56 protein-coding genes and 1 pseudogene (2 of these 57 running past the window's edge) are annotated in these 54,876 nt (G+C 62.6%); 37 read left to right on the plus strand and 20 right to left on the minus strand.

The features are described 5' to 3' along the window. The 8 genes from ABNP31_RS15670 to sfnR all read left to right on the plus strand — a co-directional run. A protein-coding gene (locus ABNP31_RS15670) for an RHS repeat-associated core domain-containing protein (protein ID WP_350012497.1) crosses the window boundary here: on the plus strand, nt 1-1,463 show its end. Its footprint begins 3,211 nt before the window's first position; the window shows 1,463 of its 4,674 coding nt (coding positions 3,212-4,674); its start codon lies beyond the left edge, outside the window; its stop codon occupies nt 1,461-1,463. Between the two features lie 544 nt (nt 1,464-2,007). Continuing rightward, complete coding sequence (locus ABNP31_RS15675; RefSeq protein WP_350012498.1) at nt 2,008-2,439, plus strand: hypothetical protein; 432 nt, start codon at nt 2,008-2,010, stop codon at nt 2,437-2,439. A 37-nt stretch (nt 2,440-2,476) separates the two neighbouring features. Continuing rightward, nucleotides 2,477-2,992 (plus strand): Imm15 family immunity protein, encoded by a 516-nt coding sequence (locus ABNP31_RS15680; RefSeq protein ID WP_350012499.1) that lies wholly within the window; start codon nt 2,477-2,479, stop codon nt 2,990-2,992. Between the two features lie 1,598 nt (nt 2,993-4,590). Next, the gene (locus tag ABNP31_RS15685; protein WP_350012500.1) at nt 4,591-4,872 is read left to right on the plus strand and encodes a DUF6756 family protein; all 282 of its coding nucleotides are present in this window, start codon (nt 4,591-4,593) and stop codon (nt 4,870-4,872) included. Between the two features lie 789 nt (nt 4,873-5,661). After that, on the plus strand, nt 5,662-7,557 hold the full coding sequence (gene mrdA / locus ABNP31_RS15690; RefSeq protein ID WP_025338725.1) for a penicillin-binding protein 2: 1,896 nt from the start codon (nt 5,662-5,664) through the stop codon (nt 7,555-7,557). A gap of 376 nt (nt 7,558-7,933) precedes the next feature. Continuing rightward, entirely contained in the window at nt 7,934-8,494 is a 561-nt protein-coding gene (gene msuE, locus ABNP31_RS15695) for an FMN reductase (RefSeq protein ID WP_025338724.1), read from the plus strand. Nucleotides 8,495-8,503: 9 nt separating this feature from the next. Then, complete coding sequence (locus ABNP31_RS15700) at nt 8,504-9,691, plus strand: acyl-CoA dehydrogenase family protein (protein ID WP_085615236.1); 1,188 nt, start codon at nt 8,504-8,506, stop codon at nt 9,689-9,691. Between the two features lie 9 nt (nt 9,692-9,700). After that, on the plus strand, nt 9,701-10,801 hold the full coding sequence (gene sfnR, locus ABNP31_RS15705) for a sigma54-dependent transcriptional activator SfnR (protein WP_025338722.1): 1,101 nt from the start codon (nt 9,701-9,703) through the stop codon (nt 10,799-10,801). Nucleotides 10,802-10,932: 131 nt separating this feature from the next. Here the strand turns inward: sfnR and ABNP31_RS26240 are convergent, their stop codons facing one another. Both ABNP31_RS26240 and ABNP31_RS15715 read right to left on the minus strand, forming a co-directional pair. Continuing rightward, nucleotides 10,933-11,454 carry a hypothetical protein gene (locus ABNP31_RS26240; RefSeq protein ID WP_433916049.1) on the minus strand — a complete coding sequence of 174 codons (522 nt, stop codon included), beginning with the start codon at nt 11,452-11,454 and terminating at the stop codon, nt 10,933-10,935. A 254-nt stretch (nt 11,455-11,708) separates the two neighbouring features. Then, nucleotides 11,709-12,335 (minus strand): glutathione S-transferase family protein, encoded by a 627-nt coding sequence (locus ABNP31_RS15715; RefSeq protein WP_085665138.1) that lies wholly within the window; start codon nt 12,333-12,335, stop codon nt 11,709-11,711. A gap of 386 nt (nt 12,336-12,721) precedes the next feature. Between ABNP31_RS15715 and ABNP31_RS15720 the strand changes: the two genes are divergently transcribed. Continuing rightward, nucleotides 12,722-13,039 carry a DUF2388 domain-containing protein gene (locus ABNP31_RS15720; protein ID WP_003260922.1) on the plus strand — a complete coding sequence of 106 codons (318 nt, stop codon included), beginning with the start codon at nt 12,722-12,724 and terminating at the stop codon, nt 13,037-13,039. 128 nt (nt 13,040-13,167) lie between these two features. Here the strand turns inward: ABNP31_RS15720 and glcC are convergent, their stop codons facing one another. Continuing rightward, nucleotides 13,168-13,932 (minus strand): transcriptional regulator GlcC, encoded by a 765-nt coding sequence (glcC, locus tag ABNP31_RS15725; protein WP_085665139.1) that lies wholly within the window; start codon nt 13,930-13,932, stop codon nt 13,168-13,170. 195 nt (nt 13,933-14,127) lie between these two features. Here glcC and glcD point away from each other — a divergent pair, with 195 nt between their 5' ends. The 7 genes from glcD to ABNP31_RS15760 all read left to right on the plus strand — a co-directional run bounded on the left by glcD (nt 14,128) and on the right by ABNP31_RS15760 (nt 22,771). Continuing rightward, nucleotides 14,128-15,627 (plus strand): glycolate oxidase subunit GlcD, encoded by a 1,500-nt coding sequence (glcD, locus tag ABNP31_RS15730; protein ID WP_350012501.1) that lies wholly within the window; start codon nt 14,128-14,130, stop codon nt 15,625-15,627. Next, nucleotides 15,627-16,679 (plus strand): glycolate oxidase subunit GlcE, encoded by a 1,053-nt coding sequence (gene glcE / locus ABNP31_RS15735; protein ID WP_350012502.1) that lies wholly within the window; start codon nt 15,627-15,629, stop codon nt 16,677-16,679. Before glcD ends, glcE begins: the two co-directional genes overlap by 1 nt. A 9-nt stretch (nt 16,680-16,688) precedes the next feature. After that, nucleotides 16,689-17,924, plus strand: coding sequence for a glycolate oxidase subunit GlcF (gene glcF, locus ABNP31_RS15740; protein ID WP_075044902.1), 1,236 nt, complete (start codon nt 16,689-16,691; stop codon nt 17,922-17,924). Continuing rightward, a complete protein-coding gene (locus tag ABNP31_RS15745; RefSeq protein ID WP_085665143.1) occupies nt 17,917-18,315 on the plus strand; it encodes a heme-binding protein in 399 nt (132 codons plus the stop codon). Before glcF ends, ABNP31_RS15745 begins: the two co-directional genes overlap by 8 nt. 152 nt (nt 18,316-18,467) lie before the next feature. Next, nucleotides 18,468-20,639: a malate synthase G gene (locus ABNP31_RS15750; RefSeq protein ID WP_350012503.1), complete on the plus strand. Its 2,172-nt coding sequence runs from the start codon at nt 18,468-18,470 to the stop codon at nt 20,637-20,639. Between the two features lie 167 nt (nt 20,640-20,806). Continuing rightward, nucleotides 20,807-21,145: a hypothetical protein gene (locus ABNP31_RS15755; RefSeq protein ID WP_013973103.1), complete on the plus strand. Its 339-nt coding sequence runs from the start codon at nt 20,807-20,809 to the stop codon at nt 21,143-21,145. A 192-nt stretch (nt 21,146-21,337) separates the two neighbouring features. Next, nucleotides 21,338-22,771 (plus strand): PLP-dependent aminotransferase family protein, encoded by a 1,434-nt coding sequence (locus ABNP31_RS15760; RefSeq protein ID WP_350012504.1) that lies wholly within the window; start codon nt 21,338-21,340, stop codon nt 22,769-22,771. Here ABNP31_RS15760 and ABNP31_RS15765 read toward each other — a convergent pair. Beyond that, nucleotides 22,764-23,960: a CynX/NimT family MFS transporter gene (locus ABNP31_RS15765; protein WP_350012505.1), complete on the minus strand. Its 1,197-nt coding sequence runs from the start codon at nt 23,958-23,960 to the stop codon at nt 22,764-22,766. The two genes, ABNP31_RS15760 and ABNP31_RS15765, sit on opposite strands and share 8 nt — an antisense overlap. Then, complete coding sequence (locus ABNP31_RS15770; RefSeq protein WP_350012506.1) at nt 23,957-24,415, minus strand: nucleoside deaminase; 459 nt, start codon at nt 24,413-24,415, stop codon at nt 23,957-23,959. Before ABNP31_RS15770 ends, ABNP31_RS15765 begins: the two co-directional genes overlap by 4 nt. Before the next feature lie 198 nt (nt 24,416-24,613). Here ABNP31_RS15770 and ABNP31_RS15775 point away from each other — a divergent pair, with 198 nt between their 5' ends. Beyond that, nucleotides 24,614-25,051: a carboxymuconolactone decarboxylase family protein gene (locus ABNP31_RS15775; protein WP_025338700.1), complete on the plus strand. Its 438-nt coding sequence runs from the start codon at nt 24,614-24,616 to the stop codon at nt 25,049-25,051. Between the two features lie 131 nt (nt 25,052-25,182). Here ABNP31_RS15775 and ABNP31_RS15780 read toward each other — a convergent pair whose 3' ends face one another. Next, on the minus strand, nt 25,183-26,193 hold the full coding sequence (locus ABNP31_RS15780; protein ID WP_025338699.1) for an AraC family transcriptional regulator: 1,011 nt from the start codon (nt 26,191-26,193) through the stop codon (nt 25,183-25,185). Nucleotides 26,194-26,361: 168 nt separating this feature from the next. On the opposite strand from ABNP31_RS15780, the gene ABNP31_RS15785 reads away from it, so the two are divergent. Genes ABNP31_RS15785 through ABNP31_RS15795 form a run of 3 tightly spaced genes read left to right on the plus strand, consistent with a single transcriptional unit; the run spans nt 26,362 to nt 29,002 of the window. Next, entirely contained in the window at nt 26,362-27,546 is a 1,185-nt protein-coding gene (locus tag ABNP31_RS15785; protein WP_025338698.1) for an acetyl-CoA C-acyltransferase family protein, read from the plus strand. A gap of 13 nt (nt 27,547-27,559) precedes the next feature. Next, nucleotides 27,560-28,408, plus strand: a complete 849-nt coding sequence (locus tag ABNP31_RS15790; RefSeq protein ID WP_085665150.1) for a 3-hydroxybutyryl-CoA dehydrogenase — start codon at nt 27,560-27,562, stop codon at nt 28,406-28,408. 12 nt (nt 28,409-28,420) lie between these two features. Then, the gene (locus tag ABNP31_RS15795; protein WP_075044895.1) at nt 28,421-29,002 is read left to right on the plus strand and encodes a TetR/AcrR family transcriptional regulator; all 582 of its coding nucleotides are present in this window, start codon (nt 28,421-28,423) and stop codon (nt 29,000-29,002) included. A 110-nt stretch (nt 29,003-29,112) separates the two neighbouring features. On the opposite strand, the gene ABNP31_RS15800 is transcribed toward ABNP31_RS15795, so the two are convergent. The 5 genes from ABNP31_RS15800 to ABNP31_RS15820 are packed head-to-tail and all read right to left on the minus strand — an operon-like array spanning nt 29,113 to nt 35,612. Beyond that, nucleotides 29,113-29,490, minus strand: a complete 378-nt coding sequence (locus ABNP31_RS15800) for a response regulator (RefSeq protein WP_003256176.1) — start codon at nt 29,488-29,490, stop codon at nt 29,113-29,115. 44 nt (nt 29,491-29,534) lie between these two features. Continuing rightward, on the minus strand, nt 29,535-30,761 hold the full coding sequence (locus tag ABNP31_RS15805) for a hybrid sensor histidine kinase/response regulator (protein WP_085665152.1): 1,227 nt from the start codon (nt 30,759-30,761) through the stop codon (nt 29,535-29,537). Continuing rightward, nucleotides 30,755-31,330 carry a chemotaxis protein CheB gene (locus tag ABNP31_RS15810; protein ID WP_238066510.1) on the minus strand — a complete coding sequence of 192 codons (576 nt, stop codon included), beginning with the start codon at nt 31,328-31,330 and terminating at the stop codon, nt 30,755-30,757. Before ABNP31_RS15810 ends, ABNP31_RS15805 begins: the two co-directional genes overlap by 7 nt. Beyond that, nucleotides 31,327-32,148, minus strand: coding sequence for a CheR family methyltransferase (locus ABNP31_RS15815; RefSeq protein WP_003259474.1), 822 nt, complete (start codon nt 32,146-32,148; stop codon nt 31,327-31,329). The genes ABNP31_RS15810 and ABNP31_RS15815 overlap by 4 nt, the downstream gene beginning before the upstream one ends. Next, nucleotides 32,145-35,612: a response regulator gene (locus ABNP31_RS15820; RefSeq protein ID WP_350012507.1), complete on the minus strand. Its 3,468-nt coding sequence runs from the start codon at nt 35,610-35,612 to the stop codon at nt 32,145-32,147. Before ABNP31_RS15820 ends, ABNP31_RS15815 begins: the two co-directional genes overlap by 4 nt. Before the next feature lie 249 nt (nt 35,613-35,861). Between ABNP31_RS15820 and ABNP31_RS15825 the strand changes: the two genes are divergently transcribed. After that, a complete protein-coding gene (locus tag ABNP31_RS15825; protein ID WP_085665154.1) occupies nt 35,862-36,212 on the plus strand; it encodes a response regulator in 351 nt (116 codons plus the stop codon). A 120-nt stretch (nt 36,213-36,332) separates the two neighbouring features. On the opposite strand, the gene cobF is transcribed toward ABNP31_RS15825, so the two are convergent. Next, nucleotides 36,333-37,082, minus strand: a complete 750-nt coding sequence (cobF, locus tag ABNP31_RS15830) for a precorrin-6A synthase (deacetylating) (protein WP_350012508.1) — start codon at nt 37,080-37,082, stop codon at nt 36,333-36,335. Nucleotides 37,083-37,149: 67 nt separating this feature from the next. Continuing rightward, nucleotides 37,150-38,439 carry an OprD family porin gene (locus ABNP31_RS15835; protein WP_238066512.1) on the minus strand — a complete coding sequence of 430 codons (1,290 nt, stop codon included), beginning with the start codon at nt 38,437-38,439 and terminating at the stop codon, nt 37,150-37,152. Between the two features lie 361 nt (nt 38,440-38,800). Between ABNP31_RS15835 and ABNP31_RS15840 the strand changes: the two genes are divergently transcribed. The 3 genes from ABNP31_RS15840 (at nt 38,801) to ABNP31_RS15850 (ending at nt 40,253) form a co-directional block, all read left to right on the plus strand. After that, nucleotides 38,801-39,160 (plus strand): histone-like nucleoid-structuring protein, MvaT/MvaU family, encoded by a 360-nt coding sequence (locus tag ABNP31_RS15840; protein WP_015270810.1) that lies wholly within the window; start codon nt 38,801-38,803, stop codon nt 39,158-39,160. Between the two features lie 225 nt (nt 39,161-39,385). Further along, entirely contained in the window at nt 39,386-39,913 is a 528-nt protein-coding gene (gene gloA, locus ABNP31_RS15845; protein WP_025338689.1) for a lactoylglutathione lyase, read from the plus strand. Between the two features lie 97 nt (nt 39,914-40,010). After that, entirely contained in the window at nt 40,011-40,253 is a 243-nt protein-coding gene (locus tag ABNP31_RS15850) for a hypothetical protein (RefSeq protein ID WP_013973119.1), read from the plus strand. Nucleotides 40,254-40,380: 127 nt separating this feature from the next. On the opposite strand, the gene ABNP31_RS15855 is transcribed toward ABNP31_RS15850, so the two are convergent. Continuing rightward, nucleotides 40,381-41,202 (minus strand): shikimate 5-dehydrogenase, encoded by an 822-nt coding sequence (locus tag ABNP31_RS15855; protein ID WP_085665157.1) that lies wholly within the window; start codon nt 41,200-41,202, stop codon nt 40,381-40,383. Nucleotides 41,203-41,364: 162 nt separating this feature from the next. Between ABNP31_RS15855 and ABNP31_RS15860 the strand changes: the two genes are divergently transcribed. Beyond that, nucleotides 41,365-41,709, plus strand: a complete 345-nt coding sequence (locus tag ABNP31_RS15860; RefSeq protein ID WP_025338687.1) for a hypothetical protein — start codon at nt 41,365-41,367, stop codon at nt 41,707-41,709. A 94-nt stretch (nt 41,710-41,803) separates the two neighbouring features. Further along, complete coding sequence (locus tag ABNP31_RS15865) at nt 41,804-41,986, plus strand: hypothetical protein (protein WP_025338686.1); 183 nt, start codon at nt 41,804-41,806, stop codon at nt 41,984-41,986. A gap of 73 nt (nt 41,987-42,059) precedes the next feature. On the opposite strand, the gene ABNP31_RS15870 is transcribed toward ABNP31_RS15865, so the two are convergent. Further along, the gene (locus tag ABNP31_RS15870; protein WP_085615190.1) at nt 42,060-42,545 is read right to left on the minus strand and encodes a glycoside hydrolase family 24 protein; all 486 of its coding nucleotides are present in this window, start codon (nt 42,543-42,545) and stop codon (nt 42,060-42,062) included. Nucleotides 42,546-42,610: 65 nt separating this feature from the next. Beyond that, nucleotides 42,611-42,976 (minus strand): chemotaxis protein, encoded by a 366-nt coding sequence (locus ABNP31_RS15875; RefSeq protein ID WP_075044881.1) that lies wholly within the window; start codon nt 42,974-42,976, stop codon nt 42,611-42,613. Between the two features lie 162 nt (nt 42,977-43,138). On the opposite strand from ABNP31_RS15875, the gene ABNP31_RS15880 reads away from it, so the two are divergent. Then, nucleotides 43,139-43,963 (plus strand): S24 family peptidase, encoded by an 825-nt coding sequence (locus ABNP31_RS15880; RefSeq protein WP_350012509.1) that lies wholly within the window; start codon nt 43,139-43,141, stop codon nt 43,961-43,963. A gap of 331 nt (nt 43,964-44,294) precedes the next feature. Here ABNP31_RS15880 and ABNP31_RS15885 read toward each other — a convergent pair whose 3' ends face one another. After that, nucleotides 44,295-44,618 carry a DUF1654 domain-containing protein gene (locus tag ABNP31_RS15885; protein ID WP_025338682.1) on the minus strand — a complete coding sequence of 108 codons (324 nt, stop codon included), beginning with the start codon at nt 44,616-44,618 and terminating at the stop codon, nt 44,295-44,297. A 238-nt stretch (nt 44,619-44,856) separates the two neighbouring features. On the opposite strand from ABNP31_RS15885, the gene ABNP31_RS15890 reads away from it, so the two are divergent. Both ABNP31_RS15890 and ABNP31_RS15895 read left to right on the plus strand, forming a co-directional pair. After that, complete coding sequence (locus ABNP31_RS15890; RefSeq protein WP_238066515.1) at nt 44,857-45,531, plus strand: polysaccharide lyase family 7 protein; 675 nt, start codon at nt 44,857-44,859, stop codon at nt 45,529-45,531. A 172-nt stretch (nt 45,532-45,703) separates the two neighbouring features. Continuing rightward, nucleotides 45,704-46,673 (plus strand): annotated as a pseudogene (locus ABNP31_RS15895) (sensor histidine kinase). 406 nt (nt 46,674-47,079) lie between these two features. On the opposite strand, the gene ABNP31_RS15900 reads toward ABNP31_RS15895, so the two are convergent. Further along, complete coding sequence (locus tag ABNP31_RS15900; protein ID WP_085665163.1) at nt 47,080-47,595, minus strand: GrpB family protein; 516 nt, start codon at nt 47,593-47,595, stop codon at nt 47,080-47,082. Nucleotides 47,596-47,813: 218 nt separating this feature from the next. Next, the gene (locus ABNP31_RS15905) at nt 47,814-48,239 is read right to left on the minus strand and encodes an NUDIX hydrolase (protein ID WP_238066516.1); all 426 of its coding nucleotides are present in this window, start codon (nt 48,237-48,239) and stop codon (nt 47,814-47,816) included. 193 nt (nt 48,240-48,432) lie between these two features. Here ABNP31_RS15905 and ABNP31_RS15910 point away from each other — a divergent pair, with 193 nt between their 5' ends. Beyond that, a complete protein-coding gene (locus ABNP31_RS15910; protein ID WP_176240902.1) occupies nt 48,433-48,582 on the plus strand; it encodes a hypothetical protein in 150 nt (49 codons plus the stop codon). A gap of 130 nt (nt 48,583-48,712) precedes the next feature. Further along, a complete protein-coding gene (gene pbpG, locus ABNP31_RS15915; RefSeq protein ID WP_023662495.1) occupies nt 48,713-49,639 on the plus strand; it encodes a D-alanyl-D-alanine endopeptidase in 927 nt (308 codons plus the stop codon). A 157-nt stretch (nt 49,640-49,796) separates the two neighbouring features. Here pbpG and ABNP31_RS15920 read toward each other — a convergent pair whose 3' ends face one another. After that, a complete protein-coding gene (locus tag ABNP31_RS15920) occupies nt 49,797-50,231 on the minus strand; it encodes a hypothetical protein (protein WP_054572072.1) in 435 nt (144 codons plus the stop codon). A gap of 202 nt (nt 50,232-50,433) precedes the next feature. Here ABNP31_RS15920 and ABNP31_RS15925 point away from each other — a divergent pair, with 202 nt between their 5' ends. The 6 genes from ABNP31_RS15925 to ABNP31_RS15950 form a co-directional block, all read left to right on the plus strand. Then, nucleotides 50,434-51,768 carry a lysine N(6)-hydroxylase/L-ornithine N(5)-oxygenase family protein gene (locus tag ABNP31_RS15925; protein WP_238066517.1) on the plus strand — a complete coding sequence of 445 codons (1,335 nt, stop codon included), beginning with the start codon at nt 50,434-50,436 and terminating at the stop codon, nt 51,766-51,768. A gap of 303 nt (nt 51,769-52,071) precedes the next feature. Next, nucleotides 52,072-53,265, plus strand: coding sequence for a PepSY-associated TM helix domain-containing protein (locus ABNP31_RS15930; RefSeq protein WP_350012510.1), 1,194 nt, complete (start codon nt 52,072-52,074; stop codon nt 53,263-53,265). Next, nucleotides 53,262-53,801 carry a hypothetical protein gene (locus ABNP31_RS15935; RefSeq protein WP_025338676.1) on the plus strand — a complete coding sequence of 180 codons (540 nt, stop codon included), beginning with the start codon at nt 53,262-53,264 and terminating at the stop codon, nt 53,799-53,801. Before ABNP31_RS15930 ends, ABNP31_RS15935 begins: the two co-directional genes overlap by 4 nt. Further along, nucleotides 53,798-54,118, plus strand: coding sequence for a hypothetical protein (locus ABNP31_RS15940; RefSeq protein WP_025338675.1), 321 nt, complete (start codon nt 53,798-53,800; stop codon nt 54,116-54,118). Before ABNP31_RS15935 ends, ABNP31_RS15940 begins: the two co-directional genes overlap by 4 nt. After that, the gene (locus ABNP31_RS15945; RefSeq protein ID WP_085665167.1) at nt 54,115-54,684 is read left to right on the plus strand and encodes a DUF6162 family protein; all 570 of its coding nucleotides are present in this window, start codon (nt 54,115-54,117) and stop codon (nt 54,682-54,684) included. The genes ABNP31_RS15940 and ABNP31_RS15945 overlap by 4 nt, the downstream gene beginning before the upstream one ends. A 16-nt stretch (nt 54,685-54,700) precedes the next feature. Continuing rightward, on the plus strand, nt 54,701-54,876 hold the start of the coding sequence (locus ABNP31_RS15950; protein ID WP_025338673.1) for a metal ABC transporter substrate-binding protein. 727 nt of this gene lie beyond the right edge of the window; the window shows 176 of its 903 coding nt (coding positions 1-176); the start codon lies at nt 54,701-54,703; its stop codon lies beyond the right edge, outside the window.

Consider the following 54,876-nt stretch of genomic DNA (forward strand, 5'->3'; position numbering starts at 1 on the left):
TCGCCCGACGCGGCGCCACCCGGCGCATCGCGGTGCGCGACTATCAATACGACCTCAGCGGCCAGCTCAGCCGCGTGGATGACCTGACCCGTGGTGACACCTATTACCGCTACGACCCGGTCGGCCGCCTGCTGGAAGCGGGCGATTTCTACAAGAAAGAGCTCTTCGCCTTCGACCCGGCGAGCAACCTGCTCGACCCGCAAGCCCCGCCCGGCCCCAACCCACACTCACCCCGCCGGATCAACGACAACGTACTGCGCAGCTACTGCGGCACGCAGTACCGCTATGACGAACGCGGCAACCTGGCGGAGCGCACCACGGGCAGCAAGAAAGGCCACTTTGACTGGGACCTCTACAACCGCCTGCGGCGGTACGAGGATGACCGACTGATTGTCACCTTTGCCTACGACGCGCTCGGGCGGCGGTTGTACAAGCACTCACGCTCCAAGTACCGCGACCGACCACAGGCCGGCCCGGTGTGGAACCAGAATGCCCGGCGGCAGCGGGATGAAGAGTTGGGTTGTGGGTACACCTGGTATGTGTGGGAAGGCGACACGCTGGCATTCGAGTGCCGGGACCGGGAAGGCAAAGGCCACACCACTCACTATGTGTTCGAGCCCGGGACCTTCGTGCCGGTGGCGCAGGCGGTGTCCAACCATGTCGTCGAGTTGTTGCGGCAGCCGGTGTATGTGTTCCCGTATGACATCGACAAGGATCCGGTGTGGCTGCATAAGCCGATGCCGAAAGCGTTTGATGCGATGGCTTGGTACCAGTGCGACCAGCTAGGGACGCCGATGGAGTTGACCGGCGAGGATGGGGGGATTGCCTGGAGCGGGAGGTACAAGGCCTGGGGTTTGGCGGAGGAGCAGCGGAGTGACGGGGCGAAGTGGGCGGAGATTCGTAATCCGCTACGCTTTCAGGGGCAGTATTGGGATGTTGAGACGGGGCTGCATTATAACCGTTACAGGTACTATGATCCGCAAGTCGGGCGATTTGTCGGGATGGATCCGATCGGCGCGGCTGGAGGAATAAATTTCTATAGCTATGTAACTAATCCCACAGGTTGGATTGACCCTTATGGTTTAACCAAAAAATCATTGCCAACCAAAACACCCGTCCATCGCATCGGGGGAAATTCAATAGATAATCTTCGACTGAAAGAAGCCGAGAAAAATTTATTGCCACCAGGAATATCTGTACTTCATAGTTGTTGCCCATGCGCAGCATCAAAACAAATGCGAGAAGCGTTCCCGAAAGCCAGCGGCCTTCAGCGTGCAGCGGGTAGGGTTGCCTCCGGAACTACAGATGCTATTAGAGAGGCTGGATTTGACGTGATAGGCGATCCGACTCAAAAATTCCCTAACCATGCTCGTATAATTCATCCTGACGGAGTGAATGGTTTCAGCGATGGAAACCTAGAAAAACTAGCCAGCGCATTAGGAGAAACTACGAAATGCCCATAACAAAGCCGAGTGCTATTAAAATCGTGGACTCTCAGAACGTGTGTATTGGTAGCGTTGAGAATCCAGCTATAGCCGAAAAAGTCATCTCAGGGACATTTCTCCCGACTCAGCACTATAAAAAATATGGGAAAATTTTTTTCGACCTAGAACAGGCTGCAAATAAACAGTTGTTTACACACGCAGATCAATTAGAGCGGCAAATACAGGGGCTCGCATTTTACGCAGTAACCTTGAGCAACAGAAAAATTAGCATTGAAAACTTGCAAATAATGGAGGGTCAAATAGTGTTCACCCTTACCTTTAGCGAGGACACCGAAGTTATTTAGCACGATGAAGTCTTCTTCGTTCGATCACCTAAGACTACTGGCTTGGATGACAATGAGGATGCAGAGATTGCCTGCAGTTAGAATTAAAAGCCCTGGGGATTAGCGCGGGAGAAACTCCGCGACCAAGCGAAGTGCGCGGAGATTTAGAGCTCGGAGCATTTTCGACACCAACAATAGCAATAGAAGCATTACTATTTCCCAGTCAGAAGTGAGCAATCATGATTGCATTCGAATTTACACGCACAGATGAGTCTCTTTTTGCAAGCGAATTCGACCAGGGCGACATCTCCCTTATCGCAGAAAATCTCTGCATAAGCTCAAAACTGAACCCCAAACACTCAAACATGATATACCTCTCAATTATATCATTGATTGACGGGCTAACCAGAAACAATAAATACTTTGAATTTATCGCAGCTGACTCTTCGTTTCGCATCAAATTCAAAAAGCAAAGGGAGACAACTTCAATCAACCATGAGGGAATATTAAAAATCAAGGCAAACCACTTTGAACTTCTCAAGGCACTTGAGGACGGCGTAGAGCGTTTCCTTTCGAGCCCTAGAAATAGCATACCGATTTCCAGCACAGTTTATTCAGACCTATCAACAAGCAGAGCACTACTTAGCCAAAAAACAAACAATTACAAATAACTTTAGATCTGCAGCGATCACGAATGGAGCATCAAAAGTGAACATACGAAAAACGTTTGATATTTTAGTAGAGAATGAGCCTTACATTGATCTCAATGTGTTTCTGGATACTTACGAAACATTCGAAGAACTCCCACTGATCTCAAGATACAGAAAACTAGCAAAACTCGGGACTGACCTAAAAGAAATCGAAGCCTCAAACATTCTTCTAAGCACAGCATTTTTTGTACTCAACTCTGCATTACTACATATGCAAAGCAAAGGCTACGACCTCAGGGAGCGCTTCCTGGCTATCTCCTACACGAACTTTGATTTTTCAAGCAAAACCGAACCTCCAATACCTAATTTTTTTGTTAACTCAAACTCCACAATGGATGACTTTTCAAATAAATTGAAGTCAAAACAGAAATCAGACGCATCATTGGAAACAAAATTGGTTCAAGAGCAGTTCGAGTCGTGTGGACTTAGCCCGTTATTCACATTTTATGAAAGCCGTTTTTTTGATCCGACCTGCAATGAGGACATTGTCAGAGTTTATGCGATTTTAAATTAGCACCTATGGCTAAACATCGTGCTACAGATCCTCATTACAGCGCTCATTTTGCCGACGGCACTCCATTCATGGATGCAAATCCGATATTTTCAGCAAAGAACTTAAGAACGGGGAAATTTTGAGAGTTGTCATCGCTGAAGATGCTGCAAATACGCTATAAACCACAACTCAATTGACGATTTCGAAGAGCTTTGTTTGGTCATGGAAAACTCAGATATCAGCCTTGCGCAGCAGGACATTTCTTCAAGGATCGCCGGACAAACGGAATGACGACGTAAAAAATATTAAATACCTAACCAACGCCATCTACACCAATATAGTTTTGCTCTTTAAAAAATCATCTGAAACGCTTTTCAGCAAGTGTCTAAACAACCATTTTCAACCGCATCGACAACGCCTTCAAACTGCGTAACGCGAACCCCCGCCTTGATGGCCACCGGATCAGCAGATTTTTACCTTCGTAAAAATTGCAAGGGTCACGCCGAAATAACTGTTCTGCAGGCTTCGTCCGCACCAATTCTCCAAAAGCCAGATGGACGATAACAAGATGATAGATAAATTTTTGTTGTTCTTAAGTCTAGATTGCTTTGCGACCTGTTTTTTCCCTTTAGGCAACCAATCAGCCTTACACATAATCTGCAAATGCGCACAGAATGAGGCACCCAAGATATTTAGAAGCAAAGCTGGCTATTATGAGAGGGATATGAGTAATGCCAGAATAGCCAACTCCAAATCCAGCTTACTTACTTCGCTTAGGAACCAGGGTTTGCCGAACCCGGGAATAGACTACATTTCATATCCTTGGGACTTATTTGACCACAATACAACAGAGCAAAAAATAATTAGCTTAACCTTCGGCAGTCACATTGATCGATTACTCACACTTGACGTCCTACAACCCAGCATAAGCCTTTGCGAAGCTGTACAAAAACTCTATTCCAAGAACATATTTTCTTCCCACCAGAACATTGGCTCGCTGATAGAGGACTCATTTAGCAACAACACAAGCGCCTGGCTTGCAAAATTGCAAGATCCGAAACTATTCGATGGAGTAGAAGACTCAATCCAAGAGTTCTCATATGAAGTACTAGAAGGCTATACAGCCTTCCCATTTTTCTGCTTGGTTGCGAAGCTATGCAGCAGGGATGAAGCAACTCAAATAATAGCAAGCTTGTCCGATAGTTTTTTGCGCCATGAAGCCTCGACTACAAACCTAGTCGAGATAGTAATCCCCGGATTAAACACCCAGTCTATTCTAACGTAAATTAATCGAGAACTGACTCACCCGGCAAGACGGCCCGGCATGGACATACAACACTACGACGAGTGCCGGACTCTGGAAGGCAAAGCCACACCACCCACTATTTTTCGAGTCCGGGACCTTTGTCTGCCATCTACTCAGATCTGCAGCGTCTGAATCGCCCCGATGAAAAAGTGAGGTCACAATGCACTTGAATTTTTTAACATTCGCTGAAGAAATTTCTCAAGCGCTCGACAAGCAACAGCTTTCACGCGTAGAGCCCACGCATAAAAAAGAAATCTTATCAAAGATTCAATCCACCTTTATAAAAGGCAACCCACGCGTTTGGTAGACATCATTGCGATCAAAGCCCAATATACAAAATTTCGATGACAACACCGGATATCTTCACCTATGCGAATTAGCCCCAAAACCACTGGAAGATGTATGGCTGATAGCGGACGAAGACAACGAAGAAAAGCTCCTCTTTAGCCTGCCATTTAAAAATATAATTTCAATACTTGATGATTGTAGACACTTCGAACACTACATAGTTGATAAGCAATTAAGCTGGATGATAGCTGAAAACGATCATGGTAATCTGATTTTCTGCAGCGCACCTGAAACAAAGAGTGATTAGACGAGCTGAATTACGCCCGAAATCGGCTCTATGATCCGCTGGTAGGTTGGTTTATCAGGAGGGATCCGGTTGGATACGCGGACGTTCAAAGCTTATCTACCTACGTTTACAGCCCATACTGTGGCTAGACCCATTCGGGTTAGCAAAAACAGAGAACGTATCCAAGCACAGGGCGCAAGGTTAAAGGAGTCGGCCTCATGAAACCACATCGCGGTATATGGCACGGGCTGTGCCCGTGTTCGCGGGATCGCCCGCTCTCGTAGAACAACACATGACTCATTGGTTCAGCGAGGTTCTGTAGGAGCAGCCTTGTGCTGCGAAGAGGCCGGTACAGACAATAGACAGGCTTTGTCAGTACCGGCCTCTTCGCAGCACAAGGCTGCTCCTACAAAGAGCGATATTTGTTCTCTGCGCGACAGCGCAGCCCAAAAGGGCTGGGCAATCTCCCTCATTGCGCCCGACAGTTTCTCCCGCAGAGGCACGCACAAGCTTTCTAGCGCTTGACCAATACCTCCGTTCAATCACGCCTGGCTTTCAGCCACCCCCACCAACGCACTGCCGCCATGAACAAATCTTCATTTTGCTGGCGAGCGCCCTGATTGCGGGCGTGGCAGCCCTCTTCGCTTCTGCAGCCGCAGGCCTTCACCTTGAGGGGGCTCACTACCTTGCGTAGCATCACCGCCCCCCGGGGCCGCTGCGCGGCCCATTCGCGGGCACACCCGCTCCCACAGGCGCGTGCCCACAGCGCTCACACCTCACCCAGCCACACCATCAGCAGACAGAACCCCGATGCCGCAACCCATACCCCTCAAGGACCACGAAAAGGAAAAGCACCTGGTCAACCGCCGGCTTCTGGCCTGCGCCGCCCTGGTCTTCAGCCTGGTCGCCGTCCTGGTGGGCCGGCTCTATGTGCTGCAGGTGCTGCAACACGACCAGCAGACCGCCGTATCGGAAAACAACCGCGTGCACGTGCTGCCCATCGCCCCCGAGCGCGGGCTGATCTACGACCGCAACGGCGTGGTGCTGGCCGACAACAAGCCCAGTTTCGACCTGACCATGACCCGCGAGCGGGCCGGCGGTGACACGGCCAAGGTCCTCGATACCCTGGCCCAGGTGCTGAGCCTGACCGACGACGACCGCAAGCAGTTCGACAAGGACCTGCGCCGTGGCCGCAAGCCGTTCGAGCCGGTGACCCTGATGGTCGGCCTGAGCGAAGAGCAGATCGCCCTAGTGGCGGTGAACCAGTTCCGCCTGCCAGGCCTGGAGGTGGAACCACAGTTCATCCGCGAGTACCCGCTGGCCGAGCATTTCGCCCACTCGGTGGGCTATGTGGGGCGCATCAACGAGAAAGAGGCCAAGACCCTCGACAGCACCGAATACCGGGGCACCCAGTCGATCGGCAAGACCGGCATCGAGCACTTCTACGAAAGCCAGCTGCACGGTCATGTGGGCTACGAGGAGGTCGAGACCAACGCCCAGGGCCGGGTGATGCGTGTGCTCAACCACAAGGCCCCGACCCCGGGCCAGGACATCGTCCTGACCCTGGACGCCCACCTGCAACTGGCCGCGGAAAAGGCCCTGGGCGACCGCCGCGGCTCGGTGGTGGTGCTCGACCCGGCCAATGGCGACGTGCTGGCGATGGTCAGCAACCCCAGCTTCGACCCCAACCTGTTCGTCAAGGGCATCAGCTTCAAACAGTACGCCGCCCTGCGCGATTCCATCGACCGCCCGCTGTTCAACCGCGTGCTGCGCGGCCTGTATGCCCCCGGTTCGACGGTGAAGCCGGAGGTGGCCATTGCCGGCCTCGACAGCGGCGTGATCACCCCGGGCAGCCGGGTGTTCGACCCCGGCTACTACGAGCTGCCCAACTACGACCACAAATACCGCAACTGGAACCGCAGCGGCGATGGCTGGGTGGATATGTACACCGCCATCATGCGTTCCAACGACACCTACTTCTACGACCTGGCGCACAAGCTGGGCATCGACCGCCTGCACGACTACATGGCCGAGTTCGGCCTGGGCCAGAAGGTGTCGCTGGACATGTTCGAGGAGGCGTCCGGGCTGATGCCGTCGGCCGAGTGGAAGCGCGCCACCCGGCGCCAGGCCTGGTTCCCGGGCGAGACGCTGATCCTGGGCATCGGCCAGGGCTACATGCAGGTCACCCCGCTGCAGCTGGCCCAGGCCACCAGCCTGCTGGCGAGCAAGGGCGTGTGGCACCGCCCGCACCTGGCCATGACCGTGGGCGGCGATGCGCCGGTAGACCCCAACCCGATGCCCAATATCGTGCTGCACGACAGGCACGCCTGGGATCAGGTCAGCCAGGGCATGCAGATGGTCATGCACGACCCGCGCGGCATCGCCCGCGCTGCCGCGGCCGGTGCGCAATACCGGATTGCCGGCAAGAGCGGCACCGCGCAGGTGGTGGCGATCAAGCAGGGCGAACGCTACAACCGCGACAAGACCCTGGAGCGGCACCGCGACAATGCCCTGTTCGTCGGCTTTGCCCCGGCTGATCACCCGAGTGTGGTGGTGGCGGTGATGATCGAGAACGGTGAAGCCGGCGGGCGGGTGGCAGGACCGGTGGTGCGGGAGGTGATGGATGCCTATCTGCTGGATGAGCAGGGGCATCTGAAGCCGGAGTATGCGGGTGGGGTAGTGCCTCGCAGCGTGCCGCACACTTAGGTCTTTGGGGCGCTTCGCGCCCCATCGCGACACAAGGCCGCTCCTACAAGAGACCGCGTCCGCCTGTAGGAGCGGCCTTGTGTCGCGATGGGCTGCGAAGCCGCCCCAGTACATAAAAAACATAAAGGAATAATAATATAAAATCTTATTCCTTTTTTATCATTCCGTAATCCTCTATAAATCCCCCAACTGCACAGCCGCCAACACTTGGCCAACTGTCTGCAGCGCAACACACGATCAACAGGCAACGCCCACACGGCAACAGCGCCGCAACCTTCAGAAAAGCGCTAACCAGTTGAAATAAAAGCACATTCAAACTCGGCACGACGATTGCTCAAGCAAAGTCCCCCGCTCAACCAGAACCGGAGACCTGCCCATGAGCACCCCACTGAACGTCGTAGCCCTGTCCGGCGGCACTGCCCGCCCTTCGCGCACCCTGGCCCTGACCGAGGCAATCCTCGCCGAACTGGCCCAGCACCTGCACATCAAGCCGCACCTGATCGAACTGGGCGAGATCGCCCGCCCGTTGGGCAGCGCCCTGTGGCGCAGCGAACTGCCCGAGGCCGTGGAACAGCAACTGCGCCTGGTGGAAAAAGCCGACCTGCTGGTGGTGACCACGCCGGTGTACCGCGGCAGCTTCACCGGCCACTTCAAGCACCTGTTCGACCTGATCGGCCAGGACGCCCTGGTCGACACCCCGGTGCTGCTCGCCGCCACCGGCGGCAGCGAGCGCCACGCGCTGGTGCTCGACCACCAGCTGCGCCCACTGTTCAGCTTCCTGCAAGCCCTGACCCTGCCCATCGGCGTGTTCGCCAGCCAGGCGGAAATGGCCGACTACCGGGTGTCCAGCGCAGCCCTGGCCGCCCGTATCCGCCTGGCCGCCGAGCGCGCCGTGCCGCTGTTCGGCGCCCATCATGCGCTGCGCAAGAGCGCCTGAGGAGCGGCCATGAATGCACCTGTGAATACCCCCCGGCGCCCTGCCTTGGCCATCGCCCGCGAACTGGCCGGGCAGTTTGCCCAGACCGCCGTCGAGCGCGATGAACGCGGCGGCACGCCAAAAGCCGAGCGCGACGCCCTGCGTGACAGCGGCCTGCTGTCGCTGGTGATCCCGCAGGCCTTCGGCGGCCAGGGCGCCAACTGGCACGACACCTTCGCGGTGGTGCGCGAGTTCGCCCGGGTCGACAGCTCCATCGCCCACGTGTTCGGCTTCCATCACCTGATGCTGGCCACCGTGCGCCTGTTCTCGCGCCCGGACCAATGGCAACCGTGGTTCGAGCAGACCGCCCGCAAGCAGTGGTTCTGGGGCAATGCCTTGAACCCGCTGGACACCCGCACCGTGGTCAAGCACTTCGATGGCTGGTGCGAGTTTTCCGGCAAGAAAAGCTTCTGCTCCGGCGCCAGCGATTCGGAAATGCTCATCGCCTCGGCGGTGGACGAACGTGCCGGCGGCAAGCTGCTGATCGCCGCCATCCCCAGTGGCCGTACCGGCATCAGCCTGCACAGTGACTGGAACAACATCGGCCAGCGCCAGACCGACAGCGGCAGCGCCACCTTCGAGCGGGTACGGGTGGAGCACAACGAACTGCTGCTCGACCCAGGCCCCTTGAGCACGCCGTTCGCCGCCCTGCGCCCGCTGATTGCCCAGTTGCACTTCGCCAACCTGTTCCTCGGCATCGCCGAGGGGGCGTTCGAGGAGGCCCGCCAGTACACGCTCAAGGAAAGCCGGCCGTGGTTCCGCTCCAGCGCCGCCAGCAGCGCCGAAGACCCATACGTGCTGCGCCATTACGGCGAGTTCTGGGTCGGCCTGGAGAGCGTGCGCCTGCTGATCGAACGGGCCGCACGCCAGCTCGATGCCGCCTGGGCCAGGGAGCACGCCCTCACGGCGCAAGAGCGCGGCGACCTGGCCCTGGCCATCGGCACCGCCAAGGTTGCCGCCAGCCGCCATGGCCTGGACATCTGCAACCGCCTGTTCGAGGTCACCGGCGCCCGCGCCACCCATGCTTCGCTGCGCTTCGACCGGCACTGGCGCAACCTGCGCACGCAAACCCTGCACGACCCGGTGGACTACCGCATCCACGAACTCGGCGAGTGGGCCCTCAACGACAAGCGCCCTGCCCCATCCTTCTATTCCTGAGGATTGCCCATGCAACTGCTGACCCTCCCCCCGTCCCCGACACTGGCCACCTCGATCCGGGCCACCGCACAGGTTTTCGAAGACCCCAGGTCGCAGGCGCTGCTCGCCCACCTGCAACAGGTCGCCCCCAGCGAGGCCAGCGTGCTGATCATCGGCGAAACCGGCACGGGCAAGGAGCTGGTCGCACGCCACATCCACAACCTCAGCGGCCGGCGCAACGGCCCGTTCGTCGCGGTCAACTGCGGTGCCTTTTCCGAATCGCTGGTCGAGGCGGAGCTGTTCGGCCATGAAAAAGGCGCCTTCACCGGTGCCCTGGCGGCCAAGGCCGGCTGGTTCGAGGAAGCCAACGGCGGCACGCTGTTCCTCGACGAAATCGGCGACCTGCCGCTGCCGATCCAGGTCAAGCTGCTGCGCGTGCTGCAGGAGCGCGAAGTGGTGCGGCTGGGGTCGCGCAAGAGCATCCCGATCAATGTGCGGGTACTGGCGGCGACCAACGTGCAGCTGGAAAAGGCCATCAACGCCGGGCATTTTCGCGAAGACCTGTACTACCGGCTGAACGTGGTGACCTTGCAGTTGCACCCGTTGCGCGACCGCCCGGGTGACATCCTGCCGCTGGCCCGGCACTTCATCCGCAGCTACAGCGACCGGCTGGGCTACGGGCCGGTGGAGCTGAGCGCCAAGGCCCAGGCCAAGCTGGTGGAATACAGTTGGCCGGGCAACATCCGCGAGCTGGAGAACGTGATTCACCACAGCTTGCTGACCTGCGGCGACGGTACGGTGCAGGCGCAGGACCTGCGCTTGTCCAACCTGCGTATCGAACGGCAGGAGGAAGAGCCTGCGGGCAATGGTGTGGAGGATCTGCTGCAGCGGGCGTTCAGCCGCTTGTTCGAAGAGCAGTCGGGTGACCTGTACGAGAAGGTGGAAAATGCCCTGCTGCGGTCGGCATATCGGTTCTGCCATTACAACCAGGTGCATACCGCGCAGTTGCTGGGGCTGTCGCGCAACATCACCCGTACCCGGCTGATTGCGATTGGCGAGTTGGTGGTGAACAAGCGGCGGGGGCAGGAGCAGCAGGTGCTGGATAACCGGGTGGTGCGGTTGTCGATCTGAACGCTTGTAAACCTGCGCCGGCCCTTTCGCGGGTAAACCCGCTCCCACAGGGGCCGCGCCAGCTTGAGATCGGCACAGTACCTGTGGGAGCGGGTTTACCCGCGAAAGGGCCGGCACAGACACCCAAATTGCTAGTTCCGGTCGCCTCCGCGATCATCCCCAACATCATGGTCAGCCCCATCATCAGCGCCATGCCCTACACCGTGGGGCTCGCCCACGTCGTGATTCGCTTCGTGATTCGCCTCATGGTTGGCTTCATGATTTGCTTCGTGGTTGGCCTCGTGGTCGGCGCCATCATCAGCACCATTGCGCCCGCGGCCATCATGGCCTGGGCCGCCATGCCCACCACCATCGCCACTATGCCCGCTGCCACTGCCGCCGTGGCCACCACCCGAGCCACCGCCGCCGCTACCACCACCTCCACCGCCATGACCACCGCCGCCACCATGACCACCGCCGCCACCATGGCCACCGCCGCCACCACTACCACCACCTCCGCCGCCATGGCCACCACCACCGCCGCTGCCTCCGCCACCACCACCATCTTTCGCATATGCGCTGGAGGTACCGCCAATGGAGTCAGGCACCAACACGGCCGAAGCCGACAACACTGCACCGATAGCCAAAGCCAACAAACATTTCCTGAGCATCATGAGCCTCCGCTTGGAGTAGCACCGGGCTGCACTACGCACCCGGTGATTTCCGGCCCCCCATGGGGCGACCTGCTAACCAGCGCGGCCATCCATCTAGCGGTTGAACGAGATCCATCTGGGCCTGCCGGCCATATATTTCAGAATGTTTCTTGATTTTTTGAGCGTAGCTACACCGCTTCGCTTGTCACCGACCGGTCATCAGAATGGCTGGCTCGCCAAAGGCCGCTGCACCATGGCCTGGCGAGCCGGGTTGCTCAGGAGGCCGCGCGGGGCATCAGATCATACGGGTGCTTCCAGCCTGGCAACGCCTGGATTCGCGCCTTCCATGCCTCGATGTGGGTGAACTGCGCCAACGCAATGCCAGTGTCCTCCGGCATGAACACATACCCGGCCAGCGACAGGTCAGCGATCGTCAGCCGGCCACCGACCATGAATGGCGTCTTCGCCAAGTGCGCGTCGACAATACGGTAGGCCGCCAAGGCACGTTCACGCAGGAACCGGGTCACGTCCGTTTCACCGGTTTTCTTCAGGCAGAAAAGAAAGCGCAGCGCCGCGTAGTAACTGGTGAACTTGTGGTTGTCGAACAGCATCCAGCGCCAGATCTCGCGCTTTTCGTCTTCGTCGCGGGGGCCGAACTGCCCGGTTTTCTCCGCAAGGTAGTCAAGGATCAGCGCAGACTGGGTGAAGGATTTGCCGGCGTGCTCCAGCACCGGCACCTCGCCCTGCTCGTTCACTTCGTCGCGCCAGGCTTGTTCACGAGTCTGGCCATTGAAGAAATCGACGAACACCGGCTGCCAGTCCTGGCCTGTGAGCTCAAGCATCAGGGCGGCCTTGTAGGCGTTACCGGATTCGGCGAAACAATGCAGCTTGTAGTCGGGCATGGGTGAGAACCTTCAGTATCCATTGAATGATTGGGCCATCGGGCCGAGCAGATCACGCCTGGCCCGACAGGGTCAATGCGCGCAGCCAGAACATCTTATTCCCCGTCCCTCCCGTCATAGTCCCCACCCGAGCACCACTCATTACCCGGGTGAAGACTACTTACCAACTCGCCTGACAGGGCCCTATCGCCGGCAAGCCAGCTCCCACAGGTACTGCACAGCCCTCAAGGGCAGCGCGGTCGTGTGGGAGCTGGCTTGCCGGCGATGGGCTGCGCAGCAGCCCCGGCAATCTCCAGCGTTGAACAAGGGAACTACCACCCCGCCTGCGCTTTCTTAAACACTGAGTGGTTCAATTACTTGGGCTTCATGCTACTGGAGATCACACCATGCGCCACCTACTCCTCGCCCCTGCGCTGCTGCTCCTGCTGCCTGCCGGTGCTGCCCTGGCTGACGTCGACGCAGGCGACGTCGCAACCTCGGCCGGTGTTTCCGCCTCGCTTTACTCGACCTTCAAGGACGACAAACGGATCATCCCGGCACGCGACGAGCTTTCGGCCTACGTCGCCAGCGGTGGTGCAATCCGTGGCGCCTATGTGGAGTCGGCGCTGGAACAAGCCCGCAAGGACAACCCAGGCCTGCAGGCCAATGATGAAGAACTGGCCCGGGCCCTCCTCTCGCAGGATGACCGCATAGCCGATCATTGATTGAGGTAATCCTGCACCGGCCTCTGCGCGGGTAAACCCGCTCCCACAGGAACCGCACCCACTTCAAACCCAGTGCGGTCCCCTGTGGGAGCGGGTTTACCCGCGAAAGGGTCGGCACAGGCAAAACCTCAACCCCAGCCATCCATGCGCATGGTAGCCCTTACCAGCCGCTGCTCTTCCTGCTCGATCTCCCGCAAACTGTCGCGGATCCCGTTGATATGTTCGCGCGCCGCACGCTGCGCCTGCTCGGGCAGCTGCTCCATCACCGCGTGATACAACCGCGCATGCTGGCGGTCGATCTGGCGCTTCTGCGCTGGCCGGCAATACAGGTTGTTGACCGAGGCGAATACCGTGCTCAAGGTCAGGTCACTGAGCGATTGCAAGGTATGCACCAGCACCGGGTTGTGCGACGCCTCGCTGATCGCCCGGTGAAAGGCATGGTCGCGGCGGGCATGTTCACGGGCATCGATCGCTTCGGGGGCGTCGTGCGCAGCCAGCATTTCTTCATAGCGCCGGCGGATCAGCAAACGGTCGACCTCGGTGGCCCGCAACGCCGCCAGGCGCGCCGATTCGGCCTCCAGCAACGCCCGCACTTCCAGCAGGTCGAACAGCGTGCGCGGCTGCGAACCGAACAGGTGCATCAACGGCGTGGCGCCCGCATGGCCCGTCAGGTCGGCAACGAACGAGCCCCGCCCCTGCTCGGTGTCGATGATGCCGCGCCCGCGCAGGATGCGCAGGCCTTCACGCAGCGCCGAGCGCGAGCAGCCCAGCTTGTCCACCAGGCGCCGCTCCGACGGCAGGGCCTGGCCCACCTTGAGCACGCCTTCGACGATCAGCCGCTCGACCCGTTCGGCCACCTGGTCGGCGACCTTGGCCTTGCCTTCAGTACCCACTGCGTACCCTCCTGCTGGTAGGACCACTTCGACCACCTGCCTCAATCTAGCCGGGCAAAGCCGTCAATAACCAGTACCCGTCGCAAAAACTGGTAGGACCAGTTAACCCCGTGCTCGACCGCGGCGGCTGCCACGCGCAGGCTGCAAGGGTGAGCGCTTTGCCAACAACAACAAAAACCGTTGCCGAGTGAGCCGATGAATATCCTGTATGACGAACGCGTCGATGGCGCGCTGCCTGACGTGGACCGGGGGGCGCTGCTGCAAGCGCTGCGCGCTGCCCTGCCGGACCTCGAGATCCTGCACCGCGAGGAAGACCTCAAGCCCTATGAATGCGACGGCCTCTCAGCCTACCGCACGGTGCCGCTGCTGGTGGTGCTGCCCGAGCGCCTGGAGCAGGTGCAGGCCCTGCTCAGGCTCTGCCACCAACGTGGTGTGCCGGTGGTGGCACGCGGCGCCGGTACCGGCCTGTCGGGCGGCGCCCTGCCGCTGGCAAAAGGCATCCTGCTGGTGATGGCGCGTTTCAACCGCATTCTCGAGGTCAACCCGCAAGGCCGCTTCGCCCGTGTGCAGCCCGGCGTGCGCAACCTGGCCATCTCCCAGGCTGCCGCGCCCCACGGCTTGTACTATGCGCCGGACCCATCCTCGCAGATAGCCTGCTCCATCGGCGGCAATGTTGCGGAGAACGCCGGTGGCGTGCACTGCCTGAAGTACGGCCTGACCGTGCACAACCTGCTCAAGGTGGAAATCCTCACGGTCGAGGGCGAACGCCTGACCCTCGGCAGCGATGCCCTGGACAGCCCCGGTTTCGACCTGCTGGCACTGTTCACCGGCTCCGAAGGCATGCTCGGCATCGTCACCGAAGTCACCGTCAAGCTGCTGCCCAAGCCCCAGGTGGCGCGGGTGCTGCTGGCCAGCTTCGACAGCGTCGAGGACGCCGGCCGGGCTGTGGCCGAGATCATCGCTGCCGGGATCATCCCCGGCGGCCTGGAGATGATGGACAACCTGGCGATCCGCGCCGCCGAGGACTTCATCCATGCCGGTTACCCGGTGGACGCGGCGGCCATCCTGCTGTGCGAGCTGGATGGCGTCGAGGCCGATGTGCATGACGACTGCGAACGGGTCGCCGCCGTGCTGGCCCAGGCCGGCGCGCGTGAAGTGCGGCTGGCCTGCGACGAGGCCGAGCGCGTGCGCTTCTGGGCCGGGCGCAAGAATGCCTTCCCGGCGGTGGGGCGCATCTCCCCGGACTACTACTGCATGGACGGCACCATTCCGCGCCGCGAACTGCCACGGGTGCTCAAGGGCATCAGCGAACTGTCCGGTGAATACGGCCTGCGCGTGGCCAACGTGTTCCACGCCGGCGACGGCAACATGCACCCGCTGATCCTGTTCGATGCCAACCTGCCAGGCGAGCTGGAACGTGCCGAAGCCATCGGCGGCAAGATCCTCGAACTGTGCGTGGCCGTGGGCGGCAGCATCACCGGCGAGCACGGTGTGGGGCGCGAGAAAATCAACCAGATGTGCGCACAGTTCAACAGCGACGAAATCACCCTGTTCCATGCGGTCAAGGCCGCCTTCGACCCACAGGGCCTGCTCAACCCCGGCAAGAACATCCCCACCCTGCACCGCTGCGCCGAATTCGGCGCCATGCACGTGCACCATGGGCAATTGCCCTTCCCTGAACTGGAGCGTTTCTGATGAGCATGGACCGCGACATCAGCCAGGCCCTGCTGGAGCAGGTCAACCAGGCGCTGAACCAGGCCACGCCGCTGCGTATCCAGGGCGGCAACAGCAAGGCCATGCTCGGCTGCCCGGTGACCGGCGAGGTGCTGGACACCCGCAGCCACCGCGGCATCGTCAGCTACGACCCGACCGAACTGGTGCTGACTGCCCGCGCCGGCACGCCGCTGCGCGAGATCGAGGCGGCACTGCACGAAGCTGGCCAGATGCTGCCCTGTGAACCACCGCACCTGGGCCCCGACGCCACCCTGGGTGGCATGGTCGCGGCCGGGCTGTCCGGCCCAAGGCGGCCGTGGGCCGGGTCGGTGCGCGACTATGTGCTGGGCACGCGGGTGATCACCGGCCACGGCAAGCTGTTGCGCTTTGGTGGCGAAGTGATGAAAAACGTTGCCGGCTACGACGTGTCGCGGCTGATGGCGGGCAGCTTCGGCTGCCTCGGGCTGCTGACCGAGGTGTCGCTGAAAGTGCTGCCACGCCCGCGCCAGTGCCTCAGCCTGCGCCTGCCGATGGGCCGCCAGCAGGCGCTGGCGGAGCTGGCTGAATGGGGCCAGCAGCCGCTGCCGATCAGCGCGGCCTGCCATGACGGCGACGCGCTGTACCTGCGCCTGGAAGGCGGCGAAGGCTCGGTGCAGTCGGCACGCCAGCGCCTGGGCGGCGAGGCACTGGACAGCAGCTTCTGGAGCGACCTGCGCGAGCAGCGCCTGGCGTTCTTTGCCGGCCCCGCGCCGCTGTGGCGCCTGTCCGTGCCCAACGCCACCGGCGAGCTGGAGCTGCCCGGCCAGCAGCTGATCGACTGGGGGGGCGCGCAGCGCTGGCTCAAGTCCACGGCACCGGCGCAGCACATCCGCGAGCAGGTCGCCAAGGTCGGCGGCCACGCCACCTGCCATGCCCCTGGCGCTGCCAGCAGCCCACCGCTGCCCGCCGCGCTGATGCGCTACCACCGTGCGCTCAAGCAGCAACTCGACCCCCAGGGGGTGTTCAACCCTGGCCGCCTGTACCCGGACCTGTGAGGCCAGACCATGCAAACCAACCTGAGCGAAACCGCCCGGCAACTGGCCCGCGCCGACGAAGCCGAAAGCATCCTGCGCTCCTGCGTGCACTGTGGTTTCTGCACCGCCACGTGCCCCACCTACCAGCTGCTGGGCGATGAACTGGACGGCCCACGCGGGCGCATCTACCTGATCAAGCAGATGCTCGAAGGCGCGCCGATCACCGCCAGCACCCAGTTGCACCTGGATCGCTGCCTGACCTGCCGCAACTGTGAAACCACCTGCCCTTCCGGGGTGAAGTACCACGACCTGCTGGACATCGGCCGCGCCGTGGTCGAACAGCAGGTGCCACGCCCGCTCGGCCAGCGCCTGCTGCGCCAGGGCCTGCGTGCAGTGGTGCCACGGCCGGCGCTGTTCAAGGCCCTGACCCGCAGCGGCCAGGCCCTGCGCCCGCTGCTGCCGGCCACGCTCAAGCGCAAGCTGCCGGCGCGGGTCACCGCCCCCGGCCAACGCCCCGCACCGCGCCATGCGCGGCGGGTGCTGATGCTGGAAGGCTGCGTGCAACCGGCCCTGTCGCCCAACACCAATGCCGCCGCCGCACGCCTGCTGGACCGCCTGGGCATCAGCGTGGTGCCGATCCAGCAGGCCGGCTGCTGTGGCGCGGTGGACTATCACCTCAATGCCCAGGAACAAGGCCTGCAACGGGCGCGGCGCAATATCGATGCCTGGTGGCCAGCCATCGAAGCCGGCGCCGAGGCCATCGTGCAAACCGCCAGCGGCTGCGGCGCGTTCGTGCGTGACTACGGCCACCTGCTGGAAAAGGACCCACGCTACGCCGCCAAGGCCGCACGGGTCAGCGCCCTGTCCCGCGACCTGGTGGAGGTGCTGCGCGACGAGCCGGTCGAGCAACTGGGCCTGTGCGCCGAACAGCGCCTGGCCTTCCATTGCCCATGCACCCTGCAGCACGCGCTGAAGCTGGGGGGTGCGGTGGAGGCGTTGCTGACACGCCTGGGCTTTACCTTGACCCCGGTACCGGACGGCCACCTGTGCTGCGGCTCGGCCGGCACCTATTCGCTGACCCAGCCCGAGCTGTCGCTACAACTGCGCGACAACCGCCTCAACGCCCTGGAAAGCGGCAAACCGCAAGTCATCGCCACCGCCAACATCGGCTGCCAGGCCCACCTCGACGGGGCCGGGCGCACACCGGTGCGGCACTGGATCGAAATCGTCGAAGCAGCCTTGAACCCGGAGAACCACCATGCATAGCAAGTCCGTGATCGGCCAGGCCGAAGTCGCCCGCGTGCTGACCGCCGCCCGCCAGCAAGCCCAGGCGCAACAATGGAACGTGACCATCGCCGTGGTCGACGATGGCGGCCACCCGCTGGCCCTGGAGCGCCTGGACGGCTGCGCGCCGGCCAGCGCCTACATCGCAATGGAAAAGGCCCGCACTGCCGCGCTGGGGCGCAAGGAGACGCGGGATTACGAGGAGATGGTCAATGGTGGCCGTACCGCTTTCGTCACCGCGCCGCTGCTGACCAGCCTGGAAGGTGGCGTGCCGCTGCGGGTGGATGGGCAGGTGGTGGGGGCGATCGGCGTGTCCGGGGTCAAGGCCGAGCAGGATGCCGAGGTGGCCAAGGCCGGGGCGGCTGCCCTCTGAATCCTGTGCCGGCCTCTTCGCGGGTAAACCCGCTCCCACAGGTGCTGCACAGGCCTCAGGCCTTGTGAAAGCCCTGTGGGAGCGGGTTCACCCGCGAAAGGGCCGGCAAAAGCAACATTTACCCAGAAGACTGAACATCGAGCGAACAGACAATGCCAAACCATCCACTCCAGATCGCCCCCACCCTGCAGCGCTTCATCGAAGATGAAGCCCTCCCCGGCACCGGCATCGAAGCCCGCACCTTCTGGCAAGGCTTCAGCACCCTGATCCACGACCTCGCACCACAAAACCGCGCCCTGCTCGCCGAACGCGAGCGCCTGCAAGCAGCACTGGACAACTGGCACCGCCAGCACCCCGGCCCGATCCGTGACATGGCCGCCTACCAGCACTTCCTGCAAGGCATCGGCTACCTTGTGGAGCCCCCGGCAAGCGTGCAGGTCAGCACCCGCAACGTCGACCGCGAGATCGCCGTGCAGGCCGGCCCGCAACTGGTGGTGCCACTGAGCAACGCCCGCTACGCCCTCAACGCCGCCAACGCCCGCTGGGGCTCGCTGTACGATGCCCTGTACGGCACCGATGCCATCGCCGAAACCGATGGCGCCGAACGTGGCCAGGGCTACAACCCGCGACGCGGCGCCAGGGTGATCGCCTATGGCCGGCAGTTCCTCGACACCGCTGCCCCGCTCGACGGTGCGTCGCACAACGACGCCAAGGCCTACGCGATCAGCCAGGACACGCTGCAGGTAACCCTGGCCGATGACCGCCAGGTGGGCCTCATGCACCCCGCGCAACTGCGTGGCTACCAAGGTGAGCCGAACACGCCAACAGCGATCCTGTTGCAGCATCACCAGCTGCATTTCGAAATCCAGGTCGACCCGGCCAACGCCATCGGCCAGCAGGACCCGGCCGGGGTCAAGGACATCCTGCTGGAGGCCGCGCTCACCACCATCATCGACTGCGAAGACTCGGTAGCCGCCGTGGATGCCGACGACAAGGTCAACGTCTACCGCAACTGGCTGGGCCTGATGAAGGGCGACCTCAGCGAGCAGGTCAGCAAGGGCGGCAAAACCTTCGCACGCACCCTGGCCGAAGACCGCCACTACCACGGCGCAGACGGCCAGCCACTGACCCTGCCGGGCCGCTCGCTGCTGTTCATCCGCAACGTCGGCCACCTGATGACCAACCCGGCCATCCACGACCGTGATGGCCGGGAAATCCCGGAAGGCATCCTCGATGCCGTGGTCACCAGCCTGATCGGCCTGCATGACCTCAAGCGCCGCGGCAATTCCCGCGAGGGCAGCCTGTACATCGTCAAGCCGAAGATGCACGGGCCGGCCGAGGTGGCCTTTGCCGACCAGCTGTTCGGCCGCGTCGAAGCCCTGTTGGGCCTTCCCGCAAATACGCTGAAGATGGGCATCATGGACGAGGAGCGGCGTACCAGCGTCAACCTCAAGGCCTGCATCGCCAGCGCCGCGTCACGGGTGGTGTTCATCAACACCGGCTTCCTCGACCGCACCGGTGACGAGATGCACACGGCCATGGAAGCCGGCGCCATGCTGCGCAAGGGCGACATGAAAGGCAGTGCCTGGATCCAGGCCTACGAGCGCAGCAACGTACTGGTGGGGCTGGCCTGTGGCCTGCGCGGCAAGGCGCAGATCGGCAAGGGCATGTGGGCCATGCCCGACCTGATGGCGGCCATGCTGGAACAGAAAGTCGCCCAGCCCAGGGCCGGCGCCAACACGGCCTGGGTGCCCTCGCCCACAGCCGCGACACTGCATGCGCTGCACTACCACCAGGTGGATGTGGCGGCCGTGCAGCAAACGCTGGAACAGGTTGACCTGAATGCCCAGCGCGCCGAGTTGCTGCATGACTTGCTCAGTGTCCCGGTCAGCCCCGAGCGGCGCTGGAGCGCAGCCGAAATCCAGGCCGAGCTGGACAACAACTGCCAGGGTATCCTCGGTTACGTGGTGCGCTGGGTCGAGCAAGGGGTCGGCTGTTCCAAGGTGCCGGATATCCATGATGTGGGCCTGATGGAAGACCGCGCGACCCTGCGGATTTCCGCGCAGCACATTGCCAACTGGCTGCACCACGGGGTGGTCGATGCCGAGCAGGTCGAGGCGACCTTGCAACGCATGGCCGGCGTGGTCGACCAGCAGAATGCCGGGGACCCGGCGTACCGGCCGATGGCCGCCGGTTTCGAGGCATCGCATGCCTTCCGCGCTGCGCGGGAGCTGGTGTTCAAGGGGCGGCAGCAGCCCAGTGGCTATACCGAACCGTTACTGCATGGCTGGCGCTTGCGTTTCAAGCAGGAGGTTGGGCGCTGATGCTGACAGGGCCGCTATGCGGCCCCACTGCATGAAAACAAGTGGTATTCCGGCACTTTCAGAAGTTTCCTATTCGGCGCTCGGAAGCGTCCTACTTGTTGCCTCTGCCCTCTGAAAACATGATCGGCACTGGATGACGCAAGGTCGCGATCCAGAGGAGGTTCCGCATGCACCTGTACGCCCGCCCCACTGCCGAATTGCGCAGCACCCTGCGCGAACTGCTGGCCCATGACATGAACAACCCGGACGAAGACCCCCACCTGTCGGGGGTGATGTTCTTCTGCGCCACCGATGAACGCTCCCGCCAACTGATCGAGCGTATCGAGTTGCTGGCCAGCGAGTTGTTCTTCGACCCGAACGGGCGGGCCATCACCGAGCATATGAAAGCGGCGGCGGTGGAAGGCGTTCGCATCAAGCGCAACCGCAAGGCGCCGGCGGACGAGACGGTGATACGTATCGCGCTGGCAGACAAGGGCTACATCACGGTGAGTACTGCCCGGATCTGAGTTTGCGTTGGCTTTCTGGGGGTGCTTTGCACCCCATCGCGACACAAGGCCGCTCCCACAGGACATCACAGACTTTGATTGCAGCGCTGTACCTGTGGGAGCGGCCTTGTGTCGCGATGGGCCGCATTGCGGCCCCATGCCCTTCCCCGACCAATCCGCTATCCTGAGCACTTCCCCGCTCCGGACCGCTCCATGGAACTGCACATTCGCCTGGAAGGCCGCAAAGGCCTGGCCGACCAGCTTTACCAGCAATTGCGTGCCGGCATCGACAGCGGCCACCTGGCCGCCGGCACCCAACTGCCGCCAAGCCGCCTGCTGGCAGAGCAGCTGGGCGTGTCGCGCAAGACCGTGGCCGAGGCCTATTCCCGGCTGACCTATGACAACCTGCTGAGCGGCGTGGTCGGCCGGGGCACCTTCGTCACCCCGCGCCAGCCGCTGCGCAGCAGCGAATCGCCCGCCATTCCCCTGGCTGGTGCCGCGTCGCTCGAGCGCTGGCAGCAGCGCGCCACCGTGCTGAGCCGACGCCAGCTGGAGGCTCCGTCGCGTTACGACTTCATCGGCGGGGCCTCGAGCAAGGCGCAGTTCCCCTTCGACCAGTGGCGCAGTTGCCTGAACCATGCCCTGCGCCGCAGCCAGCGCCACCCCGAGCGGCAGTTCCCGGCCCAGGGCCTGCCAGAGCTGCGCGAGGCCATTGCCCATCACGTTGCCTACGCCCGCGGCGTGCACTGCAGCGCTGCCGACCTGCTGGTGTGCAACGGTGCCCAGCAGGCTCTGGACCTGATCGCCCGGGTATTGGTGGAGCCGGGTTGCCAGGTAGCCATGGAAGACCCGGGCTACCCGCCAGCGCGGCAACTGTTCCTGGCCCTGGGCGCGCGCCTGCAATCGGTACCGGTGGACGATGAAGGCCTGTGCGTGGAACAGATCGCCGACGGCACCCGGCTGATCTACGTGACGCCCTCGCACCAGTTCCCGCTGGGCATGCCGATGAGCGAGCCACGCCGGCACGCCCTGCTGGCACGGGCCGCCGAGCTGGGTGCGTTGATCATCGAAGACGACTACGACTGCGAGTTCCGCTACCACGGCCCAGCCGCGGAGGCGTTGCAGCGCCTCGACCGCCATGGCCTGGTGGCCTATGTGGGGACCTTTTCCAAGACCTTGCTGCCCGAGTTGCGCCTGGGCTACGCCGTACTGCCGCCCGCCGTGTTGAAGGCCGCTTGCGTGGCCAAGCACCTCAGCGACTGGCACAGCCCGACCCTGTTGCAGTGGGCACTGGCGCGGTTTCTCGGCGAAGGCCACCTGAACAAGCACATCCGCCGTTGCCACGAGGTCTACAGCGCCCGTCGCGAACGCATCCTCGCGCGGCTGGGCGGCGACCTGTCACCGTGGTTCAGCGCCATCCCCGCCAGCGCCGGGTTCCACCTCAGCGCCCTGGCCAAACCTGGGGTCGATGTCGAGTTGCTGGCCAACCTCGCACGCAAGGTGGAGGTCGGCCTGTACTCGCTGGCGCCGTTCTTCAGCGAAGCGCCAGTGCGCCCGGGGCTGTTGCTGGGCTTCGGCGCCATCGAGCTGCTGGACATCGACCCGGCGCTGGACCGGGTGCGCGACACCCTGCAGCGCCTCAGTTGACCGGCGCGGCCTTGCCCGCCACTACCGGGCGGGCAATGGCCGCGGCATAACCGCGGGGGTTGAAGCAGGCGGTAACCAGCAGCATTGCCACCACGGTCACGGTCAGCAGCGTCCACGAGGCCTGGAAATCACCGCTCATGTCGCGCAACCAGCCGGTGACGTATGGCACGATGCCGGTGATGATGAAGCCGATGCCCTGCACGAACGCCGCCAGGCTGCCAGCCTCGGCAGGCGTCTTCAGGTGCTCCAGGGTCAGCGTCAGGCTCTGGCTGAAGCAGGCGCCCAGACCGAAACCGATCATCGCCACCCACAGCCCCGAGGCCAGCGTGGGTGCCAGGAGCAGGCCGAGGAAACCCACCAGCTGGATCGCCAAGGCCAGCCACAGGCCCGGGCGCCGGTCTGCCCAGCGCCGCAGCAACAACGGCAGGCCCAGTGCGCCGGCCACCTGGAAGATGGTCATCAGGCCCACCAGGTCGGCACCGCCCTGGGCACTGCCGCCATGCTCGATGTGATAGGCCGGCAACCAGGCCACCATGCTGGTGTAGCCGCCGTTGATCAAGCCGAAGTACAGCGCCAGCAACCAGGCCCGGCGCGTGCCGAACCAGTGACCGCCGGTGGCACCGGCCAGCTTCGGCGCCTGCTGGCGTGGCCGCAGCACGGCCCAGGCCAGCACCGCCAGCACAGCCGGGATCGCCCACACGCCCAGGCCCACCTGCCAGTGGCCGAAGTAGCCACTGATGTGCGGCCCGAGCACGGCGGCCAGGCCGCCGCCGCTCATCAGCGCTGCCGAATACAGGCCCATCGCCCCCGCCAGGCGGCCGGGGAACCAGCGGTTGACCAGCCCCGGCATCATGCCCTGCACTACCGCCACCCCCAGGCCGGCCACCACCGCACTGGCAATCAGCGCCCAGGCGCTGCCCAGTTGCAGGCGCCACAGGCAGGCCAGGGCGATGGCAGACAGGCCAGCGAGCATGCCGCCATGTTCGCTGATCCAGCGCCGCAACCAGGGTTGCAGCAAGGGCACCAGGCCCATGCACAGCACCGGCAACGCCGTCAGCAAGGCCGCCTGCTGGTAACCCAGGCCAGTGCTGGCGCGCATGGGTTCGAGCAACGGGCCGATGCTGGTCAGGATCGGCCGCAGGTTCAGTGCCAGCAGCATGACCAGCAACAGGTTCAATGCCGCTCTCATTGTGCGTTGGCCTGTTTCCATTCAAGGTACAGACCGGCTTCGCCGCTGGGCTTCAGCGCGCGCAGCGGCAGGCTCTGCTGCTGGGGCGGGCGAGCCATCTGCGCATATACCGCCGCGGTGGACAAGCCATAGGGTTCGCCCTCGGCGTTGTCGTAGGCAAACCAGGCCCGCTCGATGCCGCACAGGTGCATGGCCGCCAGGCACATCGGGCACGGGTGGCCGCTGGCGTAGATTTCGGCGCCATCCAGGCGCGCCTGGCCCAGGGCGTGGCTGGCCTTGCGGATGGCCTGCATCTCGGCGTGGGCGGTCGGGTCCTGGGTGCTGTGGATCTCGTTGACCGCACGTGCCAGCACCTGCCCCTGGTACACCAGCACGGCGCCGAAGGGCCGGCCACCGGGCTTGATGTTGGCGCGGGCGAGGTCGAGCGCTTCGCGCATGTAGCGTTCTTCGGACATGAATCGGTTCTCCTGTTGCAAGACCTGGTCATTATCCGGGCTTGGGCGGCCTGGCAGAAATGAAGAGATTGGATGCCTGTCAGTGGCCTCCCGAATGGCCGATTGGCCTCCCGCGGATGCGCGCGATTGGCTATCGGGGAGGCCAACGTGCGGCGCTACAGTAGCGCCATCCCCACCCCACACCCTTTGGAGACAGCCATGCACAACCGTATCGAATGGGCCAAGCACGCCCCCGAGGCCTACAAAGCCATGGTCGGCCTGGAGCAGGCCCTGGCCAAGAGCGGCCTGGAGAATTCCCTGCTGGAACTGGTGCGCCTGCGGGCCTCGCAGATCAACGGCTGCGCCTACTGCGTCAACCTGCACGCCAACGATGCGCGCAAGGCCGGTGAGACCGAGGCACGCCTGCAGACCTTGTGCGTCTGGCAGGAAACCGCCTACTTCACCCCGCGCGAGCGTGCTGCGCTGGCCTGGGTGGAGAGCCTGACCCGGCTGCCCGAGCACGGCGCGCCGCAGGGCGAATATGAAGCCTTGCAGGAACACTTCGAGCCGGCCGAGGTGGCCAACCTGACCCTGGCAATTGCCACCATCAATGCCTGGAACCGCTTCGGGGTCGGGTTTGCCATGGTGCCGGCCTGATCATTGATCGGTAGCCTGTACCGGCCTCTTCGCGGGTGAACCCGCTCCCACAGGTACAGCACATTTTTCAGATTCTGTGAGTCCCCTGTGGGAGCGGGTTTACCCGCGAAGAGGCCGGCACAGGCAACATCTCAACGCCCGGCCAAACGCGCCCGGTAGCTGCCGGGGCTCTGCCCGGTCCATTTCTTGAACGCCCGGTGAAACGCACTGGGCTCCTGGAACCCGGTCTGCTCGGCAATCTCGGCAATGCTCAGCTCCCCTTCGCGCAACCGTTCGAAGGCCATTGCCCGGCGCACTTCATCCTTGATCTGCTGGTACGAACGCCCTTCCCGCTCCAGCTGCCGACGGAAAGTACTGGCACTGACCCCCTGCTGCTGCGCCAGCGCAGCCAGCGTCGGCCACTGCCCATAGCGCCGCGCCCGCAGGTGCCGGTACACCTCGGCCACCAGCCCGTTCTGGTTGCGAAAGCGAATCACCAGCCCCTGCGGCGCGCTGCGCAGGAAGGTTTTCAGGGCCGCCACGTCCTGCACCACCGGCAGGCGCAGGTAGGCGCTGTCGAACTCCACCTCGGTGCGTCCGCTGCCCAGGCGCAGGTCCGGCCCCCACAGCAGCAGGTCGTCCTCCTGGGCCGGGCGCGACACCGCCAGCTCGGTGCGGTCGATGGCGATCCGCCGCCCGGCCAGCCAGCACAGCATGCCGATCATCAGCACCAGGTAGGTTTCCTCGGCATACACCCGGGTCAGCGGGTCGGCGATGCTCGACTGCACGCTGATCAGCGCCCGCCCGCCACGCAGCGTCAGGCTGCCGCGCAAATCGCGCAGGAACAGGCCAAAACCGCCCATGCACTGGCGCAAGGCCTTTTCCAGGTTCGGCTCCAGGATCAGGCCCCGGCAGATCAGGGCGAAACTGCCCGGCGGCATGCCGTGGCTGTCGAGGCGGAAGAACTCGTCGTCCAGGCGCTGGATCAGCGCCAGCCACAGCTGGGCGAAGGCCTTGGCCGGTACCCGGGCCTGGGGCTGCTCGAGCAGTTGCGGGTCGATGCCCACCGCACGCAGCTGCGCATCGCGTTCGGCGGGGCAGTCGCGCAGGGCGTGGAGCATGGCATTGAGGAAGTACACGGCGACCGAATCGCTATCGCGCATGGCGGTTTTCGCTGTCTATGCTGAGTGGCAAAAAGTGCCAGGTTGTCTGAACAGTTCCGGCATAGGCTGCAACAGAGCCTTTGCCTAGACTCGGTCCCACTCCGGGATCGCCGGCCATTCTCGCAGAGCCTGGCCCGGTCCCGCCATGCCTTCGCAATCGGAGCCCCTATGAGCAGCGCAGAAATCTACGTCGTCAGTGCCGTCCGTTCAGCCATTGGTGGCTTTGGCGGTTCCCTCAAGGACCTGCCGCTGGCCGACCTGGCCAGCGCCATCACCCGCGCCGCCATCGAGCGCTCAGGCGTGGCCGCCGAGCAAGTCGGCCACCTGGTGATGGGCACGGTGATCCCCACCGAACCGCGTGACGCCTACCTGGCCCGCGTAGCGGCAATGAACGCCGGCATCCCCAAGGAAACCCCGGCATTCAACGTCAACCGCCTGTGCGGCTCGGGCCTGCAGGCCATCGTCTCGGCAGCCCAATGCCTGCTGCTCGGCGACACCGACGTGGCCGTGGCAGCCGGCGCCGAATCCATGAGCCGTGGCCCGTACCTGCTGCCGCAGGCACGCTGGGGCGCTCGCATGGGTGACCTGCAAGGCATCGACTACACCGTCGGCGTGCTGCAGGACCCGTTCGAACACTTCCATATGGGCATCACTGCCGAGAACGTTGCGGCCAAGCACGGCATTACCCGCGAAATGCAGGACGAACTGGCCCTGACCAGCCAGCGCCGCGCCGCCCGCGCCATTGCCGAAGGCCGCTTCGCCAGCCAGATCGTCCCGCTGGAACTGAAAACCCGCAAGGGCAGCGTGCAGTTCAGCACCGACGAGCATGTGCGTGGCGAAGTAACCGCCGAGCAACTGGCGGGGATGAAGACCGTGTTCAAGAAAGACGGCACCGTTACCGCCGGCAACGCCAGTGGCATCAACGACGGCGCTGGCGGCCTGGTACTGGCCAGTGGTGATGCGGTGCGCCGCCTGGGCCTGAAGCCGCTGGCACGCCTGGTGGGCTACGCCCATGCCGGCGTCGAGCCTGAACTGATGGGCCTGGGCCCGATCCCGGCCACCCGCAAGGTGCTGGAGAAGACCGGCCTGAAGGTGCAGGACCTGGATGTGATCGAGTCCAACGAAGCCTTCGCCGCCCAGGCCTGCGCCGTGGCTCGCGAACTGGGCTTCGACCCGGAAAAGGTCAACCCCAACGGCTCGGGCATTTCCCTGGGTCACCCGGTGGGCGCCACCGGCGCGATCATCGCCACCAAGGCCATCCATGAGCTGCAGCGCATCCAGGGCCGCTACGCCCTGGCCACCATGTGCATCGGCGGTGGCCAAGGCATCGCCGTGGTCTTCGAGCGCGTCTGAGGGAGCCTGACACATGAGCATTGAACAGATTGCCGTGATCGGCGCTGGCACCATGGGCAACGGCATTGCCCAGGTGTGTGCCGTGGCCGGCTACCAGGTACTGCTGGTGGATGTTTCCGACGCTGCGCTGGAGCGCGGCGTGGCCACCTTGAGCAAGAACCTCGAGCGCCAGGTCGGCAAAGGCACCCTCGACGCCGACCAGGCGGCAGCCGCACGCACGCGCATTCGCACCAGCACCGACTACGCCCAGTTGAGTGGCGCGCAGCTGGTGATCGAGGCCGCCACCGAGAACCTGCAGCTCAAGCAGCGCATCCTGCAGCAGGTGGCGGCCAACGTCGCCGCCGACTGCCTGATCGCCACCAACACCTCGTCGCTGTCGGTCACCCAGCTGGCGGCCAGCATCGAGCACCCCGAGCGTTTCATTGGCGTGCACTTCTTCAACCCGGTGCCGATGATGGCGCTGGTCGAGATCATTCGCGGCCTGCAGACCAGCGACAGCACCTACGCCCAGGCGCTGGTGGTGACCGAAAAGGTCGGCAAGACCCCGATCACCGCCGGCAACCGCCCGGGCTTCGTGGTCAACCGCATCCTGGTGCCGATGATCAACGAAGCGATCTTCGTGCGCCAGGAAGGCCTGGCCAGTGCCGAGGACATCGACACCGGCATGCGCCTGGGCTGCAACCAGCCGATCGGCCCGCTGGCCCTGGCCGACCTGATCGGCCTGGACACCCTGCTGGCGATCATGGAGGCCTTCCATGAAGGCTTCAACGACAGCAAGTACCGCCCTGCCCCGTTGCTCAAGGAAATGGTCGCGGCCGGTTGGCTGGGGCGCAAGAGCGGCCGCGGTTTCTTCACCTACTGAGGAGCGAACGCCATGCCCCCGGTCAATGCCGCGATGCGCTGTGCCAACTTTGAAGAGCGACGTGACCGGGCCATGGCGCTGTTTGCCGAAAAGGGCTTTGGCCAGGTCAGCATGCGCGAGCTGGCGGCCCATGTGGGGCTTACCGCAGGCTCGCTTTACCACCACTTTCCCAGCAAGCAGGACTTGTTGTACGACCTGATCGAGGAGTTGTACGAAGAGTTGCAGGCCACCCTGGACCAGGGGCGCAGGGCCATGGCGCGCGGGGCGTCGGCGTTGAGCTGCCTGATTGCCGCGCACTGGCAGCTGCATGCCGAGCGGCCCATGCAGTTTCGCCTGGCGGAGCGCGACTTCTGTTGCCTGAGCGAGGACCAGCAGGCGCGCCTGGCCTTGCTGCGCAAGCGCTATGAGGCGGGGTTGCTGAGGTTGATCGCACCGCAGGCGAAGTTGCAGGGGCAAGCCCTGGTGGCCACGGCGCATGTGGTGGCGACGCTGCTGAACCAGTTGCCGGGGTTGTTGAAGGCCTTGCCCGAAGAACAGGGGCTGGGGTTGATGGAAAGCATGCTGGTGGGTGGGCTGGAGCGGACACTGCGCTAGCCTGTTCCGGCCCTTTCGCGGGTAAACCCGCTCCCACAGGAACTGTGCAAACCTTGAGACTTGCACAGCTCCTGTGGGAGCGGGTTTACCCGCGAAAGGGCCAGTGCAGGCTAGCGCAGGAGCGACTGGATCTGCTCGTGCAAGGTATCCAGGTCGAACGGCTTGGCCAGGATCGGTGCCTTGCGGGTGATCGGGCTGCCGGATTCGAGAATCTCTGCCGGGTAGCCGCTGATGAAGATCACCTTCAGGTCCGGCCGCAATTTCACCGCCGGCTCGGCAATGTCCACCCCGGAAATCCCGCCCGGCAAGCGGAAGTCCGTCACCATCAGGTCGAGGTGCGGCTTGCTCGCCAGGATCGCGAACGCCTGCTCGCCATCCTCGGCCACCAGCACGTGGTAGCCCTCGCCTGCCAGGTAATCACGCAGGATCATGCGAATCGCCGGTTCGTCCTCGACCACCAGTACTACATCTTGTGCATCTTCACTCATGTCAACGCCTTGAAATACTTACAGCTGGCCATCAGACCCCAGGCTCAGGCAGAGGTTGCCCGTGCCTGGTCGTTTTGTTGTTCGTAAGTTGCCAGTGGCAACTGCAAGGTAAAGGTGGCGCCTTTGCCTTCTTCACTCTCCACCAGTATGCGCCCGCCGTGTGCCTGGACGATCTGCTCCGATATGTACAGCCCCAGGCCCAACCCACCACTGGCCTGCTGGGTGGCGACCCGCTCGAACTGCTGGAAGATGCGCTGCTGGTTGGCAACGCAGATGCCGATGCCATGGTCCTGCACCTGCACGCAGGCCAGGCCGTCCTGCTCGAACACCCGCACCTGCACCGGTTTGCGCTCACCATAACGCAAGGCATTGGACAGCAGGTTGGCCAGCACCTGCTCGATGCGAAACTCGTCCCACTCACCCTGCAGTGGCTCGCAGCGTTGCAACTCGAAATGGGTATCCAGTGCGCTGGCCTGGGCAGCAAAGTTCTCCACCAGGCCGCGCACCAGCTGGCCCAGGTCGAACGCCTTGGGCCGCAGCGACAGTTTGCCGGTGCGGATGCGCGATACATCGAGCATGTCTTCGACCAGGCGGATCAGGCTGTTGATCTGCCGCTCGTCGCGCTCGACCATGGCCTGCAGCTTGTCGCCGCTGAAGGCGGCAAGGTTGCCGCGTGCCAGGTGCAGCTTGCGCAGCTGGGTTTCCAGGATCAGGCCATTGAGCGGGGTGCGCACCTCGTGGGACACGATCGACATGAAGTCATCGCGCATGCGCACGGCATGCTCCAGTTCACCCCGCGCCGTTTGCAGCTGGGCCAGCAGCAGCTCCTGCTCCTGGCGGCTGCGTTCCAGGGCCTGCAACTGGCGGTCGAGCACCTTGCGCTGGCGGTACAGGTCGACGAAAACCGATACCTTGCTCTTCACCGCCAGGGTGTCGAGCGGCTTGTGCAGAAAGTCCACCGCGCCGCTTTCATAGCCCTTGAACGCGTAGTTCATCTCGCGCCCGGCGGCAGTGACGAACACGATGGGGATGTTGCGGGTCTTTTCCGTGCCGCGCATCAGCTCGGCCAGCTCGAAACCGTTCATGCCCGGCATCTGCACGTCGAGGATGGCCAGGGCGAACTCGTGCTCGAGCAACAGCGACAACGCTGCCTCGGCCGACTGGGCCTGGTGCACCTCGCGGTCTTGGCCCTGGATCAGGGCGTCGAGGGCCAGCAGGTTTTCTGGCAGGTCGTCGACGATCAGCAGTTTGGCGATGGTGTGGCTTAGCATGCGCTGGGTTCCAGGGCGGCGAGCAATTGCTCGATGCCACTCAGAGAAAGAATATGGTCGGGCTGGTGCAGGGCCAGTGCGGCCTCCGGCATCAGCGCCACCTGTGCGTCACAAGGGTCCTGGACCACGGTCCGGCCCCCGTTGTGCTTGATATAGGCCAGGCCTTCGGCGCCATCTTCATTGGCCCCGGTGAGCAGCATGCCCAGCAGGCCGGCACCATAGGCATCGGCCGCCGACATGAACAGGTAGTCGATCGCCGGCCGGGAAAAATGCACCGGCGGCTCCTGGCTCAGCGACAGGGTCAGGTCACGCTCCACCGACAGGTGGTAACCCGGCCCGGCCACGTAGATCTGCCCGGCGCGCAGCGGCTGCTTGTCGCGGGCCTCGCACACTGGCCGCCGCAGGCGGCGCTGCAGCACCTCGGCCAGCTGGCTGTGGCGGTCATCGGGCAGGTGCAGCACGCAAATTACCGGGATGGCGAAGCCGGCCGGCAACGCGCCCAGCACGCTGAACAGCGCCGTCACGCCGCCCGCCGAGGCGCCGACCACCATCGCGCGTACGCCTTTCATGACTTGCGGTAGATCCGTTCGGGCTTGACCAGCGGCTCGAAGCGCTCGCTGTAGGCGGAAAAATCCACCGATTCCTTGCTGCCCAGCACCAGGAAGCCGCGGTGGCACAGGGACTCGTGGAACAGGCCCAGGGCGCGGTCCTGCAGTTCCTTGTTGAAGTAGATGAGCACGTTGCGGCACGACACCAGCTGGGTTTCGGAAAACACGCTGTCGGTGGCCAGGCTGTGGTCGGCGAAAGTAACGTTGTCGCGCAGGGTGCTGTCCATGATGGCGTTACCGTAGGCTGCCGTGTAGTACTCGGCAAAGTCCCGCCGGCCGCCGGCGATGCGATAGTTTTCGGCGTACTCGCGCATGCTCTGCATCGAGTAGATGCCCTGCTTGGCCTTGTCCAGCGAATGCGGGTTGATGTCGGTGGCGTAGATGATGGTGCGCTCCAGCAGGCCCTCCTCGCGCAGCAGGATGGCCATCGAATACACCTCCTCGCCCGTGCTGCAGCCGGCGATCCACACCTTGATCGACGGCCAGGTACGCAGCAGCGGCACCACTTCGTTGCGCAGCGCCAGGTAGTGCCCCGGGTCGCGGAACATTTCGCTGACCGGGATCGTCAGGTACTGCAGCAACTGCATGAACATGCCAGGGTCGTGCAGCACGCGCTCCTGCAGCGCCGACACCGTCAGGCAGTCGAACTGGCGCAGCGCATGCAGGATCCGGCGCTTGATCGACGCGCCGGAATAGTTGCGGAAATCGTAGCTGTACTTGAGGTAGATGGCCTCGATCAGCAAGCGGATTTCGATATCGGTGTTACGTTCGCTAGTCAAATTCGCTCCAGTTGCGGCAGCCACACGCGGATCAGCGAGAACAAGCGGTCCAGGTCGATCGGTTTGGCCAGGTAATCGTTGGCGCCGGCCTGCAGGCAACGCTGCTGGTCATCCTTCATCGCCTTGGCGGTCACGGCAATGATCGGCAGCTTGCGCCAGCGCGACTGCTGGCGGATCAGCCGGGTGGCCTCGAAGCCGTCCATCTCCGGCATCATCACGTCCATCAGCACCAGGTCGATGTCGTCATGCTGCTCCAGGCGCTCGATGGCTTCGCGGCCGTTGCGGCCGATTTCGACGATCGCGCCCTTGTGCTCCAGCGCGCTGGTCAGGGCGAAGATGTTGCGCACATCGTCGTCCACCAGCAGCACCTTGCGGCCTTCGAATACCTTGTCGCGGCTGCGCGCGGTCTTGAGCATGCGCTGGCGTTCGTTGGACAGCTGCGACTCGACCTTGTGCAGGAACAGCGTCACTTCGTCGAGCAGGCGCTCCGGCGAACGGGCGCCCTTGATGATGATCGAGCGCGAATACTTGAGCAGGTCGGCTTCTTCTTCGCGGGTCAGGTTGCGCCCGGTATACACGATCACCGGCGGGAAGGCACGGATGTCCTCGGCGGTCATGCGCTTGAGCAGCTCGTTGCCGAGCATGTCGGGCAGCTTGAGGTCGATGATCATGCAGTCGTAGATGTTCTCGCGCAGCAACGCCAGGGCATCCTGGGCCATGGCCACGGCGGTGATCTCGACATCGTCGTCGCCGATCAGGCGGGCAATGCTTTCGCGCTGCAGGTCGTCGTCTTCCACCAGCAGGATGTGCTTGAGCTTCTGGGTCAGCTTGGCCTCCAGGCGGGCAAACACTTCCTTGAGTTGTTCGCGGCTGGTGGGCTTGACCGCGTAGCCGACGGCGCCCATGTGCATGGCAGCCTCGACCCGGTCCTCCACGGAAATGATATGCACCGGAATGTGCCGGGTGCTCGCCTGCTCCTTCAGGCGTTGCAGCACGGTCAGGCCGGAATGGTCGGGCAAACGCATGTCCAGCAGGATAGCATCGGGGATGTACTGGGCGGCCAGCTCGAAGCCCTCGTCGGCACCCTGCGCCACCAGGCAGCTGTAACCCAGCTCGTGGGCCAGGTCGAAGAGGATGCGGGCGAAGTTCGGTTCGTCCTCGATCACCAGGATGCAGCGGTTGCCGAACGGCGCGCGCTCGCGGTCGTCGGCGAATGCCGGTGCCTGGCGTTTCGGCGCCGCCACCGCCGGTGCCTGCGGCGCGGGTGGCAGGCTGTCGACCGCCGGGCGCAGGCTGAGCGGCTCGATATCCTGCGCCACGCGCTCATAGCGCTCCGGCAGGATCAGGCTGAACACGCTGCCCTGGCCGGGGCTGCTGTCGACGTTGATCTGCCCACCCAGCAGGTGCGCCAGGTCGCGGGAAATGGACAGGCCCAGGCCGGTGCCACCATAACGGCGGTTGCTGGTGCCATCGACCTGGTGGAAGGCGCCGAAGATCGCCTGCTGCTGGTCGGCGGCGATGCCGATGCCGGTATCGCGCACGGCAAAGACGATGCCGGTGCCAGGCTGGTAACCGATGTTCAGGCTGACCTGGCCGCGCTCGGTGAACTTGATGGCGTTGGACAGCAGGTTCTTGAGGATCTGCTCCAGGCGCTGGCGGTCGGTGAACAGCGTGGCCGGCACCTGCGCCTCGGTGGTCACCTCGAAGGCCAGGCCCTTGTGCCCGGCCAGCGGCTCGAACATGCCACGCAGGCCTTCGACCAGGCGTTCCACCTGGGTGCTTTCGGGGCGCACTTCGAGCTTGCCGGCTTCCACCTTGGCGATGTCGAGAATGTCGTTGATCAGGTTGAGCAGGTCGTTGCCGGCCGAGTAGATGGATTCGGCGAACTTGACCTGCTCGTCGCTGAGGTTGCCCTCGCCGTTCTCCGCCAGCAGCTTGGCCAGGATCAGCGAACTGTTCAGCGGCGTGCGCAGCTCGTGGGACATGTTGGCGAGGAACTCGGACTTGTACTTGCTCGAACGCTGCAGCTCCTCGGCGCGCGCCTGCAGCTCGTCCTGGGCCTGGAGCAGTTCGTCGTTCTTGCGGTCCAGGGCCTCGGTGCGCTCGGACAATTGCTCGTTGGTCTGCTCCAGTTCCGCCTGCTGGGTTTCCAGATGGGCCTGGGACTCCTTGAGCACGCGGGACTGCTCTTCGAGCTCTTCGTTGGCGGTTTTCAGCTCTTCCTGCTGCACTTGCAGCTCTTCGTTCAGTTGCTGGGTCTCGGCCAGCACTTCCTGCAGGCGCTGCCGGTAGCGGGCGCTTTCGATGGAGATACCGAGGTTGCCACGGACCCGCTGCAGCATCTCTTCGTCACGCTCCTGCAGCGGCCGCAGGAAGCCCAGCTCCAGCACACCGTTGATCTGCCCGTCATCACTGCAGGGCATCAGCATGGCACTGCGCGGCAGGCCCCGCCCCAGGCCGGAGCTGAGGTGGAAATAGTCGTCGGGCAAGTCGTCCAGGCGCAGCAGCCGCGCTTCGCGCACGGCCTGGGCCAGCAGGCCTTCGTGATCGCCCAGCACCTGCTCGCGGGCCTGCTCCTCGGCATCCAGGCCATAGCTGGCCACACGCACCAGGCGGCCATGCTCGTCACGCACGTACAGCGCGCCGACCACGCTGCCCAGGTAACCGCCGAAGAAACGCAGGATGTTGTCACCGAGCATGGGCAGGGTCAGCTGGCCGAGCACCTGTTCGGCCAGTTGCGTCTGCCCGTTGCGCAGCCAGGCCTGGTGTTCCAGGCGCTCGGCCGCGCGCTGCTGGGCCTTGAAGTTTTCGTCATAGGTACCCGACAGCGCCAATAGGTCGCGCCGCCCGAGGTAGGCCAGCAAGGCACTGAGGCCGATGATGAACAGCACGAAGGACGACATGACCGTGACGGTCACACTGTTGACCCGCTCGTTGCGCGCCATGCGCAACTGTTGTTCGCTGGCGATCAGGTTGTCGAACTCCTTGCGGATCTCGTCGGTCAGGCGCTTGCCGCGGCCGTTTCCGATCAAGGCGCGGTAATCACCCTGGCTGCGGCGCAAGTTGATCATCTCGCTGCCGAAGGTGTTCCACGCCTGCTGCAGGGCGATCAGCCGGTCGATGCGTTCGACCTGTTGCGGGTTGTCCTCGACCATGCCGCGCAGGCTCTGCAGGCTGCCGAAGATGCGCGGCTTGGCCACCTCGTAGGGGTCGAGGAAACGCTCGTCGCCGGTGATCAGGAAGCCACGCATGCCGGTTTCCATGTCGATCGACAGTTTGACCGTTTCGTTGGCATTGCCGATCACCCGGTCGGTGTGCTCGACCCACTGCAAGGCCGAAAGCAGGTAGTTGATCACCGCGACGAAGGCAACGGCCCCCAGCAGGCCAACCCCCAGGGGTAGGCCGACGTTGCGGCTCAACAGCTTGCGGAAGCTCCGCTGGTCCATCGAGGCTGCTTGAATCATGTGAAAACGCCCGAGCAAGTAAAGTCCATTGAAAGTGTGGCAAATCGATCGTTGTAGTTGTCTGCCACTGCTCTGTCCCGTAAAGCGAGTCTAACCAGCTTTGGCGGGTCTGGCAGGGCATTTAGCCAGTATTTGAAGGTGATGTGCGCCAATCGTTCCATCTGATTGCACGGACCGGTATCCTCGGGGAACTTCTGCTGCCATCCGGAGCACAGATTAAAGACATTCATTCTGCACAGGATCGCAACCATGCACCTTCTGGTAGTCGAAGACGACGACATCGTACGCATGCTGATGGTCGAAGTGCTCGACGAGTTGGGCTACACCGTCATCGAAGCGGAGCATGCCAACGCGGCGCTGCGCATTCTCGAGGACCCGAACCAGGCACTGGCGCTGATGATGACCGATGTGGGGCTGCCGGACATGCGTGGCGAAGAGTTGGCGGCCAAGGCGCGCGAACTGCGCCCGCTGTTGCCGGTGCTGTTCGCCAGTGGCTATGCCGAAAGCGTCGATGTACCGGAGGGCATGCACCTCATCGGCAAGCCGTTCAGCATCGACCAGTTGCGGGAGAAGGTGCAGGCCATTCTGGGTACACCGTGAGCAAGGTGTCGTCTGCTTCGCGGGTGAACCCGCTCCCACAGGGAACGCGCGGCCCCCAAGCTGGGGCTGTGCCTGTGGGAGCGGGTTCACCCGCGAAGGGGCCGGAACAGGCAGTACACCTCACAGCTCCCTGCGCAACAGGTAGCTATCCATGATCCACCCCTTGCGCGCCCGCTCCCGCTCACGCACTTCCAGGATCTGCGCCTTCACCGTCTGCAACGGCCCGGCAATCAGCACCTCATCCGCGGTCCCCAGGTACGCGCCCCAGTAGATCATCAACGCCGGGTCATCGAGCCGGGCAAACGCGCACTGCCCGTCGAGCATCACCAGCACATTGTCGATCTGCCCCTGCCCGGCCAGGCGCCGCCCTGGCAATACGGTCAATGGCTCACCGATGCGGTTGAGCGGCACCTGATGGCGCGCCGCCAACGCCTGCACGCTGCTGATACCCGGAATGACCTGCAGACGCAGCGCCACACCACGCTCGCGGACCAGGCCAAGGATGCGCAGAGTGCTGTCGTACAGCGTCGGCTCGCCCCACAGCAGAAAGGCGCCGGTTTCCCCAATGCCTATCTCCTGTTCGATCAGTTGGGCGTACAGCGCCGCACGCTGCCGGTGCCAGTCCTGCACCGCGCCCAGGTAGTCATCGGCCTGGCCATCGCGTGCAGGGTCGGCGACCTGCACCAGGCGGTAGCCGCCCTCGGGCCGGTAGCGTTGCAGGATGGCCTTGCGCAGGTGCACCAGTTCGTTCTTGTCGCCGCCCTTGTCGAGCACGAAGAACACGCTGGCCTGGCGCAGCGCATCGACCGCCTCGTAGGTGACCTGGCGCGGGTCACCCGGGCCGATGCCGATCAACAACAGGTCTTTCATTGCCCTGCCCTTTGCGGGAACCAGCAGCCATTGTCAGGTGGCTGCTGGTATTTGGCAAAGCGCCCCGTCAGAAGATGGAGAAGTTGTAGCTGACAATGACCCGTGTCTCGTCCATGTCACGCGCCCACTTTTCATAGTTGCTGCGGTAAGTGGAATTACGCAGGCGCACACTGACGTCCTTGAACGTGCCACTTTGCACCTGGTACTTGAACTCGGTGTCGCGTTCCCATTCTTTGCCTTCGGCCGTGCTGCCCGGCACCTTGATATTGTCACCGTTGATGTAACGGGTGAAGAAGGTCAGGCCGGGCACGCCCAGGGCCTTGAAGTCATAGTCATAACGCACCTGCCAGGAGCGTTCCTGGGCGGCGGCGAAGTCGTTGACCTGGGCATAGTTGACCAGGTACGGGTTGGTGCCATCCAGGTATGGCATGGCACTGTCGCCGTACATGCGTTGCCAGCCGGCACTGAGCTTGTGGCCACCCAGGCTGTAGCCGAGCATGCCGCTGAACGCGCGATGGTCGATTTCGCCGGCGCGGGCATTGCCGATGTCGTCACTCTTGATCAAGCGCAGGTCTGCCGACAGGCTGCCCACCGCCAATGGCTGGCTGGCCACCAGGCCGAGGAAGTGCTGGCGGTAGATGTTCTCCAGCTTGGCCACCTGGTACTGGGCGCTGAAGCGCTCGTTGAAACGGTAATCGACACCGGCCAGGTCAAAGTGGTCAGCCTCGATATCGCAGGCGTAGCGCTTGTTCTTGCAATGCACGCGAATGTCCTGGCGGTCGGTGGAATCCCGTGCGGTGTACTTGTCCAGGCGGGCCAGGGTGAACTTCAGGTCGCGCACTTCTTCGGAGGTGAGCATGGCGCCATGGAACATGGTCGGCAGCAGGCGGCCATCGTTGTACTTGAGCAGCGGCACATCCGGCATCATCGAACCGTACTTGAGCACGGTATTGGAAACCTTGACCTTGGCCGCCAGGCCCATCTTCGCGTACTGGTCCGCCGAGTGCCGTGGGTCATGGCCGGAAGACGGCAACAGGCCGCTGTTGCTGTCTGCCGGGCTGGAGTCAAGTTTGAAGCCGAACATGCCCAGCGCATCCACGCCAAAACCTACCGGCCCCTGGGTATAACCCGACTGCACATTGAGGATGAAACCTTGTGCCCATTCTTCGCGTTTGGACGCTCCCTGGCTGGAGCTGCTGTGGCCGTCACGGAAATCCCGGTTGAAATAGACATTGCGTGCTTCGACCTTAGCACTGCTGTCTTCAAGAAAACCGGCGGCCTGGGCATTGACGCCGGCACACAACAGGAACAAGCCGGCAACACGACGCCCGGGGGCGATGGGGAAAGGGGCAAACATGGGAGAAAACATCCAGAATCAAGGCGAGTAAACAACCTGTGGCACGTGCTGGCCACGGTACTGCGAGGGGGCCGAACAATAGCCGGCCATCATCTGAAATTATCGCGCGAAGGCTCTGGCACGGGCCATTGGACCATGGTCTAAGCGCACCGCAAGGCAACCGCGAAAAAACCGGACAATACCGCGCGCAAAACTAGGAAAGTTCCCGGCTTACTTACAAAAAGTTTGCAGTTTACCCAGTACCCATGAATGACTACACTCGATATCAGCGAACAGCGGAACCCACCCGCGTGGCCGGCGTTTTTATTCTTCTTCAATGTTCGTCACGCCCTGCCACGACCGACGTACAGGAGTGATTACAGTGTCCAGACTTGCAGAGTTTCGTGCTGCCGAAAAAGCGCTCCAGGAACAGATGGCGCAACTGGAAGCGTTGAAAAAGGATGCCGGCCTCAAACGCGAAATCGAATTCGAGCAGAAACTAGTCGGCCTGATGAAAAGCTACGACAAGAGCCTGCGCGATATCATCGCCATCCTCGACCCGAAGGCAGTGGCCCGGGTTTCCAGTGCAGCACCCAAGCAACAGCGCCGCGCGCGCGTGGTGAAGGTTTACACCAACCCGCACACCGGCGAGCGGATCGAGACCAAAGGCGGCAACCACCGCGGGCTCAAGGCCTGGAAAGAACAATACGGAGCCGCCACGGTAGAAAGCTGGGTACGCTGATGAAACGTCCACACGTGCTTCACACTTTTTTCACAAGGGCTGGCTCAGTATCGAGACAGCTAAAGGACTAGCGACCCCATCACGCGCCCGCACATGCGGGCCTCTAATTCCAGCGCCCTGCCTCGTGCAGGGCGCTTTCATTTGCGCAATCGGCACACTGCCGTATCATGGCCGGCCTGTCTGTTTTGCCGGCGCCCTGCGCCCGGCCCCGTCTCAGGAGTTCCCATGAGCCTGCATGATCTGCAAACCCTGCCTGGCGTCACCGCCCAACCGGACGCCGCCACCGCCCAGTTCGTCTTCAACCACACCATGCTGCGGGTCAAGGACATCGAGAAGTCCCTGGACTTCTATACCCGCGTGCTGGGCTTCCGCCTGGTGGACAAGCGCGACTTCCCCGAAGCTGCCTTCAGCCTGTACTTCCTGGCCCTGGTCGACCCGGCGCAGATCCCGGCCGATGACAGCGAACGCCACCAGTGGATGAAGTCGATCCCGGGCGTGCTGGAGCTGACCCACAACCACGGCACCGAAAACGATGCCGAGTTTGCCTACCACAACGGCAACACCGACCCACGCGGCTTTGGCCACATCTGCATCTCGGTACCGGACGTACGCGCCGCCTGCGCACGCTTCGAGGCACTGGACGTACCGTTCCAGAAGCGCCTGCAGGACGGGCGCATGAACCACCTGGCCTTCGTCAAGGACCCGGACGGTTACTGGGTCGAAGTAATCCAGCCGACCGAACTCAAAGGCTGAGCGCTCATCGCGGCTCGCTCGTCGGGCCGGGAACTCCCGGCCCCTTGCTGTGGTATATGAAGGTAACTGCTTCACATGCCACAGCGAGGTAAGGACGATGCAATCTCTTCACTGTGAATATCGCAAGCACACCATCACCGCCAGCGTGATGCCCCACCCCGATTCCCCCCTGCCCTATGCCGCCGGGTGCCTGATCACCGACCCCGACGGACACACCAGCAGGCGCATGTCGATGCCGATGAAGTTCTTCTCCGACCTCGAGAACGCACAGCATGTGTCGCTGGCCCATGGCCGGGCGCTGGTCGACCAGCAGCTGGATGAAGGGCACAAGGTGTTCTGACCTTGTCGATGCCTGTGCCGGCCTCTTCGCGGATAAACCCGCTCCCACAGGGGTAGCGCCGCTGCTACATGCGTGCGCTATCCCTGTGGGAGCGGGTTTACCCGCGAAAGGGCCGGCACCGGAGTAATCAGATATCCCGGGCGTACGCCACCGCCGCCTCCACCTGCGCCAAGGTGGGTCGCACCCCGGTGTACAGCACGAACTGCTCCAGCGCCTGCAGCGCAATCACCTCCAGCCCGGTGATCACCGGCTTGCCCAACGCCCGCGCCCGTCGGATCAACGGTGTGCTCTCCGGCATCGCCACCACGTCGAACACCCGCGCCGCCGCGGCGATGGCGTTCTCGGAAAACGCCAGCTCCTCGGCCTCGGGCCCGCCCGCCATGCCGATCGGCGTCACGTTCACCAGCATGGGTGGGCACAGGTCGCCCAGCTCCGCCACCCAGCGATAACCACACACATCCGCCAGCTGCCGCCCCGCCTGCTCGTTGCGCGCAACGATGATGCCTTCGGCGAACCCGGCATCGCGCAAGGCACTGGCTACCGCCTTGGCCATGCCGCCACTGCCGCGCAGGGCAAACGCCGTGGTCGGGTCGACCTGGTGTTGCTCCAGCAACTGGCGCACGGCCAGGTAATCGGTGTTGTAAGCCTTCAGGTGACCATTGCTATTGACCAGGGTATTGACCGACTCGATGGCCGCCGCCGATGGGTCGATCTCGTCGACCAGGGCCATGCAGGCCTCCTTGTACGGCATCGATACCCCGCAACCGCGGATACCCAAGGCACGTATGCCCGCCACCGCCGCCGGCAGGTCATCGGTGCGCATGGCCTTGTAGTAGAAGTCCAGGCCCAGCTGCTGGTACAGGTGGTTGTGGAACCGTACCCCGAAGGTGCCGGGGCGGCCCGCCAGGGAGATGCACAGCACGGTGTCTCTGCTGGGAGTTGTCGACATAACCTGCTCCTTTGTCATAACTGAAACGTTTGTTCAGCGTAACAGACGTAACCGCTGGTCGTCGCTTACACAACCTTTACCGTTCCCCCGTGCTCAGCTGACGAAAAGTGGAGTCATAGTAATAGGACCCCACACTTGGGGTGTCCTTGCGAGGGTTTCTTCATGAACCGTCACATTCCCGGAATCGCCCTGCTGGTCGGCGCCCTGGCCATCAGCGCGCCCGCTGTCGCCCACGGCGGCCATGGCCATGGCGGTTGGTATGGCCCCGGCCCGCTGCTGGGTGCGGCCGTGGTTGGCGCCGTGGTCGGGGCGACGGTTTATGGCGGGCGTGACCGTACCGTGTACGTCGAGCGCCAACCGGTCTACTACGGGCCGCCACCGGTGTACGTGCAACCACCGCCACCGCCGGTGTACTACCAGCCGTACTACGTGCCAGCACCACCGCCCCCGGGCTACCGCACCTACTACGGCCCGCCACCGGTGTATTACGGCCCGCCGCGGTGGTAAATGTTGATAGAACCAATGACCACTATCGAGGAAGTTAATTTCAAACCGCCCCGGCTGCTGCGTAAGGTAGGGCCATGTTTTACAGGAGGTCCACATGGCCACTATCCAGATCATGTCCGTCGTCGGCAGTGCCGTCCCCGCTTCGCTGCGTCAGCAGGGCCTGCTGGCATGCTGGTACCTGGTACGCAACGGCGAAGCCGTAAGCGGCCCGATGCCGACCCTCGCCTCGGCCCAGGCCCTGGTCGAACAGTTGCAACCAGGCACCCTGGTCGCCTGACCCGTATTTGTTGTGCGTTGCTCCCTACGCCCTTCTGGCCCGCCTACCTGGCGGGTCTTTTTTTGCCTGGGCGTTACGCCTGAACCTCCCCGCTGCAGGCTATGAACATTGCCAACAACGCGGCCAACTGGTGCTCGCGCTGACCGTAGCCCGCGCCAGGCAGGCTGGCCCAGATCGGCGCGGCCTTGGCGATCGCCTGGGCAATGCGGCCGGCCTTGATCATTGCCATTGCGCCACACTCGCTCAGCAACTTGATGGCCGCCAGGTCCTGGGCCTCAGGGGTAAAGCGGCCATTGAAGCCATAAGTGCTCACGATGGCATCCCAGGTACCGGCCAGAATCTGGTACCGCCCTGCCGCAGAGCTGTGGATGCCGTAGCTGGGCAACCACACCTTCTGCCTCGGGTGCCCGCTGTAGTCATTGAACAGTTGGCCGCCGACCAGGACGTTGTAGCCATCGTCACTGGCAGCGATGGTCGAGGTACCCTCGGACCAGGCCAGCATGTCCAGGAATGCGAGCACGTTCGCGCCGCCGGCAGCGGCAGAATCCAATCGAGCCATGTTGTCTCCATACAGAAAAGGGCCCATACGCATGGGCATGAACAGAATTTGTCTTGCGGGCCGCCTCACTCACCCTGCTTCCCGCGCAGGCGGGCGATCCCCTCGCCCTGGACGGTGACCTGCCGGGGAGGATGGCCGCCCCGACTGGTCAGCGCTTCGATCTTGCCTTCCAGGCGCCCTACGGTGATCACCAGTTCATTGCGTTCCTTTGCAAACTGATCGGCCCTGGCCTGCGCTTCCCTTCGGGCGTCACGCTCGATATCGAGCAACTCGTTCAGGCGCCGGACCACGCCAATATCAGCGTTGTCCATGGCACGGTCAGCTGCATCCCTGGACAGCCACTTGCGCAGCCAGAGGAATGCACCCAGCAACACGGTGCCTGTTCCGCCCAGCCAGGTGATGGTGCCTGGGCCGAGGTCAGTCGGGTCCATGAAAACCTCATAACGGATGGTGATGTCGTAAGCCTGGAGAACAGCTTCTCGGTGGCTTTCCTTGCTTGCACATTTAATTTAGCCTACAGCTAATATCATGACAAGAGAAATTTAGCCTTGAGCATATTTAGCAGCAAGCTAAACACTGGCATGCTTCGCCCCATGGACATCTACGAAATTCGCAAGCACAACCTGATCAAGCTGATCGGCAGCCAGAGGAAGGGATCCTGCGCAGAGCGCTGGGGGATGGCGCCTGCGCACCTGAGCCAGATCCTCTCGGACAAGACAGCGAAGAACCTGGGCGATGACGTGGCCCGCAGGATCGAGGGCATCGAAGGCTTGCCGCGGGGGTGGTTCGACGCGATGGCAGCGGGCGACCAGGCGCAGTCGCCGGTCGAGGCTGGCGACAGCAAGCTTTCCGCGGCCGACCTGGTCAAGCAGATGCTTGCCAGAAGCGGCAGGGGCATCCCCGAAGAAACCCGGCAAAGGCTGCTGGCCGCCGCCGAGGAGCCGGCAGACTCGACGCTGGTGGCGGCTGAACTTGTTCGGCCAGGCCTGGTGGGCGACGAAGTGTGGATTGCCCACTACGACGTCCGTGCGGCCATGGGCGGCGGGCAGATCCCCCACGACTACCCCGAGATGTTCAAGGATGTTCGCGTCAGCCCAAGCCACCTGCGCGAGCTGGGCGTGGAGTTCAGCGAGCACCACCACCTGAAGATGGTGACCGGCTGGGGGCAGTCGATGGAACCGACCATCAAGCACCGCGACCCGCTGATCGTGGATGTCAGCATTCGCGAGTTCGTCGGCGATGGAATCTACTTCTTCTCCTGGGGCGACCACATCTACATCAAGCGGCTGCAGATTGCCGACGAAGACCATTTCGAGATGATTTCCGACAACTCGCGGCACAAGGACCGCATGATTCGCCGGGAAGAGACCTACATCCAGGCCAGGGTGCTGCTGGTTTGGAATGCACACCTTGTGTAAAGCGAAGCCCACCACCCCGGTGTAATGCTGTCCATTCGCGCAACTGGGGCCGCCTTGCGGCCCTTCGCGGGCAAGCCCGCTCCCACAGCCAAGCGGTACGCGTACCCTGTGGGAGCGGCTTTAGCCGCGAAGAATCCAACGCGGTGCATGGCACCGGCTGCGCCGGTGTTCGCGGCTAAAGCCGCTCCCACAAAGTCCCTGCTAATTTAATGAGTTATGCGCAGTTCTATGGGAGCGGGCTTGCCCGCGAAGGGCTGCAAGGCAGCCCCAATCGATGTCACATCAGTCTTGAGTGAACAGCATTACGCAACCCGCAGGCTCTTTCTGACCTTCAGAAAGGTGCCGCCTCCTCGACCTGCTGCTCGCTGTCCTGCTCGACGATAAAGTCATCGCGCTCCTCCACGCTGCCGCGCTCCCAGCGCACCGTCACGCTCTCGTCGTCGTTGAAGGTCAGTTCCAGTTCGGGCGTCTCGGCCAGCAGGCCCATCACCTCCTCCCACTCGGCATCACCGTCGGTATCCAGGCGATGCACCGTCACCCAGCGCTGCGTCTGCGCGAGCGGGTGGTTGATCATCGCTGATACCCGCAAGCTCAGCCGCTCTATTCCGGTCATTTCCTGGCGCTGATGGGGCGTCGACTTCAAGGGCTTAGACATATTCTTATCCTGACAGCTGTATATTCGTACAGTATTCAAGGAAAGCTTATCTCACCGCCAAATCAAGCGTAAAGCCCCCGATGTGGAAAATTTTCGCCAACAGGTAATTTGTCGCCCGGCGAAATTATTTTAGCCATGAGCTATTGACGATGATTTAGCGTAAGGCTAAATTTCATTCCAGCAGCCGCCACCGTGCTGCTGCGGCACCCACCGTCATTTTCATTCAGGAGTTCTCCCCATGAGCGTAGACATCCGCAACCTTACCCTCGCCGTTCCGGTAGCTGAATCGTCGATCAGCACCGTAGCGGTCGAACTCACCGGCAGCGAAGCGATTGCCCTGTACCCGAACTACGTGACAGTGCTCAGCGATGGTTCGGTCCAGTTGTCTGCCCCCACCAAAGGCGCTTCGAGCAAAAGCACCCGCAGGACCCGCTGCGAGTGGTCGGAGCCGAAATACTGGACCTTGGGCGGTGCCCCAAATCACTGGAATCGCCAGGAAATGACGCTGACCAAGGTCAACTGGGCGCAGAAGGTGGTAATCGCGCAGATGCACGTCTACGGGGACGACAGCCCGCCCGTGAAGGTGTTCTGGAAAAAGGGCGACATCACCCTGGGTTTTCGGCGGACCTACAACCAGACTGACCCGATCAACTCGACGGTGCTCAGGGGGGTACCGCTGGGGGCAAAGTTCGAGGTGAGCATCCATGCCACCGCAGCAGGCGTGGTCAACGTTACGGCCAAGTGCAATGGCGTGAGCGGTACGTCCGGCGATCTGCAGTTCGACAGCACCTGGGCTACACAGCTATTCGAGTTCCACGGCGGGGTCTACAACCAGGTGGACTACACCGATACCACGCCCGCCGATGACGGCTCGATCTGCATCATCAGCGACCTCTCGCTGATCCATGCCTGAACCCAGGCCGCCGGCAAGACTTCCCGATGCCCCTGCCCCCGACGCAGGTTGCATCGGGATCGCCTTTGGCTGAACTCCAGGTGGGCCGCTCATGGCTGCCGCTCAAACTTCCTGTTTCCCAGATGAACTAAGCTAATCGGATGTCTTTTTTCCAGATCAGGGTTAGGCCCCCATGAGACTGTTCGATTTCATTGATGGCAGTATGGAACCCATTCTCCAGGCTTGGGAAAATTACGCCCGCTCGGTTGAAACAGAGCTGCCGAAGCAGGACTCCATCGGCTTGCGCAATCATGCCGAGAAGATGCTCCGCACCGTGGCCGCAGATATGAGAACGCCCCAGAGCAGGCAACAACAGTCCGAGAAAGCACAAGGGAGAGGCCCCAGGAGTTCCAGCGAAACCGCAGCGCAGACCCACGCGGTTGCTCGCTTGATAGCTGGGTTCTCGATGGACCAGATGGTGTCCGAATACCGGGCATTGCGCGCAAGCGTTCTGTCACTCTGGCTTACCCAGGAGTCGTTCGCAGACGCGCATCATGTTAAGGACATGATCCGGTTCAATGAAGCGATTGACCAGGCGCTCGCAGAGTCGATCGCGGCCTACGGAACGGCAGTCGAGGCGACCCGGAAAATGGTGCTCGCCGTGCTCGGTCATGATTTGCGTTCGCCCTTGGGCGCGATAGCGGAAAATGGATCTGAACTCTATCTGCCAGGCTGTCATTGACGAACTGCGCACGGCATTCCCGCACGCGCGGATCATCCTGGATGAGCAGGCGCACATCACCGGGCAATTCGACCCTGACCGCATCTCTCAGGTTTTCTCCAACCTGATAGGCAATGCCCTGCGCCATGGCGATGCGACGGCCCCGATCAAGGTCACGGAGGCCAGGGTGGATGGTGTTCCACGGGGCAGCGTCCAGAATTCCGGAGAGCCTATTCCACCCGAGGTGATGCCCTACATCTTCAAGCCGGAAGGGCGATACTCGAGCTACTCATCCGGAGAGCGGGGCTCCGCAGCGGGGCTCGGCCTCGGCCTGTTCATCGCATCGGAGATCGTGGCGAACCACGGTGGCAGAATTGAGGTGGAGTCGACCGAAGAGGAAGGGACGACCTTCGAGGTTGTTCTGCTGTCTTCGGCAGAGTGATGATGGGTACAGGACAGGTGACTTTCAAGCAGGTCCAAGTCAGAAAGAAGTGACCGCTCAAAGAACCAATAACAAAGGTTTTGATCAAGGAAAATGCGCCGGAGGGTTAGCATCTGCTTTGGGTCGAAAGAGGTCTGCCGATTACGGCCGCTTTCGACCCTTGGCTGTCATTTTGCCCAACAGCAATCATTGTGGGAGCGGGTTTACCCGCGAACACCGGCACCGCCGGTGCCATCCACCGCGGCGCCTGCTTCGCGGGTAAACCCGCTCCCACAGAGTACGCGTCGCGCTTACGAAACCAGTTATCTTTTAGCGTCCGCTTTGGGTCGATAGCGGTCATTCACGACCCGGCAGCTTTCGACCCAAAGCAGACACCTGATGCCAAGGCCGCTTCGCGACCCATCGGTCATTCAGGAATTGATATACCGGCATGAAATAGTGCCGCAATAATAAACGGAGACTTTTTCTCCAGGTATTCAGCCATCCCACCCGTATTGCTCGCCTCCAATTGTAGCTTCAGCGCTTCATACTGCTGGCGGATCAAGGCATCACGCCTAAGCAAATCTCTGAACCCCAGCATCTGGGTGATCGTAAGGTGGCCACGGGTACAAGCGTGGAGCTTGTGCGTGCGAATTCCATCCACATTACGCCGGTAGAAATGATGCCCCTCCGATAGATCACTTCCTCGTACATATCCCAAACCCATCAAAATCTCGTCCCGCTGCGAGGCATTGCTATGATCGCGAACTTCGATGAGCACATCGATCTCGGGCTTCGCCGCGAGCCCCTGAACAGAGGTACTACCAACATGGTGTATGGCAATCAGTTCATCGCCAAAGGCCGAAGCGATGATTGGCTTGTCTGCCAGAAAGCGAGCGGGCCACATGGGGTTGTAGGGAGTGATCTTGCTGGTCAGTGCCATTTCCGTTCCTTGGCGGCTAGTATCTAAGCCCTGAATGTTCCCTCAAAAAATGTGCATTCTCCAGGGGCTGCTTACGAAAACCTCGGCAGTACGGCGATTCAGCAGATCGTATGCTGTCCTCCACCAAGGGCCGCTTTGGGTCGAAAGCCACGGATCGTGGATGACTGACTTCCTCAAGGTGTGAAGTTGCCCTTCGACTGCCATCTGATTTCCCCTCGCTATTCCAACGACTCAAATTCCTTGAGTCTACGCCCTAAGAACTCCAGTGCTCGCTGGAATACGGGATGGCAATCGGCGTAGGGAAGCTCATCTAGCGGAGCCCAGAAAAACTCGAACACATGGCCGTGGTCATCTAGTGTCTGATGGGTCCAGCTTTCTGGGAGATAACGCAATGCTCGACAAAGTTGAAACGACCATATTTGATCTAGATGTTCGGCATTCCAGCACCCCAAGTCCGTTTCAACTATCGCGTCGTCGATGCCAGACTCCTCTGCCAGCTCACGCAAGGCGGCCTCGCTGGGAGCTTCCCCACTCTCAATAGTGCCTTTTACCAGTTGCGTGCCTGCCATAGGGTGTCGGAATAGTAGAAGCCTGGACGGTGGCGAAGACGACAGCACTACAGGGCATACCTTGCCAGGAATCATTGCTCTCTCCATATGAAGCTCGAAAAGCCATCCATGATAGGCGTTCAGTTTGGCTTGTACGAATCGGGAAACGGAAGGGCATTGTAGGCAGAGAACGGCGTTCGACCTGATAGCCGTACGCTACTTTTCTCCAGCGTCTGCAATGAGCAGTGAGCAGCACGAATTGGAACGTCGCACCTCGCGATGCAGAGGCATGGTCGCGAAGACCGAGTGGAAGAGTTCGACAGTCAAGCGCGCCGCTATCGCCCGGGTCAAGGCGATGTTCCGCGCGGCTGTGTTTGACTGGGCCGAACTGGCGAAGCTGGAAGCGAACGTAATTGGTACAGAATTGGTACAGGATTAAATTTCGTTCACGTTGCGCCCTTTAGTCATAAGGCATTCGACAGCAATTCAGCCATACTCCAGAATGCAGCGGTTTTTGGGGGAAAACCCTTGCACAGCCAACGACATACCAACTTTTAGTGAGCCTCAACGTGAAAACATCCCTGTCCATCCTCAGCCTGCTGCTGTTGCTCACAGGTACTGCGACCCTTCCGTCGACCGCTGCTGCACAACCCCCGGCCCAGGTTCAACGTGACCCATCCAAGCTGCACCTCGCTTCGGGCAGCGCCCTGCTGATCGACCTGAACACCAATCAGGAGCTGTATTCGAGCCACGCCGACCGCGTGGTGCCGATTGCCTCGGTGACCAAACTGATGACGGCGATGGTAGTGCTGGATGCCAAGCAGCCCATGGATGAGATGCTCACCATGACCATTGCCAACAACCCGGAAATGAAAGGCGTGTATTCGCGTGTGCGCCTAGGCAGCCAGCTCGACCGCCGCGAAACCTTGCTGATTACCCTGATGTCATCGGAAAACCGTGCGGCCAACACCCTGGCCAACCATTACCCTGGCGGCTACCCAGCGTTCATCAAGGCGATGAACGCCAAGGCCCGCAGCCTGGGCATGGCGCACACCCGCTACGTCGAGCCAACGGGCCTGTCGACGCAGAACGTGTCCACGGCCCGTGACCTGGCCAAGCTGCTGATGGCGTCGCGCAAGTACCCGATGCTGAGCGAGCTGTCGACCACCCGCGAGAAGACCGTGGCCTTCCGCAAGCCCAACTACACCCTGGGCTTCCGCAACACCGACCACCTGGTGAACAAGAGCAACTGGGACATCAAGCTGACCAAGACCGGCTTCACCAATGAAGCCGGGCACTGCCTGGTGCTGCTGACCCGCATGGACAACCGCCCGGTGGCCATGGTGATCCTCGACGCCTTTGGCAAGTACACCCACTTCGCCGATGCCAGCCGCATGCGTCAGTGGCTGGAAACCGGTGCTGCCAAGCCGGCGCCGGCGGTGGCCATGCAGTACAAGGCAGAGCGGCAGAACAAGGGACGCCTGGCGGCCGAATGACCGCCGCCTGATGCTACCCGGCCCTGGTAGGAGCGGCCTTGTGTCGCGATGGGCTGCAACGCAGCCCCGACGATTTGTGCATTGATGCCAACATCCCGGGGCCGCTTCGCAGCCCATCGCGACACAAGGCCGCTCCTACAGGGGACCGTATCCGCTGTCAGGCCGTGGTGCTGACCATCCCGCCCGCGCTGCTGCCACCCGTTTTCTGTAGCGCTTCGAGCAACTGCGCGGTGGCCTGCAGGATTTCACCATTGATGGTGGCGATGCTAGCCTGCTTGGCGGACACAACTGCCAGCTTGGTGGTTTCGTCCATCTTCTGCGCCATCAACTGGGCCAGTTGCTTCTGTTCCTCGGCCAATTGCTTCTGCAGCTTCTTGATCATCTCGCGCAATTGCCTGATGTGCGCAGGCTCCGAACTTTCACTGCTGCCCTGGGCGCCTTGAGCCTGGCCGCCACCGTTCAATTTCGACGTGTCGGCCTGAGTGCCGGCTCCACTCTCTTCAGTCTTTTGCGCATCCTGGCTGTCGGCGACCTGGGTTGTGCTCACCGCCTGGGCCGTGGTGCTGATGCTGACTGCTGCAATACCTGTCATGTCTTACTCCCTGCGTTGCAAACGGGTCCTTGGGTTGTTCTGCCTATCGGCCGACAGGCGCAAGCCTTTAGCCCCCTGTTGCAAGTGGCCGGTCGCCCGCCAGTAAATTCCCCGTCGTTTGGCTCGTTCCACCCAATGTACAAGCGCAGGCGCCGGCCTCTCCCGGCGAGCGTCAACATTCGACCATTATGGAACCGCAGCCATGAGCCAGTCTGCAAACCCGGAAACCATCAAGGACCTGATCGGCGTGGGCTTCGGCCCTTCCAACCTGGCCCTGGCCATCGCCCTGGAAGAACTCGCCGAGTCCCAGGGCCATGCCCTCGACGCGCTGTTCATCGACAAACAGCAGGACTATCGCTGGCACGGCGAAACCCTGGCCACCCAGAGCGAGTTGCAGATCTCGTTCCTCAAGGACCTGGTGTCGCTGCGCAACCCCACCAGCCCCTACAGCTTCGTCAACTACCTGCACCAGAAGCAGCGCCTGGCCGACTTCATCAACCTCGGCACCTTCTACCCCTGCCGCCTCGAGTACAACGACTACCTGCGCTGGGCCGCCGAGCACTTCGCCACCCAGGCGGTATATGGCGAGGAAGTGCTGCGCATCGAGCCGGACGTGCAGGCGGGCCGGGTCGAGCACCTGCGCCTGGTCTCGCGCGACGCCCAAGGCCGCGAATACAGCCGCCGCACCCGTTCGGTGGTGGTCGGCAGCGGCGGCACGCCGAAAATCCCGGAAAAGTTCGGCGCCTTCAAGGACGACCCGCGGGTATTCCATCACTCCCAGTACCTGAGCAGCCTGAACAAGCTGCCGTGCACCGCCGGCAAGCCGATGCGCATTGCCGTGATCGGTTCGGGCCAGAGCGCCGCCGAGGCGTTCATCGACCTCAACGACAGCTACCCGTCGGTCAAGGTCGACATGATCCTGCGCGGTTCGGCGCTCAAGCCTGCCGATGACAGCCCGTTCGTCAACGAGATCTTCTCGCCGGACTACACCGACCTGGTCTACAACGAACCGGCCGACCAGCGCAGCAAGCTGCTGGGCGAATACCACAACACCAACTATTCGGTGGTCGACCTCAACCTGATCGAACGCATCTACGGCATCCTCTACCGGCAGAAGGTCGCCCACCAGTACCGCCACAACGTGCTGTGCCGGCGCCAGGTCGAAGCCGTGGTGGCCACCCGCGAAGGCCTGGAACTGACCCTGCGCGACCTTGCCACCGGCCAGCAGCAGACCCACCGCTACGACGCGGTGATACTCGCAACCGGCTACGAGCGCCGCTCGCACCGTGACCTGCTGGCGCCCCTGGCCGGCTACCTGGAAGATTTCAGCGTCGACCGCAACTACCGCGTGCTGGCCAGCCCCGACCTGCAGGCCTCGGTGTACCTGCAGGGCTTCTGCGAAAACAGCCACGGCCTGAGTGACACCCTGCTCTCGGTGCTGCCGGCGCGCGCGGCGGAAATTGGCCGCGCGCTGTACCAGGACCTGGCGCAGCTGCACGGCAAGCCGCAACAGGCAGTGGCCCTGACCCGCGCCTGATCTCCTGCAAGACCAGCACTGCCTCAAGGCATGTACAGGTCCTGTAGGAGCGGCCTTGTGTCGCGAAAGGGCTGCAAAGCAGCCCCGGCAATTTGTGCGTCTGCGCTGAAACCCTGGGGCTGCTGCGCAGCCCTTTCGCGACACAAGGCCGCTCCTACAGGGTCGCGCCAGCTTTCAGGTTTCTTTGCCTGAAACATTTGCTTGCATTTAAAACGGCAGGTTTTCGATTCTCATTCGTCCTTATCAATACAGCCCCTCTTTGGCTGGGCACACGCTCGACTCCCCATTGCAGAAGACCGTCAGATGGCCAAATCACCGAAAAAATCCAAATCCAGGCTGTGGTTCCTGGTCCACAGCTGGCTCGCCTTGCCGATCTGGTTCTTTGTCCTGATCGTCTGCTTCACCGGCATGCTCGCCGTGGTCAGCCAGGAAATCGTCTGGCTGGCCGACCCCGCCGTGCGCGCCAACAAGCCCGACGCCGACGCCGAGCGCCTGAGCTTCCAGCAGGTACTGGACGCCCTGCACAAGGCCGAGCCGGACATGGTGGTGGAGCGGCTGATTCAGCCCGACGGTTCGCATTTCGCGGTCAAAGCCAATGTCACCCTGCCTGACGGCACCAGCCCGACGCTGTATATAAACCCCTACACCGGGGCCATCCAGGGCAAGACCCCGGACTTCAACTTCGAAGCCTTCACCCGCGCCCTGCACGGCTGGTGGCTGGTGCCGTTTACCAACGGTTTCAGCTGGGGCTGGTACCTGGTGTCGCTGCTCGGTCTGCCCATGCTGGCTTCGCTGGTCACCGGCCTGGTGGTGTACAAGAAGTTCTGGAAGGGCTTCTTCAAGCCGGTGCGCACCGGCCATGGTTCGCGGATTTTCTGGGGCGACCTGCACCGCCTGGCCGGGGTCTGGTCGATCTGGTTCATTGCGGTCATTTCCATCACCGGCACCTGGTTCCTGATCCAGGCGATCCTGGCCGACAACCACATCACCATTTCCAGCCGGCCCATCGTGCCGGTGATCGCCCGTGAGGACGTGCCGCAAACCCCGAATGGCAGCCCGGCAACGCGCATCGACCTGGATGAAGCGGCACGCATCGCCGGCCTGGCGGTCCCGGGGCTGGATATCAGCTTCATCTCGCTGCCGGCCACCGCCTACAGCCACATCACCCTGGCGGGGCCAGGCTGGTACCCGCTGATGTTCCAGAGCGCCTCGGTAAACCCGTACACGCGTAATGTCGACAGCCAGTTCCTGATCAGCGACCGCTCCGCCCTGGAGTTCGTCACCGAATCCATGCGCCCGCTGCACACCGGCGATTTCGGCGGCCTGCCGATCAAGCTGGTGTGGTTCTTCTTCGGCCTGGTCCTCACCCTGATGGTGTTCAGCGGTTTGCTGATCTGGACCAAACGCACCGCCCAGGCCACCGCCGCCGCCCTCAAGCGCAGCGAGCGCGCACCGCGCATGGCGCGCCATGAACCCACCGCGGAGATCCGCCCATGAGCCAGGCCCAAGCCGTGCCCGTCAGCCCGCTGAAGCAACTGTGGCTGAAGTGGCGTTTTCACCTGAACATCCTGCTGATCCTCATCCCGCTGGGCTTCATGCCCAAGTACTTCGCCGACGCCAAGCTGTTCCGCGGCGAAGCGGGGCTCGGCGCCAATGTGATCAACGACATCCAGGTCGGTCCCTATACCCTGGACCTGGCCGAGATGCGTGACGAGGCGCCCCGCGCCGACGGCCCTGCCGGCCACTTCAAGGTCTTCAATGCATCGCTGTGCAAGGCCTGCGTCAACGGCGTCAAGGCGGCCTACCTGCGCATCGGCAAACCGCGCAGCCTGCGCGCCGCCGGCACGATTTTCTTCGGTGCGCCGTACAACATGGGCACCTCGTTGCCGATCCCGCCACGCACCAAGCCCGACGCGCAGATCTGGATCACCCTGGAAGGCTGGGACGGCAGCATGCACCAGGCGTCGGTCCCCCTGGCCAAGGCATCGCCAGCCACCGTGGCCTGGCTCGAGAAACAAGGAGGCAATAAATGAAACACCTGATGCGCACCCTCGCCCTGCCCTTGCTGGTGCTGGCCGCCGGCCCGGCCCTGGCGCACAACCCGATGTGCGAGTGCGAAGAACTGCCTGGCGGCCAGGTCAAGTGCACCGGCGGCTTCTCGGATGGCAGCGGTGCCCCCGGGGTAACCCTGGACGTGATCGCCTACGACGAACAGGTGCTGGTCGGCGGCAAGCTCGGTGATGATTCGACCCTGACCTTCAAGCGCCCGGACGGCGAATTCTACGTGCTGTTCGATGCCGGCCCCGGGCACGTGGTGGAAGTCGACCACGCCGATATCGCCCAGCCATGAGCCGCGCCCAAGTGATTCGCCCGGCCGGTGCCGGGCACGAAACCCTGTACGTGCTGCTGGTCAGCCTGCTGATCGTGGTACTCGCCACCAGCGTGGTGCTGCTGCGCGGCGAACGCGAGGATGAACAGGCCATCGCCAGCCACCAGATCGACGCCCGTCGCGACCTCACCGCCGCCGAGCAAGGCCTGTACACCGACCTGCGGGTGGCCTTCGACGAAATCCAGCTGCTGCGTGAAGAAAACGCCGCCGCGCCCAGCGTGCAGGCCCTGGCCGAGGAAGGCCTGCCGCCGTTCGTGGTCGATGCCGGCAGCCAGAGCCGCGGCAGCCACCAATGGTCGTGGCTGGAGACCGGGGCCTACCTCGGCCGCAGCCAGGCCCCGGAAGTGGCCGGCAGCCTGCTGCTGATCCTGCCGGCCGACAGCACCGGCCAAGCCGATGTCTGGCTGCGCCGCGACAGCGCCGCCGTGCCCCCTGACGACCTTGGCCAGGCCGCCCTGATCGCCGCCGGCTGGCAGCAGGTGGTCAGCCATTACGACGCCGGGGTCACCCGCGAACACCGTCACTGAACCCAAGGACTCCCCCATGCTCCGCTCCGCCCTCGCCCTGCTCCTGGCCCTTGCCCTGCCGGCACAGGCCCTGGCCGATAACGGCAAGCCCCTGCGTATCGGCATTACCCTGCACCCCTACTACAGCTATGTGAGCAACATCGTCGGCGACAAGGCCGAAGTGGTGCCGCTGATTCCGGCGGGGTTCAACCC

The sequence above is a fragment of the Pseudomonas asiatica genome (genome assembly GCF_040214835.1).
GTDB classification, from domain to species: domain Bacteria; phylum Pseudomonadota; class Gammaproteobacteria; order Pseudomonadales; family Pseudomonadaceae; genus Aquipseudomonas; species Aquipseudomonas putida_Z.

What these genes read in the sequence shown, in the direction of transcription:
- ABNP31_RS15720 (WP_003260922.1), top strand. Translation starts at nt 12,722, where the DNA reads ATGCGCCACCTACTCCTCGCCCCTGCGCTGCTGCTCCTGCTGCCTGCC.
- ABNP31_RS15790 (WP_085665150.1), top strand. Translation starts at nt 27,560, where the DNA reads ATGAGCATTGAACAGATTGCCGTGATCGGCGCTGGCACCATGGGCAAC.
- ABNP31_RS15925 (WP_238066517.1), top strand. Translation starts at nt 50,434, where the DNA reads ATGAGCCAGTCTGCAAACCCGGAAACCATCAAGGACCTGATCGGCGTG.
- ABNP31_RS15755 (WP_013973103.1), top strand. Translation starts at nt 20,807, where the DNA reads ATGCACCTGTACGCCCGCCCCACTGCCGAATTGCGCAGCACCCTGCGC.
- ABNP31_RS15750 (WP_350012503.1), top strand. Translation starts at nt 18,468, where the DNA reads ATGCCAAACCATCCACTCCAGATCGCCCCCACCCTGCAGCGCTTCATC.
- ABNP31_RS15795 (WP_075044895.1), top strand. Translation starts at nt 28,421, where the DNA reads ATGCCCCCGGTCAATGCCGCGATGCGCTGTGCCAACTTTGAAGAGCGA.
- ABNP31_RS15885 (WP_025338682.1), bottom strand. Translation starts at nt 44,618, where the DNA reads ATGTCTAAGCCCTTGAAGTCGACGCCCCATCAGCGCCAGGAAATGACC.
- ABNP31_RS15700 (WP_085615236.1), top strand. Translation starts at nt 8,504, where the DNA reads ATGAATGCACCTGTGAATACCCCCCGGCGCCCTGCCTTGGCCATCGCC.
- ABNP31_RS15855 (WP_085665157.1), bottom strand. Translation starts at nt 41,202, where the DNA reads ATGTCGACAACTCCCAGCAGAGACACCGTGCTGTGCATCTCCCTGGCG.
- ABNP31_RS15675 (WP_350012498.1), top strand. Translation starts at nt 2,008, where the DNA reads ATGATTGCATTCGAATTTACACGCACAGATGAGTCTCTTTTTGCAAGC.
- ABNP31_RS15850 (WP_013973119.1), top strand. Translation starts at nt 40,011, where the DNA reads ATGCAATCTCTTCACTGTGAATATCGCAAGCACACCATCACCGCCAGC.
- ABNP31_RS15780 (WP_025338699.1), bottom strand. Translation starts at nt 26,193, where the DNA reads ATGCGCGATAGCGATTCGGTCGCCGTGTACTTCCTCAATGCCATGCTC.
- sfnR (WP_025338722.1), top strand. Translation starts at nt 9,701, where the DNA reads ATGCAACTGCTGACCCTCCCCCCGTCCCCGACACTGGCCACCTCGATC.
- ABNP31_RS15865 (WP_025338686.1), top strand. Translation starts at nt 41,804, where the DNA reads ATGGCCACTATCCAGATCATGTCCGTCGTCGGCAGTGCCGTCCCCGCT.
- ABNP31_RS15745 (WP_085665143.1), top strand. Translation starts at nt 17,917, where the DNA reads ATGCATAGCAAGTCCGTGATCGGCCAGGCCGAAGTCGCCCGCGTGCTG.
- glcF (WP_075044902.1), top strand. Translation starts at nt 16,689, where the DNA reads ATGCAAACCAACCTGAGCGAAACCGCCCGGCAACTGGCCCGCGCCGAC.
- ABNP31_RS15835 (WP_238066512.1), bottom strand. Translation starts at nt 38,439, where the DNA reads ATGTTTGCCCCTTTCCCCATCGCCCCCGGGCGTCGTGTTGCCGGCTTG.
- glcD (WP_350012501.1), top strand. Translation starts at nt 14,128, where the DNA reads ATGAATATCCTGTATGACGAACGCGTCGATGGCGCGCTGCCTGACGTG.
- ABNP31_RS15775 (WP_025338700.1), top strand. Translation starts at nt 24,614, where the DNA reads ATGCACAACCGTATCGAATGGGCCAAGCACGCCCCCGAGGCCTACAAA.
- ABNP31_RS15905 (WP_238066516.1), bottom strand. Translation starts at nt 48,239, where the DNA reads ATGATTCCTGGCAAGGTATGCCCTGTAGTGCTGTCGTCTTCGCCACCG.
- ABNP31_RS15765 (WP_350012505.1), bottom strand. Translation starts at nt 23,960, where the DNA reads ATGAGAGCGGCATTGAACCTGTTGCTGGTCATGCTGCTGGCACTGAAC.
- ABNP31_RS15760 (WP_350012504.1), top strand. Translation starts at nt 21,338, where the DNA reads ATGGAACTGCACATTCGCCTGGAAGGCCGCAAAGGCCTGGCCGACCAG.
- mrdA (WP_025338725.1), top strand. Translation starts at nt 5,662, where the DNA reads ATGCCGCAACCCATACCCCTCAAGGACCACGAAAAGGAAAAGCACCTG.
- gloA (WP_025338689.1), top strand. Translation starts at nt 39,386, where the DNA reads ATGAGCCTGCATGATCTGCAAACCCTGCCTGGCGTCACCGCCCAACCG.
- ABNP31_RS15785 (WP_025338698.1), top strand. Translation starts at nt 26,362, where the DNA reads ATGAGCAGCGCAGAAATCTACGTCGTCAGTGCCGTCCGTTCAGCCATT.
- ABNP31_RS15800 (WP_003256176.1), bottom strand. Translation starts at nt 29,490, where the DNA reads ATGAGTGAAGATGCACAAGATGTAGTACTGGTGGTCGAGGACGAACCG.
- ABNP31_RS15805 (WP_085665152.1), bottom strand. Translation starts at nt 30,761, where the DNA reads ATGCTAAGCCACACCATCGCCAAACTGCTGATCGTCGACGACCTGCCA.
- ABNP31_RS15920 (WP_054572072.1), bottom strand. Translation starts at nt 50,231, where the DNA reads ATGACAGGTATTGCAGCAGTCAGCATCAGCACCACGGCCCAGGCGGTG.
- ABNP31_RS15770 (WP_350012506.1), bottom strand. Translation starts at nt 24,415, where the DNA reads ATGTCCGAAGAACGCTACATGCGCGAAGCGCTCGACCTCGCCCGCGCC.
- ABNP31_RS15810 (WP_238066510.1), bottom strand. Translation starts at nt 31,330, where the DNA reads ATGAAAGGCGTACGCGCGATGGTGGTCGGCGCCTCGGCGGGCGGCGTG.
- ABNP31_RS15880 (WP_350012509.1), top strand. Translation starts at nt 43,139, where the DNA reads ATGGACATCTACGAAATTCGCAAGCACAACCTGATCAAGCTGATCGGC.
- ABNP31_RS15890 (WP_238066515.1), top strand. Translation starts at nt 44,857, where the DNA reads ATGAGCGTAGACATCCGCAACCTTACCCTCGCCGTTCCGGTAGCTGAA.
- ABNP31_RS15940 (WP_025338675.1), top strand. Translation starts at nt 53,798, where the DNA reads ATGAAACACCTGATGCGCACCCTCGCCCTGCCCTTGCTGGTGCTGGCC.
- ABNP31_RS15910 (WP_176240902.1), top strand. Translation starts at nt 48,433, where the DNA reads ATGGTCGCGAAGACCGAGTGGAAGAGTTCGACAGTCAAGCGCGCCGCT.
- ABNP31_RS15820 (WP_350012507.1), bottom strand. Translation starts at nt 35,612, where the DNA reads ATGATTCAAGCAGCCTCGATGGACCAGCGGAGCTTCCGCAAGCTGTTG.
- ABNP31_RS15860 (WP_025338687.1), top strand. Translation starts at nt 41,365, where the DNA reads ATGAACCGTCACATTCCCGGAATCGCCCTGCTGGTCGGCGCCCTGGCC.
- msuE (WP_025338724.1), top strand. Translation starts at nt 7,934, where the DNA reads ATGAGCACCCCACTGAACGTCGTAGCCCTGTCCGGCGGCACTGCCCGC.
- cobF (WP_350012508.1), bottom strand. Translation starts at nt 37,082, where the DNA reads ATGAAAGACCTGTTGTTGATCGGCATCGGCCCGGGTGACCCGCGCCAG.
- glcE (WP_350012502.1), top strand. Translation starts at nt 15,627, where the DNA reads ATGAGCATGGACCGCGACATCAGCCAGGCCCTGCTGGAGCAGGTCAAC.
- ABNP31_RS15715 (WP_085665138.1), bottom strand. Translation starts at nt 12,335, where the DNA reads ATGCCCGACTACAAGCTGCATTGTTTCGCCGAATCCGGTAACGCCTAC.
- ABNP31_RS15900 (WP_085665163.1), bottom strand. Translation starts at nt 47,595, where the DNA reads ATGGCACTGACCAGCAAGATCACTCCCTACAACCCCATGTGGCCCGCT.
- ABNP31_RS15945 (WP_085665167.1), top strand. Translation starts at nt 54,115, where the DNA reads ATGAGCCGCGCCCAAGTGATTCGCCCGGCCGGTGCCGGGCACGAAACC.
- ABNP31_RS15825 (WP_085665154.1), top strand. Translation starts at nt 35,862, where the DNA reads ATGCACCTTCTGGTAGTCGAAGACGACGACATCGTACGCATGCTGATG.
- ABNP31_RS15935 (WP_025338676.1), top strand. Translation starts at nt 53,262, where the DNA reads ATGAGCCAGGCCCAAGCCGTGCCCGTCAGCCCGCTGAAGCAACTGTGG.
- ABNP31_RS26240 (WP_433916049.1), bottom strand. Translation starts at nt 11,454, where the DNA reads ATGATGCTCAGGAAATGTTTGTTGGCTTTGGCTATCGGTGCAGTGTTG.
- ABNP31_RS15875 (WP_075044881.1), bottom strand. Translation starts at nt 42,976, where the DNA reads ATGGACCCGACTGACCTCGGCCCAGGCACCATCACCTGGCTGGGCGGA.
- ABNP31_RS15930 (WP_350012510.1), top strand. Translation starts at nt 52,072, where the DNA reads ATGGCCAAATCACCGAAAAAATCCAAATCCAGGCTGTGGTTCCTGGTC.
- ABNP31_RS15870 (WP_085615190.1), bottom strand. Translation starts at nt 42,545, where the DNA reads ATGGCTCGATTGGATTCTGCCGCTGCCGGCGGCGCGAACGTGCTCGCA.